Origin of the sequence: Shimia sp. NS0008-38b (assembly GCF_040370365.1) — a bacterium.
Taxonomy (GTDB): domain Bacteria; phylum Pseudomonadota; class Alphaproteobacteria; order Rhodobacterales; family Rhodobacteraceae; genus Shimia.
Map to the genome: position 1 here is coordinate 972,315 of NZ_BAABWQ010000001.1, position 57,671 is coordinate 1,029,985.

Below are 57,671 nucleotides of genomic sequence, written 5' to 3' on the forward strand. Positions count from 1 at the left end.
GCCTAATCGACAGCATATTAGACGCAGGCGCAGATGGCGGCGCCGATGCGCTTTTGGCCTCCAACGCAGACTTGACCATGGACCGCTGCACTGTGTTGGGGTCGGTGCGGGCACAGCAAGTGGATATATCCGACAGCATCCTAAGACACCCAGTGTTTGTCGGGGAGCGATTTGAAGGCTGTATTCGCTATTCGTTCCTCGCCCCCGGTGGCCAAACACCACGTAAACACCGCGTCATGCGCCGCCCCTTCCCACGCTTCGTCACTTTTGACCGACGCGATCCCGCTTACCTGCGTCTAACGCGCGACACCGAGGCCGCAATCCTGACAGGCGCATCTGACGGCGGCGAAGTTGGAGCCTTTAATTTTGCCCGCATCGCCGAAATCGAACGGGCCGTTTTGCAACGGCTTTCTGAACACACCCCCGCAGGTCTTCGCACAGGAATGATCCGCAAGAACTGAGCAAACAGAAAGGTGGTCTGCCATGAAGGGAGATTTTACCAGAGGCTTTAATCCCGATACCAAGCGCGGCGAACGCTATCGCCGGGTCCTGCTGCAACAAGGCCGAGCGCTGCTGGATTCAGATATGACCGCTCTCAGCGACGCCATTGAGGGTAGCTTGCGCCAAAACCTTGCAATGACGGCCTGCCATGCGGGTTCTCCAGATCTGGGTCTGCTGATCACACCGGGACGACTGCTGGCGCAGTTCGACAGCACCTTAGGAAACCCGGTAGACAGCAATGGCGGTGCAGTCGCAGTGCGCGACTATGCCCGCAAATACTTGAACCGCTTACCGGGTCTGCGCATGGGGACAACCGGAACAGTGACCGTGCATCTGGCTGAGCCGCTTGCTGCACCAACGGACATTCGAATCTGGGCGCACGCCGACAACGGCGGGGCCAGTCCCAGTGTGAATGGCACTGTGATCTCCGTGCCCTCCGGACCTGAGTATCACCCTGTCGATGTCTCGGCATCCGGCGCTGAACTGGTATTCGAAGTGGATCCAGCCGCGCGCATCTGGGTCGCAATGATTGAAACACGCGCAGAGGCCGGCACCACCCCACTGATGCACAGCCATTCTGGCGCATACGAGATCGAGGGGCTGGCCTTTGACACCACTGGTGGCGCATGGCCATTGCTGGCCGATCCAGCAGGCGCCGCCCTTCAGACACAGGCGATCAGCCCGGCGGATACGCGCCTTATTGCCTACGTCGAAGTGTGGGAACGTCACATCACTGCGCTTGAAGATCCCGGCATTCTCGAAACCGCGCTTGGTGGCGATCTGGACACCACAACCCGCAGCGAAGTTCAATATCAGGTCAAACTCGCAGAAGTCTCGGGGGTTGTGGCAGACAACATGGCTGATGCTTTCGCCCAACACCTGCTGCCTAATGGCACCGTCACCTTGGGCGTGGCCACTGAGACCATTACCGCTGATCCCTGCGATCTGCCCGTACCGGGAGGCTACACCGGTCCGGAAAACCGGCTCTACCGGTTGGAAGTGCATGGAACAGGTGCAGGTGGTGCAACTCTGTTCAAATGGTCCCGCGAAAACGGCTCGGAACTGTTTGCGGCAGCCTTCCTCGACACATTGGTAGTCCCTGCCCCTGCCGCAGCGCTGATGGTGCAGGCTGACAGCGATCTGCGCGACGGCGATCTCGTCGAACTCTTGAGCGACGCCATTGATCTGGGGGATGCAGCGCCAGCCACGCTTACACCTGCTGGTTTCACCCGGCCACAACGGGCTGTTGGTCGGTTGCTTCGCCTGTCCGGCGGGGATGAAATCACCGGGTCCAACCGCGTATTTGATCTCTTGGACCCTATTGATGAAACCCCCGTGGTCGACGTGGACAGCGGCCGCTTTGGCGAGCAGGGTTTGAAACTGCGGCGTTGGTCCGGGCTGATCCTACACACGGCCGATCAGGTCTTTGAACTGGAGCAAGGCATCGAAGCCGATATAGCCGGAAGCTTTGAACCCGGCGACTGGTGGCAATACGAAGCCCGCGTGAGTGCCTCCAACGCCAATGGTCCAACCCGACCTGCGCCCCATGGACCCGAGCGGCTGTTTGCACCATTGGCCTTGCTGCGCCAAACACCCGCCGCAGAGCCGATGCTGTTGGAGCGCTGGTTTGACAGCCGCTTCCCGCGCCTCTGTCATATTGAGGCGGATGACGTCTCTTATGACGGCGACCGCGTCGGATCGGAGTCTGACACCGTACAAGAAGCGATCGATGAGCTGTTTGAGCGCGAATCTGACGCTGGCTGCGGAGAGATCCCGGTGCCCGAGGGAGGCGACATCCGCGACATCATCGACGCCATTCCTGATGGTGGGGATGCCAAGATTTGTCTGGGACCGGGAACGCGCCCCGTGCCATCAGTCATTCAAGTGTTCAACAAAGGACACGTCACTATCACAGGTATCGGGCTCGGCTCACTGCTGGAAGCCAACCGGCGCGTGTTTCATTTCCAAAATTGCAATGCAGTCACGCTTGTAGATTTTTCAGCGCGTGCCACAAACGGTGGCGGCCACATCATCCAAATTGACGACTGTGCCGCAGTTGATATCCAACGCCTCAACATCCAGTCTTCAACCGAGGCCTCGCACGGCAACGCCGCCATCAGGCTGCAGGCCAACGATGATCGGACCATCCGACGCGCTCGCATTCGTGACTGTCGCATCGCACTGGGATTTAACGACACCGCTGTTCTGGCGATCGGCGTACACGACTTGGCGGTGAGCGATTGTGACATCGAAACCCGTGCTGCGCGGTTTGATCTGCGCGCCCGCGTGGCTGACAATTCCTTTGCCTCTGTGGTTGGACGCGTGTTCCTAAGCCAGCTAAGCTTCAACGTGGACACCAATATTTTTGTTGGGGGATCGCACGTCAGCCTCTCAAATGGAGAGCGCGGGCGGCACACCGTTGCACTGGGTGGCTGGGGACGCGATCCATTGCGATTTTCGACCCATGCCGCCATGACATCCCGCATCTGGGATCAGATCGGCGACGCCAATCCTCCCGGCAACCCCGATGGCGGACAACCAACCATGCGCGCACATGTGCGCCGTATTCGGCGTGAAGTTACGCGCGCCGCGCTGGGATTGTCAGCCGACATCACCCTCCCCACGGCAACGCAGGGTATGGTGAACTTGATGGGCACATCGCTGTTGGCAACCTCAACCTTAGAATATGGCCAAGCAGGCATTGTTGTCTCCGCACCTTTTGGACCCGAAGTGAATGGCGACAGAAATCCAGCCAGCCAGATCACCAACCAGCTGGCACAATCGGTGCGCATCAACGGCAACCGCATTTCAGGTTTCCATCAAGGCGTGCGCATCGGCGGCGACCAACACGTCGATGGGCTCGACACCCGGAGAACTTTTTTCCGCGACGTCGAGGTTGACGGCAACCGGATTGATCTGCGCATCCCGATGTACGCCCGTGCGCGCTGGGGCATCATGGTGGGCAGCTCCATAAACGTCGCGGTGCGCAACAACCGAGTCAGCAACCTGTATGACGGCCCCATGGACGACATCCCCAACCCCTTGTCTCCCACAGATGGAATCCGTGTGTGGGGGGTGTTTGGCGACTTTGTCCAGATCGAACGCAACGCCTGTTTTGGAACCACTCACGGCGTTCGTTTCCGCGCATTGAACCCGCAACCAGACCCTGCGCGTGCGGTCTGGAAAGTCTCCGATGTCTTTGGCGACGCAGCCATGCCTACCAACGCACTGTCTGGGTCTTCTGGCAGTGCGGAAATTATCGAAATTAACCCGTAACGGAGGGAGTTTTGCCCCGAATCGCTTTGGAAACGGCCAGCCTTGTGTTAGGATTGCATGTGCACGTCCATAGCAACGGTACGCGGTCTCGCGACTTTAGCGATAGTGACGTGAACTTATGGTTCACAGGGTTCAAATCCCTGCAAAACAAGGGAAAGCGCTGCTTTCCCTTTTACCGTTCATATGTGTTTTTTGCTACCAGAGCCCTCTCATGAAACATGCGGATGGGTCTCAAAAGACATCAGGAACATCAACCTCTAAGTCCACTGCGGCCAAACCCGCACCGACGCCCTCTCCTGCCCCTATTGAAACCGCAGAACTGACCTCCCTGCAATCCAGCCTGACCGGTGGCTCCGCACTCCCGGCCTCAACACGTAAACGGCTTGAAGGCGGCTTTCAGACTGACCTAAGTGACGTCCGCGTACACACCGGTGGCGCCGCCGCCACGGCCACCAACCGGCTTCAGGCCGACGCCTTCGCCAGCGGAAGCAACATCGCCTTCGCATCAGGAAAATACGCCCCCGGATCCAAATCCGGTGACCATCTGATTGCTGAAGAAGTGGCTCATGTGATCCAACAACGCGGGAGCGGAGGACAGGTTGTGCAACGCCACGCCACCGTGTCCTCAGCAACAGACAGTGCCGAAATCGCCGCGCGCAGCGCCGCAGACAATGTTGTGGCGGGTAAGGCAGCAAACCTCTCGCTAACCGGTCTCTCAACTCGGGGGCGCATCATGCGACGAGCACGCATGAGCGCGGCAAAACCCTCTCCGGTTGTGGCCGACCCGACCAACGGGCTGGGCACAACCAAAGCAGGGCCCGCGCCCGTCTTGACCCCCGTGATGACCTCCACCCTCAGCCCAGCAGGCGGCAAACTGGTGGACAGCGCCGGGCGCAAAGACGTCAAACCCGGCGCCTCTGACAAACCTGGCACCGCCAAAACGCCTGATGAGGCACAAACATCTCAACAGGCCGGTCCTTCGAGCGCGCCCAGCGTGATGACCGCAGGCAGCCCAGTGGGCGCTTCTGTGGAGGGGGCCGACTCCCCGCCAAAGGCCGACAACAAATCAACCCAAAACAAAGAAGAGAAGCGCGAAAAAGACAAGAAAGAGAAGCAAGAAAAAGACAAGAAAGAGAAGCAAGAAAAAAACAATAAAAACAAAGGGAAAGACGGTGAGACCGCAGCGGCCGCGACGGGTGGCGGTGGCGGCACTTTTGGAAAAGTCAAAGGAGACCGCGGCGCCGGGGCCGCCGGGGCTGCCAAGCGCCGCCTACAGGATCGCGCCGAAGCGCTTGGGACCAATGAAGGCGCAGACAATCGCATCGGTGCCGCCCGCGCCGCCGCCGCCCCACCCGCCAATGCTGCAGAAGCATCCGGCCAACAAAGTCAGGCCACCACACTAGAAAATGCGGATGTCCCTGCTGGTGATCCGGAAACCGCCCGCTCTGCCAGCCGCAATGCCGTGGCTGCCGCCACACCTGGGTCGATCGAAGATCTCGAAGACTTTGCCAGCCCCGGCGGCGCCTCCCAACGTCAACCATTGACCGATGCCATTTCGGGCCAAGCGGCGGCACAAACCGGCCCGGTTCAGGCCAGCCTCTCCGCCGTGGACACACCGCCCCTAGGCACGCCACCGTCTCCCGCCGTGCCTCAACCTGCCCCCATGGTTGCACCCGGTTCTGCAGACCCAGCGATCACGCAGGCCACGCCGCCGCCTGTCAACGAAGAAGCGCTGGATGCCACCGAGTTTAAGGCAGAGGCCGACGCAAAGCTGTCAGAGCATGATGTCGATGATGAAACATTGGCCAAAGCGGACGAAGGCCCACTCAGAGAGATTGGCAACGACAAAACTCAACTCAACGACAAGGTGACACAGGCGGCAGGCCGCGCGCGCGCCACTGAAACACAGGCGCGCGATGTTGCGCGTGGTGCCTTGGCCGGGGCGCAATCCGGCGCACAGGCCAGCATGGATGCCGAGCGTACGAGCGGCCAGACCAGCGTCAGCGCCGAACAAGACGGCACCCGCACGGGTGAAGAACAATCTGAGCAAGCCCTCGCTGATCAGATCAACACAACTTATCAAACCGCCCAGACCGAGGTGAACGGCAAACTTGGGACGCTGACACAGGACTCCGTTGAAACCTTCCGCGAGCGCCAAGGCACACGGCTTGAATCTTTCGCAAGCGGTGTGCGCAGCGATCTGGCAGATCTCAAACGCCGGCGCTATTCCGGTGTGCGCGGTGCCGCCCGTCGGGTGCGCGACTGGCTGCTGTCGATCAACTCAGTGCCAGAGGTAAAGCAGCTTTATCAAAGACATCGAGACCAATACATCTCTGACATCGATGCGTTGATCACCCAAATCAAGGCAGATATTGATCGCACCATCGAGGAGTGCAAAACCGCGCTGCGCACCGCGCGCGAAACCATTGAACAACTTGTCGCGGACAATGCGGAGTCGATGGATCAGGACGCACAGGCCGCGCTGACCAACGCCACGGCGGGTTTCCAGCGGATGGAACAGCAAATCGACGCCGCCGCCGAGGCTGCCAAACGCGCGCTAGACGCAGAGCGGGAGCGGGCCATTCAGGCGATGGATGCCGAGTTGGAGCGCATTCGATCTGAAAACGCCGGTCTGGTGGACAGGCTCGCCGCCGCCGTCGCGGCCCTTGCGGCTGCGCTTGGACAGTTCATGATGTTGATGACCCGTGTCACGCGCATGGGCATTGGCACTTTCCTATCTGCGGCGCTGTCACAGGCGGGCGACGGTGTGCGCAACAACCTATGGGGAGAGCTACAGGAAGCCTTTAAGCAATGGCTGTTTATGAAGCTTCCGGTGCTACAGCTCCTGTTGTCATTGCCGCCCAATTGGTACGACATGCTCACGGCACTCGCCACCAACATGATTGGGATGTTCACCGAAAACCTTCCCGCGATGTTGCCCGCAATAGGCACAGCGGCAATGATCTGGCTTGCGACAACACTGGCGGCAAAATTGATCCCCGGCGTTGGGGCCATTATGGCGGTGATTGACGGCATTCGCGGGGCCTATGCCCTTGTACAAAGCCTATTTCAGGCCGCCTCTGCTTTCTTTGAATTTGTGATGAAAGTGGCCGAACGGGGCAATGGCGCGGTGGCCTTTGCACGCGCGCTGGCCTTTGGGATTGTGGCAGCCGTAGATGCGGTGCTGACCTTCTTGGGGGTGGATCGATTGATCCAACGGGTGATCGGTGCAATCGCCCGCCCCTTTGGCCGCATCATCCGCCGCGTCTCAGGCCGCTTCCGTGCCTTCATGAGCCGCCGTAGGCGACGTAGGCGACAGCGCCGTCGTGGCCGTGACCGTGGCGCGCGAAGACTGGCAGATGGCCGCAGCAGTGGTGCCGGGAGGTCCCGCGCCAGAAGCCGCCGCCGGAACCGCCGCAGGCAACGGACAACGCGCGCGCGCCGTCGCGACCAAGCTCCAAACCGCCGCCGAGAAAACCCCTCAGAGCGCCGCAGACGCAGAAGGCAGGAGCGCGAAAGACGCAAACGCGAACGTCTGGATCGTGCGGTGCGGGCTATCCGCCCCAAAATCGCACGTCTGCAACGCGAAGGGGTCTCCAAACTTGGGCTACGCGCCCGCTTGGCCATGTGGCGTGTACGATATCGGCTCACCTCCCTGACCCTGCGCGGCGGGCGCATTACAGCCCGCGTCAACCCGTCAACCGAAGCCGGTCGTGTCGCCCAACTCAGCCCACAACGCATTGGCAACGCATTAGAGCCGGTCTTAAGGGAGGCCGAAAGGATTTTTGAACGCGAACGTCTCGCTAATCCCGCTGTGGCACGTCAGGCCGCCGCGTTTGATCAGAGTCTCGCCTCCGGAAGACACACTGTGGCCGGGCCACGCATGAATGACGCCGATATGGTATTTGGCACCCGCCGCTTCTTTTCCGGTCCACGTCAGATGCTAATGCCGATGGGTCGTGTGGACCGGCGTGGTCGCTTCCATCAAGGCCGGATGGCTTCCTTTTCCAGACCGGGCGGACCGCAGGTCACACTACGAGACAACCAACGTGGTTCCATGATGGTGCAACCAGGCGCGCCCAGCTATGCTGGCTTCCGTCCCTCAACGTTGAACACCCCGTCCGGGAACCAACTGTTGGACGTTGTCGAAGCCGCACGCGCCCCAGGCCAACTCGCCACACGTGCCGTCACCCGCGATCTTGTTGGGTCTCAGCGCATCGATGCAATGGAGGCAGCATCGGGTGCTTTCAATCCCATGGAACCCCGTGGAGCCTCAGTGGCTGCAGACCGTGATTTCCGCGGACGGCAAGACACCGGGTCGTTTTCCCAACGCCGCGTCGACGACGCATCTGCCACTCGGCGGCGACGCACTGGCCGCATTTTCCAACGGCTTGATCGCGTTCTGCAACAACAGGCCGGACAGATGGATATTTTTGGGGACGGACCAGTTCTAAGGGAACTGGCACAGGCCTTCCGTCGGTGGGCAATCACAAATGTGACCCGCGCTGGCCGGCGTGCCACATCAGAGGCAGATCAACAGGCAGCCGTCACAGGGCTGATCGCGGGACTGGTGGCGTTCCTGCGCAGCAGGTATCCATAGACCATGACCGTTGTCCTCAAGAAACGCCTCGTCCCCGCACAGTTTGCGCCCAGTATCTGTTTTCAGACCATTTCACTGGTGCTGAAACAGCAGCTTCTCACCCACGGATTTGATCAAATCCCAACACATGACGCCGGGGACGGAACCACGGAAATAACATGGATCTCAGAAGATGGTAGATGTTTGGTGTTTGCGTCCTGCGACAGCGTCAACCGGATCATCCGCATCGACATCTCTGCGGACAGCGACGCCATCGCAGATTCTGTGGCGGCTGCGCTGTCTCGCGACATTCCGATGGCGCGTTTTCAGGAAGAACTTGAGAAAGCAGCCGATCTGCCATCAGCTGAACTGGAAGCCGCGCTCATCCGCTTAGGTCAAATGTCCCCAATTGACGCCCCACCAGAACTCTTCGTCACCCTCATGTCTCGGGCATTCACATCCTCTGATGCAGGTGTCCGCCGTGCCGCGACATTTGTATCGTACCTTGTGCAATGCAGCGCCTTCACCACGCTACTGGAACGCGCCGCTGTACACGAACAGGACGCCAATCTGTCAGAGCTCATGCAGGCCACCCAAGAGGCAATTGGCCCACTTCCAGGTCCCACTGCCACTTGGCTGTGATATTATTCACAGCTCAGCACATGAGCCCAAAATCCTCTGATTTAGAAACAACCGAACGACATTAGGCACCACAGGCACGATTGACTGCGCGCGCGATAAAATGTCATCTGCGGTGTCACGCAAGAAACGTCAAAGTTCAGGACACGCTCAGACATGGCCACCAAACTTTCCCAAGACCCTCACGTCGTTCGCGAGGAACGAGAGAAAGTGCTCGAAGTTGCCATTGGCCGCGAGGTCCGTGCATTCCGTAAACAGCAAAACATCACTGTGGCAGAGCTCTCTGCAATAACTGAACTGTCTATCGGCATGTTGTCCAAGATCGAAAACGGCAACACCTCACCGTCACTGAACACACTGCAATCTTTGGCCAACGCGCTCTCGGTGCCACTCACGTCGTTCTTTCGCCAGTTTGAAGAAAAGCGTGAGGCTGTGCACACCAAAGCGGGCGCTGGCGTGGATGTCGATAGAGACGGCACCCGCGCAGGGCATCAATACAATCTGCTGGGCCATATTGGGTCCAACAACAGCGGCGTCATTGTAGAGCCCTATCTGATCTCGCTGGACTCGGAATCGGACACGTTTCAAACGTTCCAGCACGGCGGCATAGAGACGATCTACATGCTGGACGGCGAGATCGACTACCGTCACGGCGCCAATGTTTATGCCCTGCAACCGGGTGACACGTTGTTTTTTGATGCCGACGCGCCGCACGGCCCCGAAAGACTGCGCACATTGCCAGCACGCTATCTTTCTGTGATCAGCTATCCGCAAAAAAGCTGACTGAACTCCGCACCAGCAAGCATCCGACACTCTCAGATCAACAACCTGTGCCCGCTTTTGCGCGCCATTTGTGCGTCATTACGTGTGCGCTTGAACACCGTTTTGAGGCCCAGCGTCGCCTCAATAGTTACCCAGCAAGAAAAAAAGTTTCCTGTGGGTTGAGGGGGCAAGTCTTTGATGTTAGCCTTTTGCCAAGCGCCAGGGGTGCGAAACAACATGGAGAGAACGCCTATGTGCGGGATCGTCGGATTATTTCTGAAAGACAAGGCACTTGAGCCTGAACTCGGAGCTCTGCTCACGGACATGCTGATCACTATGACAGATCGTGGTCCAGACAGCGCAGGCATCGCAATTTATAGCGAAGATACAAATAGTAAGGCCAAACTTACCATCCAATCAGACACCCCAAGTGTGGCGTTTGATGGACTTGGTGGTGCACTTGAACAAGCCCTTGGTTGCACCGTAGAGATAAGCTGCAAAGACACCCATGCAGTGCTGTCAATTGCGCCTGAAAAGCTCGATCAATTGCGGTCCACCTTGAAAGATACCGACCCGTCTATCCGGGTCATGAGCACCGGAGACGTGCTTGAAATCTACAAAGAGGTCGGACTGCCCAAAAATGTGGCAGAGCGTTTCAAAGTCACACAAATGAGTGGAACGCATGGCATTGGCCACACCCGAATGGCCACGGAATCTGCAGTGACCACCATGGGCGCCCACCCGTTTAACACCGGCGCAGATCAGTGCCTTGTCCACAACGGATCCCTCTCCAATCACAACTCCCTGCGTCGCAAACTGACGCGCGAAGGTGTGCATATCGAAACAGAAAACGACAGCGAGGTCGCCGCCGCCTATCTGACGTGGAAGATGAACAATGGCGCGTCGCTTGGTGACGCTCTGGAAAGCGCGCTGGATGATCTGGATGGGTTCTTCACCTTCGTTGTTGGGACCAAAGACGGATTTGGTGTGGTCCGCGATCCCATCGCCTGTAAGCCCGCGGTCATGGCCGAAACAGACCAATATGTGGCCTTTGGCAGCGAATACCGCGCTTTGGTCAACCTCCCCGGCATTGAAGACGCTCGCGTCTGGGAGCCGGAGCCCGCAACCGTTTACTTCTGGAATCACTGATATGCAGACCTTTGATCTAGCAGCCGATGGGCTGCGCGCCCTAAATTCTTCGTTGCATGCACAGTCTGAGGACACCAATCAAACCGTATGGGACATCATCAATCCCAAGGGAAGCCACGCCATCGCCGTTGGCCTTGATGCGCCCATTGAGGTCAACGTCAAAGGCTCCACGGGCTACTATTGCGCCGGAATGAACCAACAAGCCACCGTGCATATTCATGGCTCCGCCGGCCCCGGTGTGGCCGAAAACATGATGAGCGGCACCGTGATCGTTGAAGGCGATGCAAGCCAATATGCAGGGGCCACCGGCAACGGGGGACTGCTGGTGATAAAGGGCAACGCCTCCTCACGGTGTGGCATTTCCATGAAAGGGATCGATATTGTTGTGCATGGCAACATTGGGCACATGTCAGCCTTCATGGCCCAGTCAGGCAATCTGGTTGTCTGCGGCGATGCCGGCGATGCCTTGGGGGACTCGATCTATGAGGCGCGTTTGTTTGTGCGCGGGTCAACCAAATCTCTGGGTGCGGATTGCATCGAAAAAGAGATGCGGCCGGAGCACCTTGAGATCCTCAAGGATCTGTTGGCGCGCGCAGGCAGCGATGCCAAACCCGAAGAGTTCAAACGTTATGGCTCTGCCCGAACTCTCTACAACTTCAACATCGACAACGCATATTAAGGGGCCGAGATCATGAGCGACACCAAAAAAGACGGTCCTCCAAAGACCCTGCCCGTTCAGTCGGCAACATTTTCGCAAGGGATCAACTCCGAAATTCGTCGCGCGGCGGCAACCGGAATTTATGACATTCGTGGTGGCGGCGCAAAACGCAAAGTCCCGCATTTTGACGATCTGTTGTTCTTAGGCGCGTCCATCTCTCGTTACCCACTCGAAGGCTACCGCGAAAAATGCGACACCAGCGTCACACTCGGTACACGCTATGCAAAGAAACCAATCGAACTGGATATCCCAATCACCATCGCAGGCATGTCCTTTGGCGCTCTTTCCGGTCCCGCCAAAGAGGCGCTCGGGCGTGGCGCAAGCATGGCAGGAACCTCCACGACAACCGGTGACGGCGGAATGACCCCTGAAGAACGAGGCCATTCCGACAAACTGGTGTATCAATACCTACCGTCGCGCTACGGTATGAACCCAAATGACCTACGCAAAGCAGACGCCATCGAAGTCGTTGTTGGGCAAGGCGCAAAACCCGGCGGCGGCGGCATGCTTTTGGGACAAAAAATCAGCGACCGGGTCGCGGAAATGCGTAATCTGCCCAAAGGCATCGACCAACGCTCAGCCTGTCGTCATCCGGACTGGACCGGCCCAGATGACCTTGAAATCAAGATCCTTGAGCTGCGCGAAATCACCAACTGGCAGGTGCCGATCTACATCAAAGTTGGCGGCGCGCGTCCCTACTTTGACACCACGCTGGCGGTAAAAGCGGGCGCTGATGTTGTGGTCTTGGATGGCATGCAAGGCGGAACTGCAGCCACGCAGGACGTGTTTATCGAACATGTTGGCCAGCCGATCCTCGCCTGCATCCGTGAAGCTGTACGTGCGCTTCAGGATCTGGGCATGCACCGTGAGGTACAGCTGATTGTATCGGGCGGCATCCGCACTGGTGCCGACGTTGCCAAATGTATGGCGCTTGGCGCTGACGCTGTTGCCATCGGCACTGCGGCGCTTATCGCGCTGGGAGACAACGATCCACGTTGGGAAGAAGACTACCAAAAACTCGGCACCACAGCAGGCGCTTACGATGACTGGCACGAAGGTCAGGACCCCGCAGGCATCACCACCCAAGACCCCGACTTGATGGCGCGATTTGACCCGGTTGATGGCGGTCGCCGTCTGCGCAATTACCTGAAAGTGATGACGCTGGAGGCGCAAACCATTGCGCGGGCCTGTGGCAAAAATCACCTGCACAACCTTGAGCCCGAAGACCTCTGTGCGGTCACGCTTGAGGCTGCCGCCATGGCCAAAGTGCCACTTGCCGGCACCGACTGGTGGCCCGGGAAATCTGGAACCGGATACTAAAAACAAAAGGCGCAACGGATCAACGTTGCGCCACAAGCCACTAGAAAAGATATGTAAAACAGGGAACCCGAAAAATGACAACCGATCTCGCAGAGTTTGCCAATAAGACCGGGGTCAAGTATTTTATGATCTCCTTCACCGATCTCTTCGGTGGACAGCGCGCCAAACTAGTGCCCGCGCAAGCCATTGCTGATATGCAAGAGGACGGCGCAGGTTTTGCGGGCTTTGCCACTTGGCTTGATCTCACCCCTGCACATCCCGACATGCTGGCCGTGCCTGATCCCAGCTCTGTCATACAGTTGCCTTGGCAGCCGGACGTGGCTTGGGTGGCGGCGGATTGCGTTATGGAAGGCGCAGATGTGGCCCAAGCCCCACGCAATGTGTTGCGCCGCCTGATTGCGGAAGCGGCTGAAGAAGGCCTGCACGTCAAGACCGGCATCGAAGCCGAATTCTTCTTGCTCACCCCCGAAGGCACACAGATCAGCGACCCTTTCGATACTGCTGAGAAGCCTTGCTATGACCAACAGGCGGTAATGCGTCGCTATGACGTGGTGCGCGAGATTTGCGACTACATGTTGGAATTGGGTTGGGGGCCTTATCAAAACGACCATGAGGACGCGAATGGCCAGTTTGAAATGAACTGGGAGTTTGATGATGTGCTCAAGACCGCTGACAAACACAGCTTCTTTAAGTTCATGACCAAATCGGTCGCTGAGAAACACGGCTTTCGTGCCACGTTTATGCCAAAGCCCGTCGAGGGTTTGACTGGCAACGGCTGCCACGCACATATCTCAGTTTGGGACGCTCCCAGCACGGCGTCCAAGGTGAACGTGTTTGCCGGAGACGGCGAAGGTCCAACCGGTGAAGTTGGCCTTTCTGAACGCGGAAAGTACTTCTTGGGTGGCATCATGAAACATGCCTCAGCGCTGGCCGCGATCACCAACCCGACGGTGAACAGCTACAAACGCATCAACGCTCCGCGCACCACCTCAGGTGCCACATGGGCCCCCAATACGGTCACATGGACCGGCAACAACCGCACACATATGGTACGCGTACCTGGCCCCGGACGTTTCGAGCTGCGACTGCCAGATGGCGCGGCAAACCCCTACCTGTTGCAGGCCGTGATAATTGCGGCGGGTCTTTCCGGGATGCGCAGCAAAGCGGATCCGGGCCCACGCCATGATATCGACATGTACGCCGAAGGTTACAAAGTCAAAGACGCGCCAAAACTACCGCTCAACATGTTGGACGCGCTGAGGGCGTATGATGACGACAAAGGCCTCAAAGCTGCGATGGGCGAAGAATTCTCTGCCGCTTTCCTCAAGTTGAAAATGCAGGAATGGAATGCGTTTGTATCCCACTTTACCACCTGGGAACGCGACAACACACTCGATATCTGAAGCCGTCAAATCACCTAAGAAAGGCCGCGTAGCACAGCTAACGTGGCCTTTTGCGTCTCTCACTACTCAATCGCAAACCGCCCGCGCCCGACTGTCCCTTAGGTACATATCCATCCGTTTCATGAACAAGTAGGCCACGATCTTCGGAGAGTGATCGCTCCCTGCGATTTTTTGACGACTGTGCGCGTCTAGAGGTTGTTGTATTTTCTGTCAGTTCAACACCAAGCTGAAGCATCCATTCCTGAGCCTCAACTCTTGGGGCAGTTCAGCGTCTCCTGCGCAGACAGTCCTCGGTGACATACCCAGCTCCATTGCAGGGATTTTCGCAAATGAAAGTCATTGAGGTTAGTGAGTTCATAAATTGGATAATTTACGTTCTGTATCCCTTTCTCAATTCGGTCTTTTGCACTTTGCCCATCGTGTTTCGTGGCAGAGCCTCCAGAAACAGGTATTCGCGAGGATGCTTAAACCGCGCCAGCTGCACTTGGACAGTTTCTTTTAAGGTCTCAACAGTCAGTGATGAATTTTTCTCGGCAACAATCGCAGCGATGACGCTTTCACCGAAGTCCGCGTGTGGCACCCCAAAAACCGCACTTTCAAGTACACCCGGGATATCGTTTAAGACATCCTCGACCTCTTTGGGATAAATGTTGTAGCCACCTGAAATAATCAGATCTTTGGAGCGCCCCACGATCGAAATCCGCCCATCTTCGTCCTGAACTCCGAGATCTCCAGTCAAGAAAAAGCCATTTGCCCGGAGTTCTTCCGCGGTCTTCTCCGGCATATTCCAATAGCCTTGAAACACGTTGTCCCCACGCACCTCAATCATGCCAATCTCTCCGGACGGTTGCGCTTCTCCGGTGTCAGGGTCCGTGATTTTCACTTCGGTGCCCGGCAACGGATAGCCAACTGTCCCAGCAACGCGCGCACCTTTTAGAGGGTTGGACGTGATCATATTGGTCTCTGTCATACCGTATCTCTCAAGGATACGATGACCAGTCCGTGCCTCAAACGCACGGTGGGTTTCGGCCAGAAGTGGCGCCGACCCAGACACAAACAGACGCATGCTTTCAACCAGCTCCTTTGTGAAACACGCATCATCCAGCAGACGCGTGTAAAACGTCGGCACGCCCATCATTAGAGTAGATTGGGTGATCTCGCCCAAGATGACGTTGATATCGAAGGCTGTGCAGAGTCGGACCTCAGCCCCTGCGAGCAACGCTGTATTCATTGCAACAAACAGTCCATGGGTGTGAAAAATTGGCAACGCGTGCACAAGCCGGTCATTGCCGGTGATGTCCCAAAGTTCGGTCAGCGCAACGGCATTGGACAGCAGATTTTTATGGCTCAGCATCGCCCCTTTGGAGCGGCCCGTTGTCCCCGAGGTATAGAGCAATGCAGCCAAATCCTCTGGCCCTCGGTCAACCGCCTTGAACGTGTTTGGTTGACTGTCGGCTGCCCGGCTCAGAGAACCGGCCGAACCGCCCAGCGTCAAAACAGGTGTGCCAGCTGCCTGAGCTATTTCTACGACCGCAGCTTCGTCTTGAATGTCACAGACAATCAGCCGCGGGTCTGCATCTTTGATGAAATAGGCCAACTCAGCCTGAGTGTAGGCCGAATTCAATGGAAGGTAGACCGCACCGGCCAATACAGAGCCCGCGTATAGAGCAATTGTGTCGCTGAGTTTGGGCGCCTGTACGACCACCCTGTCACCCGGTTGAACCCCAGCCTCCGTCAGCGTGTGCGCCATTTGCGCGGCACGTTTCAGAAAGGCGTCATAACTCAACTTAGTGCCGTCATCACACTGCAAGAACGTCGCAGAATTTCCAACATGTGGTGCGAACAGTGCATCATATAAGGTGTTGGTCATGCAGATGTTTCCTTGGGTTTTGTTATGAGTTCAGCGCTGGCCAGCGATTGAACGAGGCGTGATGCCGCAATTCTGGAATGAACGACAAAGTCTTCGTGGTTCTGTTCAGTAAGCTTCAAATCGTAGAGATAGTTCACCATCGTACCGTAAGATTGTGCCATGCCGTTGCGCGAGGTGTCTGCGTTCGTATGAACGTCGTGCACCTCAGCGCCGTTTCCGAGATGAAATCGGGCGACTGGGTCCACCGGCACCCCATCTTCGCGTTTGGCGGTCAGTAGGTATCGTGCCGCCATCGCGCGAAGGTCTTCCGATGGGGCCGCGCCGGCAAGTATAGCGTTGGCAACTTGCCCATGCACTTCGTGATCGTTTTGCGTTTCCAGCCATCGGGTGAAACCAGGAATGGGTGACAAAGTCACAAAGGTCTGGACGCTCGGCACATCTCGCGCCAATTCGGCCACGACCTGTTTGATCAAGAGGTTACCAAAGCTAATTCCGGCTAAGCCCTTTTGGCAGTTGGAAATTGAATAAAACACCGCCACTTTCGCCAGACTGGCCTCCAATGGGTCGCGCTCTTCCGACAAGACATCGTCAATTGATCCCGGCACGGTGCCCGTGAGTGCGACTTCGACAAAAATCAGCGGCTCATCAGGCATGGAGGGATGGAAGAACGCAAAACACCTTCGATCCGGTGGATAGAGCCTGCGGCGCAGATCCTCCAAATCGCTGATCTGGTGGACCGCTTCATAAGCGACAATTTTATCCAGAATGCGGGCGGGAGTGTCCCAGCTGATTTGTTTCAGAACAAGAAAGCCACGATTGAACCAACTGCGCAGCAAATGCACAAAATCAAAATCCGTGCGCCGCAGGTCCGGATGCGTTTTCAAGAGCTTCAAGAGATCAACCCGCATAGCGACAAGGTCTTGGGTTGCTCCGGTTGGTTGGTTGAGGCGTCGCAGTAGTTCCTGACGGCGTGGCTCTGCGGCAGCGCTCAGCGCGTTGAACGCGTCAATGTTACGATTCTTGGCGTATTGGCCGGCCACATTGGCCACTTGCTCTGCGTCAATGTCCAGTTCCTCGTTCAGGTATTGGAAAAACGAGACTCGATCCTCATCACTAAGGCTGCGGTAGCGATCCAGAACAGTGGAGGCCAGCTTAAACCCAGACACCTCCCCCTCAGCTGAGAGCAAGGCTTCACACAGTTCAGTGATAGAACGGTCGTCATCCTTGCCACGTATTTGATCTGGGCGATCAAATAGCTGCGCCAGAAGATCACCAAGAAACCAATTTCGTTGCATGTCAGCTGTCCATTTGTTGGCTGAGGTACTCACCGGTGCTGCGGTAGTGTTCAATCAAGTGGGTGGTCGCCGCATCTGCATCCCTGTTGAGTGCCGCATCCAATATGCTTTGATGCTCTGCTGCGATGTCACGCTTTTTGTAACTTGCCCCCCCTGCCGCAAGATATCGGTAGCGGATATTGAGGTCATAGAGCTGCGAACAGTAGCGTTCGAGCATGGGCAAATGTGCATTGTCCAGTAAGGCCATATGAAACGCTTTGTGCGCGTCCTCAAAGTCCGCAGCCTGACGTTGACTGGCTCGGTTCATGTGATGATGTCGCAGGACCAGCCTGTCCTCCCACTTGGCATCAGCATTGCGGATCGATGCACGCAATGCGGTTTCTTCAAGCGTACAGCGCAACATCAGGATTTCTTCGAAGTTGGCTTTGCCGACGGGCGCCGCGCGAAAGCCGCGCTGGTCTATGCGCTCGACCAACATATCTGAGGTAAGCAGGCTCAGCGCCTCGCGGACCGGACTCGCCCCGGTCTCCAGGAGCTTGCGCAGCTGCTCAATCTTGAGCTTCTGCGCTGGCGGCAACTCACCGGTGAGTATCAATTCACGCAGCTTTAAATAGGCCCCATGGGTTGCCGAAGTTTCTTTGCCGTCACTGTCGGGCATAACATTCATGATCGCATGGTCCCAGATTTTTTGCTCATCGTCTGCATGACGTCTCAACTTAGCGTGCACCCGCCAGTCGAAAGCCCGACCGAAAGGTTCAGTGAGCCCTCATTTATCAGCCAACGCCGCAGCACGAAACTGCGTGCGCCACTTTTGTGCATAGGGTCATTTTCCGCCAACAGTCGCGCTGCCTCTAAGCTTTCAGCACGATAGATGATCAGCCCAACACCTTGCATGCGCTCTCCGGTCTCATCCGACATTGGGCCTGCAAACGCCAGTAGGCCCGCTCGCTCAAGTTCAGCCTGATAAGCAAGGTGATTTGCAAGAGATTCTTTGACATCTGCAGGGTCTTTTGCCGGCGTGCTATGCGCAACAAATAGCTCCAATGCCAGAGCCCCCCTATTCTTGGCCTCTGATTTGTAATCCGCCCACGCAACCATTTCGACTCTCCAAAAATATCGATATTATTTGACTTATTGCAAAATAGTCGTCAAAAATCAAGAGAACAGACAAGGATGACAACAATGAAATACCTGGTGGGTGAGACTTCCGAAGGCACTTCGGTGTTTGCTGTAAACGGAGAAAATGCCGTAAATCTAACGGCCTTAGACCCCAGTATTGGTGCCGATTTGTTGGGGGTGATTTCACAACCGGATCTGACCGACTCACTTGCAGAGCAAATCATCAAAGCCCCGAAAGTCGCGGTCGACACCATCACCCCCGCATTGCCCGTTGCAGCCCCGGGGACAATCATCTGCATGGGCCTGAACTATATCGACCACATCAAAGAGGGGGGATACGAAATCCCTGAATACCCCGCCCTGTTCATGCGTGGAAAGAACTCTATCATGGCCGCAGGTCAGCCGATGGTACGCCCGGCTTGTTCTGAACAGCTCGACTATGAAGCGGAACTGATGCTGATTGTTGGCAAGGGTGGGCGCCATATTTCCGAAGATGACGCTCTTGATCATGTGTTTGGCTACACTGTGTTTAATGACGGTTCCGTGCGCGACTATCAGCGCAAGACGCACCAGTGGACACCCGGCAAAAACTTTGACAACACAGGTGCAATTGGCCCCTTTACGGTCACACCGGATGAAATTCCTGAGGGCGCGTCTGGCTTAAAGATCGAAAGCCGCGTTGGGTCCGAAATCCTACAGAGCTCCAACACCGCCAACATGATTTGGGGGGTGCGACAAGTGATCTCAACAATTTCCGAATACACCACGCTTGAGCCCGGTGATCTGATTGCCCTAGGGACCCCACCGGGTGTTGGGCATGCAAAAAAGCCCAATCCACGCTGGCTCAAACCCGGTGAGACCGTCGAGATAGAAATCGAGGGAATTGGCATTTGTGCAAGCCCTGTGATCGATGAAAAGGCCGTTGCAGAATGAACGCCCCAACAGGTGCAAGACTGGACGCGCTGCGCGCGCAAGCTCAGCAAGACCATCGGGACTTGCGTGATCGTATCGGTCGTCTGTCCAGCGATTCCATTGATCTGATTTTGCGTCAGGCCCGCTCTCACTATGCGTGGACGGATAAGCCCATTCCAGATGGGCTGCTGGAAGAGATATACGAAATCACCATCAACGGCGCGACCAGCATGAACACCCTGCCCGCGCGTTTCATCTTTGTGAAATCGCCCGAAGGCAAAGCACGGCTCGCCAAATCGCTCAAACCACAAAACGTGCCGAAAATGATGGGGGCACCTGTCACCGCTATCATCGCGCAGGACATGGAGTTTTGGAAAGAACTGCCTTTCTTGTTCCCACACGAAGACCGGCGGCACCTTTTTGACGGCAAGCCGGACTATGTTGCAGACACAGCAGACCGAAACGCCACCTTGCAGGGTGCCTACTTCATGATCGCCGCCCGCGCGGTGGGTCTGGACGTTGGAGCCATGTCGGGCTTTTCCAACACGATCGTCGATGAGGAATTCTTCGCCGGCACAACCCTGAAATCCAATTTTCTGTGCAACATCGGCTATGCGGATGAAACAGCCCTGTTTCAGAAACTCCCGCGATTTAGCTTTGATCAAGTTTGCACCTACGCCTGAGGAGGCAAACCCGTGGCCATTCGAATGAAAACCGTCGTGACATATCGGACCACTGCCCAGTGTCCGACATCTGCGCGCACGGAAATCCCGATCCGCGATCTGAACGTCACAATCGACGAACCCGCAGAGCGCGGGGGCACAAACATGGGCGCGACCCCAACAGAAACCGCGCTGACTGCGCTGATTGCCTGTACCAATGTGATTGGCCACAAGAACGCCAAGCGTCTGGGTGTCGACCTCGGCACAGTGACCATAGATGCAGACTGCAAATTCGACCGCCGCGGCGTGTTGATGGAAGAAGAAATCGATATCCCGTTTCCCGAAATCACACTCACGGTGAATTGCTCCACCTTGGCCAGTTTGGAGGAGCTGGCCAAGGTGGGGGCGGAAACGGCGAAGTACTGTGCGATTGCCAAACTTTTTGAAGCGGCCGGCACGGCTCTGACAGTGAATTGGGTCAAGACCGGCGAAGTGTAATCAAAAGGACCTCAGGGTCCGACTTTCTGGGAGGAAAAAATGATGAAACGCACCAAAATCAGCCTAATCGGCGCTGCACTGACCGCCGTTATGGCGATGCCTGCGGCCGCACAGGAAAGCGTATCGGCCGTTGTGATCGATGGCTATCCGGACCGTGCTTTGTGGGTAAAGGAATTCTCGAATTTCTTCATCCCAGAGGTGGACCGCCATCTGGCGGAAACCGGCGCATACAAGATGAACTGGCAGGAAAACTATGGCGGGTCGATCGTAAAACCAAAGGGCGTGCTTGAGGGCGTTCAGCTTGGCCTCGGCGATATCGGCATTGTCACCACGATTTTCCACTCTTCAAAACTGCCCAGCCAGGGGATTTCAGGGTCGACTCCATTTGTTGCAACAGATGCCCGTGCTGTGGCCAAAGCAGTGGACGAAGTCGCGCGTGAGTTCCCCGCCATGCAAAACGAATTTGCGGCCCAAAACCAAGTCTACTTGGCAACCGGCGTTGTGTTGGACACCTACCAAGTATTCTGTTCTGACGAAGTGTCTTCGGTGTCTGACCTCCAAGGCCGCAAAATCGCAGGAGCGGGCCTGAACCTGCGCTATCTGGAAGGCATCAAAGATGCCGCTGGGGTGCGTGGCGGTTTGACCGATTTCTACAACATGCTTCAGACCGGTCTGGTGGATTGCGCAATGCTGTGGCCAGAAGCCGCCAAAACCTTCAAAATTGCCGAGGTCGCCCCCTTTATGCTGCGCGCGGACCTTGGCGCTGTGAATTCCAAGACGGTGACGGTGAACGCCGACTACTGGGGCAAGCTGCCTGATGGTGTCAAAGAGGTCCTGAAAGCGGTTGCCATCGACTATCGCGACCATGTCGCAGGCATTGCAATGGATCGTGCAGCGGCTTCGCGTGATGCATATGTCGCCGCGGGCGGCACAATTGTGGAACTGTCAGCTGAGGACCGTGCGGCTTGGGCCAATGCCATGCCAAACGTGGCTCAGGAATGGGCTGAAACATTGAACGGCAACGGTGAAGACGGCACAGCAATGCTTGCAGCTTACCTCGGGAAACTTGCGGATGCAGGCCACACTGGCGTGCGTGACTGGACCACAAAGTAACCAAAGCTCTGGCGACCTAAGAGAGGCCCGAAAAAATGCTAAAGTCAGCTGTCACTGGCCTGTCTAAGGTCGCCAATGCATTTGCCATAACCTCCAACGCCTTGGGCACACTTGTTGTGTTGGCGTTGGTGGTCATTCTAAACGTCGATGTGATCGCCAGAGGTCTGTTTGACGCCCCCCTACGTGGCACCTACGAAATTGTGCAGTTTTCGGTGGTGATGATCGTGTTTTTGCAGCTGCCCGACGTTGTGCGCGTGGACCGGCTCACCCGCTCCGACGGATTTCTTGGGGTCATTCACACCCGCCGCCCGGCACTCGCAAAAAACATGCGTCGGATCATCAATGCGGTCTCTGCAATTTTCATTGGGTTGATCGCCTATGTCACGTTCCCTGAGTTTTTGCACATGTGGCACACGCAGGACTATTTCGGCGTGCCTGGGCTGTTCACCTTGCCTTGGTGGCCCGTCAAGTTGGTCATAGCGAGCGGCACGGCGTTGTCGTCTCTAATTTTCATATTCAAAGTTGTCAGCGCCGAAGATCGTCCCACATTGATCCGCACCCCCGAACATGATGAGGCGTCCAAATGACCCCGATCGAAATTGGCCTGATCTCGGTCATTGCCATCGTTTTCTTGATATACTCTGGTGTCTATATTCCGGTGGCATTGGGAGTCGTGTCGTTCCTATCCATCTGGATCATGCGAGACAATTTCACGCTTGCTTTGAACCTGCTGAAAATTGCGGTCGGCGACAGCGCGATGGAATACAGCTTTGCCACCATTCCATTGTTCACCTTTATGGGGCTCATCGTCTCAAAGGCAGGGTTGGGCAAAGACATCTACGAAGTCATGACCATGCGGTTTCGCAAAGTCAAAGGCGGCATCGGTATGGCCACAGTTGGGGCAAACGCGGTGTTTGCCGCCGTCACGGGATCGTCCATCGCCTCAGCCTCGGTGTTTACCAAAGTGTCGGTGCCGCAAATGATGGCCCAAGATTACAATCCGCGTTTCGCCGTCGGTGTTGTGGCCGGCTCATCTGTACTCGGCATGATCATTCCGCCTTCTGCGATGTTGATCATCTATTCCTTTGTTGCTGAGCAATCGGTCGGCGATATGTTCCTAGCTGGCGTCATTCCCGGAATTCTCTTGGCCGTCGCATATGTCGGCGCAATCTGGTTCATGGGGCGCTTCACACCCAATTTTGTCGGCGGGCGGGTTGTGGCTGACACTGAATGGATGTCGGCGCGGGAAATCGCCTCCAAAACCCTGCCGACCTTGGGACTGATTACCATTGTACTTGGCGGTATTTACACAGGCTGGCTGACGGCGGTTGAAGCAGGCGCCACTGGCGCTTTGGTCGCTCTGCTGATTGCTGTGGTGCGCAAATCAATGTCACGTCGGGCATTCTGGGATGCGCTCTTGGAAACCGGCCACATCACGGCAGCCATCCTATTTCTGATAACTGCGGCGTCCATCTACAGCCGAATGCTTGGCATGGCTGGACTGCCAAATCAGCTGCAGGACCTTTTGGCGGGCAACACCTCGTCTTTTTGGAGCATTATGCTGCTTTATGTCCTTCTGATGCTGTTTCTCGGAACCTTGCTGGACACCGCGTCAATCATTTTGATCGTCGTGCCCCTGTTTCTACCACTGGCCGAAGCGCTGGACATGTCATTGATTTGGTTCGGCATCATCACAGTGGTCGGCGCAGAAATTGGATTGCTTACACCACCGCTCGGGATCTCCTGTTTTGTCATCAAATCCACAATCAACGATGACCGAATCTCGCTCAAAGACGTCTTTATGGGCGCCTTGCCGTTTGCTTTCGTCATGCTTGTCATTCTGTTCATCTTGATCGCATTCCCCATTCTCAGCCTTGCTCTCACCTAAGGAGCCATCACATGCGCACTGTTACCAAAGACAACATCACCGACGTTTTTATGGGTTACCTGTCAGAGGACACCAATCCGCGTGTGCGCGAAGTCATGGGGGCGCTTGTGCGCCACATCCACGACTTTGCCCGCGAAACAAATCTAACCCACGATGAATGGCGGGCCGGCATCGCCTTTCTCGAAGGCTGCGCCGCGGTTGAAACCGAAGACCGCCACGAATTTGTGCTGGCCTCTGACGTTCTGGGCCTGTCATCCTTGGTCGACATGTTGCACTCAAGCCCCACAGCAACCAGCTCCTCCGTGCTCGGGCCGTTCCACGTGTCCGGTGCCCCGCCGCTTGCCATCGGCGGCGATATGAAGCGCCACTACGGGGGGCCCGTTCTGCTGGCAGAAGGCATGATCAAAGACGAGGCAGGTAACCCGATCGCCGGAGCCGAACTCGACATCTGGCAAACCGCACCCAATGGAATGTATGCCAGTCAGGATGACGAACAGGATACATTCTCTTTTCATGGGCTGATGACTGTAGGCGATGATGGTCGCTATCGTTTTACCACCGTGAAGCCGGTAGAATATACCGTGCCATCCGACGGCCCGGTCGGAGACATTCTACGCGCCTGCGGTCGCCATCCTTGGCGGCCTTCGCACCTGCACTACATCATCAAAGCCCCAGGCTATCGCACTTTGGTCACCGAGATTTTCCCCGAAGATGACCCCTACTTAGATCAGGACACAGTGTTTGGCGTCCGCGATGATCTTGTTATGACCTACCAAACAAAACCAGCCTCCGCGTTCCCGGACGGCATGACGCTGTCTGGGAAAGTGACGGAGCCATTTCTGCATGTGGAATTTGACGTGACGCTGGCCACCGAAACCCACTAAGCAGGGTCTGACATCAGACAATCTGACCTAAGTATCTACAGCGATTACAAAACGGTGCGGTATCCTGACTGCGCCGTTTTGCATTTCTGTCCTTTCAGCCCTTCTAGAAATTCGAAAGCCAATACGGCGACTCTCGGAAATCTTATGCGGTCTCTGGCAATGTGAGCTGCCTCATAGAAGTTCCAGATTGACCAAGATGATTGCCCATTCGACTACAACACGCGCGTCGCTCACCGGAGGTGTGCATATGTGCGGCTTTCGAGAACATACATAAAACAGTTACGAATAACCGCTGGCACAGGCGCTTGAAATGAAACCTACATTGCTGCCGCAGCGAAGACGTGACAATCCAGTAAGCCAAATGTCTATGTCACCTCAAAATGCCAGATCAATGCAGTCCGACACCTCACTGATTAAACCAGCGTTGTGCTGACAGGCACGTGGCGAGACAAAGCAAAGTCGCGCAGTCTCACATATTCAGGATCAGACGTGGCATCAGCCATTCGCGCGCAGATCGCACGGTGGAACAAGGCACAACTTAGCTGACTGAAATCATGGGCCAAGACCGTAGGATCGTCAGCGTCGCGCACCGTGTCGCGTGCCGCGCGCCAAACCTGGCGAAGCTCAAGAACGGTGGGGTTGTCCGTCAGCTCTGCGATAAGGGCATCGAAAGCATCCGCTCCAGCACCACCCTGTTGCCGCAAGCCCCGAGTAGCAACAGCCAGTTCATGGATGCCATTCGCACCTTCGTAGATCGCGGTGATGCGCGCGTCCGCCCAAGTCTGCGCCAACCCATATTCGGTCAGATAGCCATACCCGCCAAGGATCTGGATACCGAGATTGGCCGCAGAAATACCTGCCTCTGTGCAGAACACCTTGCAAAGTGGCGTCAGAAATTCAACCAAAGCAGGCCGTTCACCTCGCATCAGTTCAACAAGCGCCACATGCGCCATGCCACGTGCACCAATTTCGAGACAGCGTTGCTGATCCAGCATGCGACGCACGTCAGCATGATCCGTCAGAACCGCTTCAGATCCATCTGGCCTGCGCCCCTGCTTACGCTCACTGGCGTAGGCTTTGGCGATCTGGTGGGCATGTGCAGCATGGGCGACGCCCTGTAGGCTCACATCCAAACGGGCGTGGTTCATCAGAACGAACATGGCACTCAAGCCCGTGCCCTTTTCGCCGATCAGTTCCGCAGGGCAGCCATCAAATGCCATTTGACAGGTAGGTGAGGCGTGCAGTCCCATCTTTTCTTCGATACGTGTTATCTTAATGGAGGCCCCTGCCCGCTTTTTGCTGGTTAAGAACAAGGACAAACCTTTGACGCCATCTTCCTTTGCGCCGGTGCGGGCAAGGACCAGATGCAGGATATCATCGCTCAAATCCTGATCACCCCCAGAGATGAAAATCTTCTCTCCCTCAAGAAACCATCGGTTCCCGTCCTGTGTGGCCTTGGTGCGGATGCGCGACAGGTCAGACCCGGCACCCGGCTCCGTTAGGCACATGGTCGACAAGGCTTCACCAGCGGCCAGCTTGGGAATCCATTCCGACTGTTGTTCAGCGTTGCCAAAACGGCGCAGCGTGGAAATCGCGCCGGGCACAAGATTGCAGACCATTTGCATCGACAGGTTTGCACCAGAGAAAATCTCGGACACCCCTGCGGCCACAAGGGCGCTTTGCTCCATACCACCGTGGTGTTCGGGGGCCGTCAGCCCCTGCCAGCCCATTTCGGCAAGCTGCTCAAACGCATCTTTAAAGCCATCTGGCATGTGGACCCGGCCATTTTCCAACTGGCAACCTTGCTGATCACCCCTCTCGTTCAAAGGGGCGATCACCCCTTCGGCGAAGGCGCCGAAGTGAGAGAGGATTTCGGACGTAAGGTCGCGGTCCCACTCGGGCAAACGGTCCGCGCCAGCAACCTTTTCAAGCGATAGAAGGATATCGTCGACTGGGGCAATGAACTTCGTCATATCAGCCTCTTAAGACGTCACACCCAGCAAGCGCATGGCGTTTTCTTTCAAGATAAGGGGGCGCACTTCGTCGCGGAAATCTGACTGATCGAAGGCATCCAGCCACTTTTCCGGGGCGATCATCGGCCAGTCCGATCCAAAGAGCATTTTGTGCTTCAGCATCCGGTTCGCGTATTGGACAAGGATTTTCGGGAAGTATTTCGGAGACCAGCCGGACAGGTCGATGTAGACGTTTGGCTTGTGCTGTGCGACCGAAAGCGCTTCTTCCTGCCATGGGAAGGACGGATGCGCGAGAATGATCGGCATGTCAGGGAAATCCACAGCCAGATCATCCATATACATCGGGTTCGAGTATTTCAGCCGCATTCCGTTTCCGCCCGGCATACCAGAGCCCACGCCTGTCTGCCCAGTGTGAAACAAAGCTGGCTTGCCGGATTCTGCAATCGCTTCATAGAGCACATAGGCGGATCTGTCGTTCGGGTAGAATCCTTGCATCGTGGGATGGAATTTGAAGCCTTGGACGCCGTGGTTTTCCACCAAGTCACGGGCTTCACGCGCACCAAGTTTGCCTTTGGCCGGGTCAATCGAGGCAAAAGGGATCAGGATATCATCGTTTTTGGCGCAAGCGTCGGCAACTTCGTAGTTGTTGTAGCGCCGGTAGCCCGTTTCCCGTTCGGCATCGACCGGAAAAATCACAGCCGCGATGTTCTTGTCACGATAATGTGCGGCTGTTTCATCGATTGTGGGGGGATGCTGCCACGGTGCGCCAAAATATTTGGCCATCGTGCTTTGCAGTTCATCATACCCGTCATCGGTGTGACAGCCGCAAGCCTCTTCGGCGTGAGTGTGGAAATCAATCGCTCGAACGTTTGCAAAATCTACCATGTCGTCCTCTTCATACCCGGATCAATGCTGGGTCTTCGTTGTCATACAACCGCTCAAGCAAATCCGCCCGACGTATCATGATTTTGCGCGGGTTGAGCGAGCCTTTGTCTGTAATCTCTCCGTCTTTCAATGACGGAGGTTCGGCCAAAACGATCGCGCGTGAAATCCGTTTGGCGGACCCAGATGAGGCTTTTGCCATTTCGGCCAAGCGGGTGTCGATTTGGCTTTGCAGCACCGGATCAATAACGGCACCTTCTGATGTGTTATCACCGTGCACCTGATCAGGACGAGGGAAGACAAAAAGCCCGATTGCATCTCGATCATGCCCGCAAATCATCACATCTTGAACCAAGCCGCGCAACGCATCCAGCGCCTCAAGGCGAAGCTTGCCCGCCTGCACCCACGTGCCCGTAAGGAGCTTAAAGTCCTCAGACACGCGCCCATCAAACGCCAAACCCCGGTTCGGGTCTTCCGGATCGACAAAGCGCACGGCGTCGCCCGTAATCAAAAAATCTGTGTCATCGAAGGCTTCGGCGGACTTGGTCGGATCATCGTAGTAGCCGGTCATGACGTTGGGGCCTTGGACACGCAACTCACAGCGCATTTCGTCATCTGGCGACAGCTTGACCTTGGTCGCGGGCAACGGAACTCCAACCACGCCAGAGCGGCCAATCGGTTCATGTACCATGATGGTGGCAGGGGCCGTCTCGGTCATACCCCAGCTTGAGATCATCAATGGTAGGCGGCCGCGCACTTCAATCGCCATTTCCTCTAGCCGGGTCCAGACATCTTGCGGCAACGACGCACCGGCATAAAAGATCATATCCAAGTCCCGGAAATAGGCCTCGCGCAACTCGGTATTGGTTTCCATCTCGTGAACCAGCATGGAAAATCCAACCGGCACGTTGAACGCCAGTGTGCCGGGGCGTTCGATAATGTTTCGAACGGTGCGATCAAAATACTTCTTCGTAGGCTTGCCATCATCTACGACAAGCGTGCCACCGTGCGCGAGCATCATGTTCACATTATGCGATCCACCAAAAACATGGTTCCACGGCAGCCAATCGCAGATGCGCGGCGCGCGTTCTGCTAGAAACGGCAACACGGCGGACATCTGAGCCTGGTTCGCACACATCATCCGCTGCGTCGTCAACACCCCTTTCGGGTCAGAAGATGAGCCCGACGTGAAGAGAATTTTGGCTACAGTATCAGGGCCGGTCGTCGCCAAAAGCGCATCTACATCTTGGCTTGCGTCGCCTTCCATGAGGCTGGCAAAAGACGTCACAGCCCCCGGCGCGCCCTCGGTCTTGGCCGCAACAATTTCCACCCCCTCCAACTGAGGCAAGGACAAAGCGGAGGCAAATAACCCAGCATCCTCTGTGAAGGCCATTGACGGACAAACCTTGTCCAATACATAGGTCAAACGACCATGCGCTTCGGTGATCAGCGAGTATTGTTCGGCCAATGGAACCGTCGGAACACCGGCGTATTGCGCACCGAACGAGAGCAACGCGTGAGCGACCGAATTTCCGGACAAGATCACAATCGGTGTGTCCTGACCCATATTGCGCGCGCCCAATGAGGCCGCGATGCCGCGCACCGCTTGCAGCGCTTGCTTGAATGTAACCTCTTGCCAGCCAGTCTCCGTCCGCCCGGCCAGAAAGACGTTGTCAGGCGTTGTCTCAGCCCAGTGATGAAGCCAGTCCGCAGTCCGGTCAACAACGTTGCCCAAAGGGATTTTTGACGTCATGATCAGATCGCTCCCCACGCGCGCCATGCCGACTTTGTGAGGCACTAGGTTGAGGCCGGTCTGCTTATCAATCATTGTTTTTTCTCCAAGTCCGATTTTGGGCTCATGGTCGCCCGCGCCAGAAGATCGTGAAGCGTCGCGATCTCTTCTGGGGCTAAGCCGTTGAAAAGTGCCTTTTCATGGTCTTGCACAGCCTTTTCGACTTTGTCCCAAAGGCGCCGACCTGCTGCCGTAACCGTAAGCGCATTGGTCCGACGATCCCCTTTGACAGGCTTGCGCTTTAGCACCCCCGCGCGTTCAAGTTCATCCACCACCACAACCACGCCAGAGCGTTTGATATTCAAAACATCAGACAATTCGGACTGGGAAATCCCCGGGCTAGAAATGACCACTGCAAGGGTGGAAAAAGTGCCGGTGCGCAGGCCAAACGGCTCAAGCGTCTTGGCCATATCGTCTTGGATCAACAGATTGGCACGTTTCACTCTGTAGCCTATAAACTGACGCAAAAGCTTATCGCTTACCGAAGTTCCCGGCGCCTTGGGAGCAGTCGCATTGGTTTTCGAAAGCGGCATGTGTTTCTCCTAGTTCATCACAAGGTCGACCAGCCAATAGCTGAGCGCCGGAAAGCTGATTAGGATCGCGATACGACCAAACTCGGCCAAGATGAATGGCACCGTGCCTCGAAAAATCTGTTTCATCGGGATGTCTTTTGCCATCGCTGAGATCACAAACAAATTCATGCCCACAGGGGGGGTTATCAACCCCATCTCCACCACGACCAACGCGATGATCCCGAACCACATGGCCTGCTGTTCTGGCAACAAACCAAAATCAAGCGCCATCACCGTTGGGAAGAAAACCGGCACCGTCAGAAGGATCATCGACAGGCTATCCATCAAGCAGCCCATGACCAAGTAGAACACCACGATTGCCAGCAAGATCAGCATCGGTGCGATCTCAGAGGCCGCAAAGTATTGCGCAACATCCAGCGGCATGCGGCTGAGGGCAAGCGCGACATTAAACAGATCCGCCCCAAACACGATGGCAAAAATCATCGCACTGGTGCCCGCCGTATCAATGAGGCTTTCCAGAACCGAACGCAGAGTAAGCCCGCCTTTCAAAGTCCCCAAGACAAGCGTCAGGACAACACCCACAGATGCACCTTGGGCCGGGGTGAACAGGCCACCATATATGCCGCCCAGAACAACGGTGAAAATGACCAAGACGTGCCAGATTTCTCCGATGGCGCGGATACGCTCCGAGAAATTGGACCGCTCACTCGTTGGCCCCTCTTCCGGAAACAGGCGAACGTAGATCGAGATCGCGATCATGAAGCCGACAACGGCCAAGACGCCGGGGACTGTCGCCGCTAGAAACAGTTTGACGATATTTTGTTCTGTCAGCAGCGCAAAGATGATGAGAACGATCGAGGGCGGTATCAGAATGCCCAACGTCCCGCCGGCCGCAAGTGACCCCGCCGACAAGGCGCCCGAAAACCCGTGCTTGCGCATCTCTGGCATGGCCACACGCGTCATCGTCGAAGCGGTGGCCAGCGAAGACCCGGAAATTGAACCAAACAGCGCGCAACCTGCGACTGCAGCCATGGCAAGGCCGCCCCGCATATGGCCAATCCAAGCGCGCGCGGCATTGAAAATCGATGCCGAAATTCCAGATTTCGTCGCCAGATGGCCCATCAAGATGAACAGAGGAATGACGGCAAAGTCATATGACATGAACTTGTCGACCCACGCGGTGCTCAGATAGAATTTTAAGCTCGCGAAAGAACTGAGTTGGATGTAGCCAACGACACCCGCCAGAGCCATCGCCAGCGCGATCGGCATCCTCATAAAGATGAGGACAAACAGTCCGACGATAAGAACGATTGAGAAGACGAAAGGGTCCATCAGGCACCTACTTTTCTTGCAAGACGCGGCATTAGGTCAGACAAGCTTTGAACAACCGCAACGAAAGCGGACAGTCCGGATCCAAATACGGCTGGCACATAGGCCCACCAAACCGGAACGCGAAGCAACATTGTGCGGTCTCCATATCCGTGCACCTCCCAAAGACCATGAAAGAGTCGCCAACAAACGAAGGCCCACCCGATTGCAAAGAGCAGGGTCCAGACGGCATCCACGGTTTGGTTCACTCGGCCCGGCAGCCAACCGGTGAACACATCAACCATGACGTGGCCTTTGGTGAGCTGACAAAGCGGTAGGAAGAGTGAGGCGCATGTTGCGCATGCCAACTCCACCAGTTCAAATTCGCCCCGCATCGCTCCAAAGCCGAGTAAACTCTTGGCTATGGAAAAGGTCACAAAGAAGGCCGCGCCAAAAATGACCAATCCACCGACAGCTGCGCTGGAAACGCAAATTCGGTGCAACAAGGTGATCAGAGGGGCACGGGGCCCCTCTTTTGAGTCTGTAAATATCTCAGACATTTTACTAGCCTGCGTCGAGCAATTCGTTGGCGCGTGCCATGATCGCTGCGCCATCAAGGCCTTTGTCATTGAGCTTGCCAATCCAAGCGTCATGAACTGGTGACGCCGCTTCTACCCAGCTTGCGATTTCTTCGGCTGGGATGGTTTCAATCGTATTGCCTTGCTTTTCGACAACGCCACGACCGTAGGCTTCAAAGCCATCGAACTGCGCACCAATGCGGCGGGACAGATCAATGCCTGATGCTGCGTCGATGACGCCGCGCAGGTCATCAGACATACCTTCATATTTCGCTTCGTTCATCAAAAGCGAGAACGTGTTGGCATAAAGGCCACGTGCACCTTCTGCTGGTTCGGATGTGAAGGATGTCAGTTCCTGCAGTTTAAACGCCGGCACAACCTCATACGGCAGGCAACAGCCATCGATGACGCCACTAGACAAGCCGGAGACCATCTCAGTTACCGGGAAGAAAACGACCTCGGCACCAAAGCCCGCAAGCATCTCGCCAGTTGCCTGGTTCGGCGCACGCAGTTTCAATCCTTGCAAATCAGCAGCACTCAGCACCGGAGCATCGCGCGTGTGCAGCTTGCCACCATCATGCGTGTGGAAAGCCAAAGGCTTCATGCCGCGGTAATCATCTGCGCCGAATTCATCCATCAAAGTGTGCAACACCACGGATGTCTTTTCCGCATTTGTCACCATGAATGGGTTCGACATGGTTTCCGCTACGGGGAAGCGATCTGGCGTATAGACCGGCAGTGTCCACGCGATGTCGCAAATGCCGTTGCGCACCTGATCGGCAAGCTGCGGCGGTCTTCCACCAAGCTGCATCGCTGGAAAAATTTGAACTTCGATAGCGCCCTCAGATGCTTCTGTAAGCTCGGCAGCCCATACTTCAAAGAAGCGCGAATGCATCGGAGCGACAGGTGGCAAGAAGTGGTGCAGACGAAGCGTTACTTCTGCCGCACTTGCACGCGAAACCAGAGCAGGTGTCGCAAGCGCTGCGCCCATTGAGGCAATTGCCGTACGGCGGGTCATATTGGTCATTTGGTTTCCTCCCTAAAATGACGTGGTCAGCAACTTTGCTTTCGGTGTCAGCGAAAGACGGGTTTACGTTTTTCGAGAAATGCCTTGAGGCCCTCTTCGGCGTCTGCACTGGTCTGAGAGACAGCGGCTGCAAGGCTTTCGGTGAAGAGACCGTCGCTGCGCGACATGTCTGAAATGCGGCTGATCGCTTGGATCATCATGTAATTGGACAAAGACGCGTTATGGGCGATGCCATTGGCCAGTTCACGGGCCTTGGCAAGCGCCTCACCTTCTCCAACGGCGTAATGGGTGAGGCCCATCGCGAGCCCCTCTTCGGTGCCGAATTTGCGACCGGTCAGCATCATTTCGCACATCCGGTCCGCGCCCAAGATGCGGCCAACCCGAACTGTAGCGCCACCGCCAACAAAGATACCACGGCGCCCCTCGGGCAGTTGGAAAATGCAGGACGGTTCTGCGATGCGCACGTGGGTAGAGGCGGCAAGCTCTAGCCCGCCCCCAATGACAGCCCCGAACATCGCAGACACAACCGGAAGACCGGACATCTGGATCACATCCATAACCCGGTGCCAATTGCGCGAATGGCGCATGGTGCCTTCTGCATCGCGCGCAACATGTTCTGAGAGGTCCAAACCAGAGCAGTAATGACCAGCCGTACCCGTCAGGATCACAACACGCACGCCTTTGGGCGGCTTTGAGAAGAACGCATCAATCGCATCAAGCAGCTCATCACACATGGCGTTTCGCTTTGCGGGGCGATTCATCGTCAGCGTCGCAACAGGTCCATCAATATCTACGAGCAACACGGTGTCTTTGGCTTCGGGCTTTGTCACAAAATCTTCCTTACTTAATTGGCATGCGCGCTGCCGCATCGAGACGGATCACAGTTCCGTTCAGCATTGGGTTCTCAACAATGCTTTGTGCAAGCTGCGCGTATTCGTCGGCGTCGCCCATACGCGATGGGTATGGGACAGCCTTGAGGATCTCGGCGCGAATATCATCTGGCAGGCCAGCGCTCATGGATGTCTCAAAAAGACCGGGCGCAATCGCCATAACCCGGATGCCAAAGCGCGCAAGTTCTCGGGCGGCGGGAAGGGTCATCGAAACGATTCCCCCCTTTGAAGCCGAATAGGCGGCCTGCCCGATTTGTCCGTCTTCGAAGGCGACGGACGCGGTGTTGATGATCACGCCACGGGCATTGTCAGCGCCGATCGGATCAGCAGCAGCCATCGCACGCGCTGCGATATTCATGACTGTATAGGTGCCCAGAAGGTTGACGCGGATCGCCTGCTCAAAACTGTCGATGGATAAGCTGCCATCACGCGGAAGAATGCGTGCCGCTGTGCCGATTCCGGCACAATTGACAACCACACGGGGAGTGCCCTGCGCAGCCTCAATTTCAAGAAAAGCAGCCTCAACGGCAGCGCTGTCAGAGACGTCAACCGCATGGGCGGACCCGCAAATTTCGGCTGCGACGCTTTGCGCGGCCTCTTTGCTGAGGTCCAAGCATGCAACAGCAGCGCCAGCCTTGGCAAATCGACGGGCGGTTGCGGCGCCCAAGCCGCTTCCAGCACCGGTTACGGCAACAGACATATCCTGTAGAATCATTCGCTCTCTCCCTGAGGTAAATAAGCACAAGAAAGAACAGTTCAGTCAATGAACATTTATAACACAACTAAATCAATGGTTTATTGTGAAATTGACGAAATTTGCAGAAAAAGTGAGTGCCCCATTCGGGCTACCTCATTGCCTCCAGAGAGACCGTTGCGTCCGATAGAGCGGCGCGAAATAGACCCGCTAGAGCAGATGTATTTTCCTCAGACCGGGCCATGATCCCAACCGCGCCTTCCGTGGAGCGCATGTCGATGTCCAAAGCCACAAGTCGCCCCGCATCTAAGTCATCCGCCACAACCCCGCGCGAGATAAACCAGACCGGGTGCAACGTCCCCAGGGTCATCGCCCGTCCCAGCGCACCTGAAACGCATTCGATCCTGTCACCAAACAAAGCCATCCCCCGCGACAGCATCAGCTGCGCCAAGAGTGGCCGGATAGCGGCCGCATCGGGGGGATAGATGATCAGGTCGTCTTCAATCTGCTCAAGCCGTGTCGCATCACGTCTGGGATGGTCAGGCGCGACGACTGCAACAACACTCTCCGCATAAAGCGCGGTGAATGAAAGGCCACGCATCGACTCGGCATTGCCCAATCGACCAACGACAAGATCAAGCTCTCCGCTACGCAGGCAATCCGTCAGGAAGCCGTGGGAGCCCTCATCCACATGCAGGATCGTATCAGGAGAAAGACTACGGAACGCCTCAATTGCTTTGGGCAAGATCTGCGCCGCAACGCTGGGCAGCACGCCAATTTTCAGAACATGCCCGCCTGCCTCGCTTAAGGACGCAATACTGTTGATCCCTTGGCGCAGGGCGGCGGTGCTCTGTTCGGCGTATTGTAGGAATACCTTGCCTTCAGGTGTTAACCGCACACCGGACCGGTCCCGCGCCATTAAGGTGACTCCCAGGATCTCCTCCAGGTCGCGCAGGGTTTTCGAGATGGCAGGCTGTGTCAGGTTCAGCTGCTCTGCAGCACGTTTCAAACGCTTGGCCCGTGCAATCACGACGAAGGCTTCGAGGTGGCGGAACTTGATTCTACGATCCATTTGATACCATTTTCAGCAACTATAACGGCCAATATATCAATTTACTTTCCTCTTTTATGTATCAGAATGTCCCCAGAGGAAAGATGCCAATGAACGTGGGGGATTCATGAAAACAAATGTAGCGATCATCGGGGGTGGCCCCTCTGGGCTTTTGCTTTCTCAACTTCTGCACACGCGTGGCATCGAAAGCATCGTCTTGGAACGCAAAACCAAAGACTACGTGCTTGGCCGCATTCGTGCAGGCGTCTTGGAGCAAGGGATGGTCAGCCTCATGGAAGAGGCCGGCTGCGCCGACCGATTGCATGCAGAATGCTTTGTCCATGACGGAACCTTTGTGGCCTACGGAGATGAGATGTTTCGCATCGACTTCAAGGAACACACTGGCACCCCCGTCATCGTCTACGGTCAAACCGAAGTCACCCGCGACCTTTATGAAGCTCGTGAAAAGGCAGACGGACAAATCGAATTCAACGTCGAAGACGTGGTGATACACAACGCGGACTCTGACGCCCCCTATGTGACCTATACTGTGGACGGACAAGAGCGCCGGATCGATTGCGACTTTGTCGCCGGGTGCGACGGCTTTCACGGGGTCAGCCGTAAAACCATTCCGGCGGACAAGCTACGCGAATACGAAAAAGTATATCCTTTTGGCTGGCTTGGCATTCTCAGCGAAACGCCCCCAATCAATCATGAGCTGATCTATTCCAATTCTGAGCGCGGGTTTGCGCTTGCCTCGATGCGCAATGAAAACCTGTGCCGTTACTACATCCAGTGTTCGCTGTATGACACCGAAGAAGATTGGTCCGACGAGGCGTTCTGGGAGGAATTCAAGAAACGCATTCCTGCCGATCAAGCTGAAAAACTGATCACCGGGCCGAGCATCGAGAAATCCATCGCACCACTTCGGTCATTTGTGACCGAGCCAATGCGGTGGGGTCGACTGTTCCTTTGTGGGGACGCCGCACACATTGTGCCGCCCACGGGCGCCAAAGGCCTGAACACAGCGGCTTCCGATGTGCACTACCTTTACAATGGATTGCGCGATTATTACGAAAACGGCAGTTCAAAAGGCATCGACAGCTATTCTGAAAAGGCGCTTGCGCGGGTTTGGAAAGCGGAACGCTTTAGCTGGTGGTTCTCATCCTTGATGCATCGCTATCCGGATCAGACCGAATTCGACCTAAAGATGCAGGTCGCAGAACTGGAATACCTACGTAGCAATGAAGCCGCACAACGTGCCATGGCAGAAAACTACGTCGGGTTGCCTTACTGATGGAACGCAAGATGACAAACCGATACGAAGCAGGCATGAAAACACGCCGTCAGGTGTTGGGTGACGCCCATGTAGATCGCGCCGAGGCCAATAAGGTCAACTTTGATGCGCCCTTCCAATCCATGATCACTGAAGGGGCGTGGGGCACGCTTTGGTCCGACGATACGATCCCGCATCGCGAGCGGTCGATGCTGACATTGGCCCTGCTGGCGGCGACCGGGAATTTCGAAGAAATCCCCATGCACATCCGGGCCACACAGAATACTGGCGCGTCACCGCAAGACGTGCTGCAAGCCTTTATGCACGTCGCTGTCTACGCTGGCGTACCTGCTGCAAACCATGCCATCAAACTCGCAAAGCAAACCTATGCCGAACTGGGAGTCGAGATATGAGCCTAGTAGCCCCACCAAAAACAGGTGGCTTTGTGCCACGTGACCGCGATTGGCAGCCTGACGCACTGACGCCATGGTACAAGACCAGCGTCAAACGCAGTCCCCAATCGGCGCTGCTGTCCTTCCCAACCACCCTTTCGGAAGAGACATCCCCCGTCTTCGGACACAACATGCTGGGCGAGTTGGACAACGACCTGCTGTTAAACTACGCCAAGCCGGGTGAAAGCGCGATTGGTCCCCGCATCATCGTGCATGGTCGGGTACTTGACGAAAACGGGCGCGGCGTCCCAAACGCGCTGCTTGAATTCTGGCAGGCCAACGCGGGCGGTCGCTACCGCCACAAAAAGGAAAGCTACCAAGCGGCGCTTGATCCCAATTTTGGCGGATGCGGTCGCACCATCACGGCCGAAGACGGATCCTACGAATTCCGCACCATTCAGCCCGGTCCCTACCCGTGGCCAAACGGCATGAACGATTGGCGCCCTGCCCACATTCACTTCTCGGTTTTCGGTCATGGATTTGCGCAACGTCTGATCACACAGATGTATTTCGAGGGGGACCCGCACATCCCGCTGTGCCCAATTGTCGGCGTCCTGAAATCCCAAGAGGCTGTAGACGCGCTAACCGCGCCGCTGGACATGAACCGCACCGTGCCAATGGACAGCCGCGCTTTCAAATTCGACATTGTTCTGCGTGGGCAGCGGCAGACCTATTTTGAGAACCGAAAGGAGGGTTTGTAAGAATGGTACAGAAACTCGACTATCTTCGCGAAAGCCCCAGCCAGACCGCAGGCCCCTACGTCCACATCGGTTGCACACCCAATTTCACCGGCATCGAAATCTACGGAGGTGATCTGGGCACATCGATGAAAACCGGCCCTGTTCAGGGCGAGGAAATCATCGTCAAGGGTATCGTCTATGACGGCACCGGCACCCCTCTGCGCGACGCCATGATTGAGGTTTGGCAACCCGACGCCGCCGGGCTATTTCCTTCTGCAAACGAAACCCGCGGTACGGCTGATCCGAACTTTGTTGGGTGGGGGCGTTCTTCGGGCGATATGGAGACGGGAGAGTTCACCTTTGACACCGTTAAGCCCGGTGCAGTGCCGTGGCCTGACGGACAAATGCAGGCGCCTCATATCACCGCTTGGATTGTCGCTCGCGGCATCAATATCGGCCTGCACACGCGCATCTACTTTGAAGATGAGGCGGAGGCCAATGCAACCGATCCGATACTGACGCGCATAGAGCATCAAAACCGCGTTCCGACCTTGCTCGCCAAAAAGCTCAAGGACGGAGAATACAGGTTCGATATCCACCTTCAGGGTTCGAACGAAACCATCTTCTTTGACATTTGAGGCCACCGTGAACAATCCCTGCATCATCTGCGTCGCGATCACCGGGTCTTTGCCCACTAAGGACAACAATCCGGCCGTGCCGATAAGCATCTCCGAACAGATTGAAAGCACGCACGAAGCGTTTGAGGCGGGGGCCAGCATCGCCCACTGTCATGTGCGCGACGATAACGGAAAGCCCACATCGGATCCTGACCGGTTCGCGCGTCTCAAGGAAGGCCTTGAAAGTCACTGCCCCGGCATAATTGTTCAACTCTCGACAGGTGGGCGATCGGGCAGCGGGAAAGAACGAGGGGCCATGCTGGGCTTGCGGCCAGACATGGCTTCGATATCGGTTGGATCAACCAATTTTCCCACACGTGTCTATGAGAACTCTCCGGACCTGATCGACTGGCTCGCTCAGGAAATGCGTACATACGGCATAAAGCCGGAAATTGAGGCATTTGATCTCAGCCATATTTTTCAGGCCAAGCTGATGGCTGATCGTGGCGAAATTGTCGGAACGCCCTACGTCCAGTTCGTCATGGGCGTGAAGAACTCAATGCCGGTGGACCGCCGTGTATTTGATTTTTACGTCAAAACTGTTGAGCGGCTGTTTGGAGATGACGCTCCATGGTGCGCCGCTGGCATCGGGCGACATCAGATCGATTTGAACGACTGGGCGGTCTCAAGCGGCGGTCATGCGCGCACAGGTCTGGAAGACAACGTCCGGATTGACAAGACCACGCTGGCTCCCTCCAACGCGGCGCTGGTCAAACGTGTGGTTGAGCTCTGTGATAAATACGAACGCCCTGTAGCCACTTGGCAGCAGGCGCGTGAAATTCTCGGCCTAAGAGAAGTCACAGTATGAAACAGAAATATCCGAACGCCGCAGCAGTCCAAAACCGTGCCATCAAAAACGGACCTTGTGCCGCGACTGCAGCGACAACTGCCTCATGACTTTCGAAACACTCAATGAAGTCACGCTGCACTATCGCTATGTCTCTGGGGAAGGCACGCCCATCGTCTTTCTCAATTCGCTCGGGACGGACTTTCGGATCTGGGACTCGGTGATGGACCATATATCTGTGAAGGCGCCGGTCTTATGTATAGACAAGCGCGGTCATGGGCTGAGCGATGATGGCCCCATAACCATGGGCGCATTGGTGGGGGATGTCGGTGCGCTGATGGACCAGCATGACATGAAAGACGCGCTGATCTGCGGGGTGTCTGTTGGTGGGCTGATTGCACAAGGACTGGCCGCGACCCGGCCTGATCTTGTTGCGGGTCTTACGCTGTGCTGCACAGGGGCCAAGATTGGCGATGCGAACGGCTGGAACGCTCGCATCCAAACCGTAGAAAGCCAGGGCATCGCGCCCATGGCCGACGCTGTTCTCGAGCGTTGGTTTTCAGAAGGTTTCCGAACAAAAAATCCTTCCGATCTTGCGGGTTATCGCAACATGCTGATCCGCACATCCGCGGCTGGTTACGCAGGCGTCTGTGCTGCGATCCGCGACAGTGATTTCACGGATCAAGCCCGGCGCATCACCGTGCCCACATATTGCATCGCAGGCGCCAATGACCTTGCCACGCCCCCTGCCCTCGTCCAAGCTCTGGCTGGAATGATCAAAGGAGCGCGCTATGAAGAATTGGACAACTGCGGGCATCTGCCGTCCATCGAACAGCCTGCGGCAACGGCCCGGGCGATCAGCCGCCTGTATGAGACGCTGAAATGACCGGCCCCTTTGATCATCCGTTTCTTGGCGGACTATTTGGTGACCAAGATGCGGCGCACATATGGGCGCCCGAACGTCAAATCACCCATATGCTCGCGTTTGAGGCCGCCTACACCCGCGCATTGGGGCGTTTGGGCAAAGTGGATGCTGAAACGGCCGAAAAAATCGCCCAGCGGATCGAAACCTTTGCGCCAGACATGTCTGGCCTTTGTTCAGGCACCGCATCGGATGGCGTGGTTATCCCCGCTTTGGTCGCGCAGCTGAAAGCCGCAATCGACGGTGACCCGGCCAGCATCCACAAAGGCACGACATCGCAGGATGTGATCGACACAGCGCTGGCCCTGACACTGCGGGACTTTGATGACCTGCTCGACCGCAAGCTTGATGCTTTGTCCAACGCATTTGGGCGTCTTGCAGAACAGTTCGGCGAGCGCCGCCTCATGGGGCGTACGCGGATGCAGGCGGCAATGCCTATTGCGCTGGTGGACCGGCTTACGGTCTGGTCACAGCCCCTTGAGCAGCATCAAAAGCGGCTGACACGCCTCCGGCCAACGGTTGAGCGTTTGCAGCTGGGCGGCGCAGCAGGCGACCGCGCGGCCCTCGCGCCTCATGCTGATGAGATCGCCAGCAGTATGGCTGACCAACTTGGTCTTCAAAACCCGGGACGGGTCTGGCACGCCACTCGGGACGACATCGCGGATTATGCCAATTTGCTGTCGCTTATCACCGGGTCGCTTGGCAAATTCGGGCAAGACATCTGCTTGATGGCTCAGCAGGGGATTGACGAGGTCACCCTTGCGGGCGGCGGCGGTTCATCGGCGATGCCCCACAAGCAAAACCCCATCCTGGCCGAGCTTCTGGTGACACTGGCGCGCTTTAACGCCACCCAGATCGGGGGCATGCATCACGCGCTTGTCCACGAGCAGGAACGCTCTGGCTCTGCATGGGCGCTGGAATGGATGATCCTTCCACAGATGGCTCACGCCACAGCGCGCAGCCTGACAGTTGCAACGGAAATCTGCGGCCAAATCACGTCAATCGGCACGGCCTAACCCACTGGGTTGAGCACCTTTGTCATCAAGGCCAACAGACGTGCTTTTGCGCGATCAGATAAAGCGGGCAAAATGCGGGACTGCACTGCCTGAACCACCCGCTCAAACTTGGCCAAAACCGCGTCTCCCTCAGGTGTCAGGCTAACCCTAAAAGCCCGGCCGTCGGCGTCGTCGGACTGACGCGACACAAGCCCCTTTTGTTCAAGCCTTTTTGATCACGCCGCCAGTTGTTGCGCGGTCATAGGCGATGCGTTTGGCCAAGCTCGCCTGATCCAGCCCGGGGCCCAGTCCAGTATGATCGCGCGATGATTACCTCTTTGGGTGATGACAAAGCGCTTGCCGAGGGCCTGAAAACAGGGGTGCGACAGCACTTTGCACCCATTTGACAACAGACCCCGACAGCCCATTGGTGAAACACACACCAAAGGATGCGGAGATCGACACCCTCATCGACCTGCGGGTGGACTTCCAAACGTCCCACCACGATCTGAAGATTGAACCCCTGCCGCGCCGCTATTGCCGACCAAAGGACGCTATGGGCTGGTTGACTATGAAAAGGTCTTTTGTCCGTATTTCAAAAACGGCCCTGACATTTTGACCATCCTTTTTGCGACGGTAGCTTCAGCCGGCACACGCACGCAGCCCTTTGCAACCCAACGCAGCCCTCGCGGCCCTGTACTGAGATCACCCAAAGGTGACCTCAGTGGACGCGCTCTCTTTTTGGCGGCGTATCAAGACCTATTCGAAGAACGTCGCGTTGCGCCCACCCACCACGATATCGAAATCATAGGCTTCTTCGACGTCCGCCGTGCCCGTCTCGCGAGGTTTGCCAAGATTACGCTCAAAGGCATCCCCCATGAGGATCCCCATCGGGTCGGTGGCGTTGTTCGGCTCACCCGGAAAATACATTTGTGTGATCAACCGTGAAGAACCGCCACTGATCGACATATGGATGTGCTTTGGACGCCAGCGACCAATGTCAGGCCGGGCAAGATAGGCACCCGGGCTGATGGCCCAGAACCGGTAACGGCCCTCATCGTCGGTCAGAACGCGCCCCAGCCCAAGGTGGTTTTCATCCAGTTGTAGTCCCGAATGGTCTTCGATGTGGCGGTAGCGCCCGTAGTGATTGGCGCTCCAGACCTCGAGCAACGCACCTGCGACAGCGCGGCCTGATGCTGTGCGCACACGGCCTGTGACCTCGATCGGCACGCCTGCGGCACGGGGCCGATCCGGGGCTGTCCGGGTCATGTCCCATTCGTGGGGGTTCGCCGCATAGCGCGCAGGCACGACAGGCACAAAGCTTTTGCGCGCGACATCTGGGATCAACCGCAACCGCTGGCGTGGGGTGCGCTGATCCGATGTGTTGTCCGTTGGGCCGATGCCCAGAATACGTCCTTGCTTGCCCATGTCTCAGCTCTCCAGATCGTCGAAAAAGGGGGTTTCGTTGTCGCCGGCCATAATGATGTCAAAGACATAGACCTCGGCACCGCTGGCCGTGCGCCCATCATGGCGCGCGATCAGCTTGGGGGCATCCTCGCCCACTGCCTGCAAAACAGGGTCATTTTCGTTGCCGTCTTCGGTGTCAAAAAACACCTGTGTCACGACACGATTGATCCCGTCTGAGAAGATCGTGACCGTGATATTGGGCGCGCGGCCCTCAGCCGCACCCGGCATGATTGTGGGGAACTCATAGAGGCCCGTCGCCGACCGCATGCGACCATACCCGTAGAACCAAGGGTCGATATCCGCATCCCCTTCTGTTGCCGGTGTGCGGTAAACCCCCTTGGCATTGGCCTGCCAAAACTCGATGACGACGCCATTGGCCAATTCTCGGTGCCGGTCCAGCACCCGCCCGCGCAGGATGATCGGCGTGCCCGATGCCTCGGTTACCACACCCGGATTGAGACTGGTCAGATCTTCTAGCGTCGGATCCGCGAAATAGATCGGGAAGTACGGACCGCAAGTGTCTTCGTTCGTCGCTGGTAAAAGGTTTGATGCCGGGTCGGTCATCGTCTGTCCTCCATTGTCTTTGGTATGTTTTGCATATTAAACACGTGTGAGCGCAACTCGGAATCAAATCATCTATGCCCAAAGCGTCCAATCATGATGTCTATTTTGTCCCCGGTTTGCACCGAGGCCTGAGAGTTCTCGAAGTCCTTGGCGCCGCCGAAACCCCTATGTCGCTGAGCGACATTGCCCGCGCGATGGAGCTGAGCCGGAGTTCTGCGTTTCGCCTTGTGTATACCCTGCGCCAGATGGAATTCATCCGCGAGGCGGAGCAGGCCAACACCTACACCCTCGGTGCGCGCGTACTGAATCTTGGGTTCGCCTACCTGAACCAACAGCCAATCACGGCTATTGCCCGCCCCATTCTGGCCCACCTGCGTGACGAAACGGGCGTTTCGACACACCTGAGCGTGCTGGAAGGGGATGACGTACTCTACCTTGTGAGCCATCAGGCCCGGTCGGGATATGTGTCGAACATGCGCACGGGCACCCGCACGCAGGCCTTTGCTTCGGCGATTGGCTGGTGTCTTCTGGGGGCGAAGAATGCCGCCGAATTGGACGCCTTTGCCGAGGCGCAAATCTGGCATCGTTTTACCGAACACACGCCAATGGACGCGGCCAGCCTTATGACATGTGTCACTCAGGCGCGCGACGCGGGCTTTGTGATCTCCAGAGGCTACCGCGAACCCGGTGGGTCGAGCGTTGCCGTGCCTGTGCGTGACAATACCGGCGCAATCGTCGCCTGCGTGAACCTGTCCGGTCCCGACAGTGGGTTCGATTTTGATCGCATGGAAAGCTTCTACTTGCCCCAAGCTCAAAGCGCGGCACTGCAAATCTCGCGGGCCTTGGGATATCAGGGCATGTAGGCTCACCCGGTAAGTCCAAGAATGTCTCGGGCCTCATCCGGGGTCGCCAATTCGCCCCCCAAATCACCGATGATACGGCCCGCTTTTTCCACCAGTTGCGCATTGCTTTCGCAGTGCTGTCCTTTGGCGATATGGGCGGTGTCCTCCATGCCGATGCGGATATGCCCCCCCAGCAACCATGCCTGCGCCAGCATGGGAAACGCTGCTCGACCGATGCCAAAGGCCGCCCATTCGGTGCCTGCGGGCAATTGGCTCACTAGGTAAGCCATGGTTTCTGGGTTTGCCACCGCGCCAAAGCGGACACCCAAAACCATCTGCACCATCAACGGGGTCTTGAGCACGCCCCGCGCAACAAAGTCTTTGACCATATGCAGATCGCCACTGTCGAAAATCTCGATCTCAGGCTTCACCCCAGCAGCGTAGATCCGCTCGGCCATGATTTCGAGGTTGCGCGGCGCATTGATGACCGAGGCTTGCCCAGACCACATGGTATTGAAGTCCAGCGTGCAGATATCCGGCCTTAGGGCCTCCACATGGGCCACACGTTTTTCAGGCACGCATAGGGTCGAACCGGCGGCGGCCACTTTTGGGTCCTCATCGGACGGAATAAACCGCCCGCCCTCGCCCGTGGTGAGGTTTAGCAAAACGTCGGACCGCTCGGCCCGGATACGCTCAACCAACTCTGAATAGAGATCAAGCCGCATGGAGCCTTTGGCCGTTTGTGGATCGCGCACATGAAGATGCACAATGGCGGCACCAGCGGCCGCCGCATCCAAGGCTTGACGCGCGATTTGCTCGGGCGTGATTGGCAGGTTTGGGCTGATTTCCGGCGTCATGAGGTTGCCGGTGATCGCAGCTGTCAGAATGGTCTTGCGTGCCATTGTTTAGCCCCCCACCACGTCAGTGACCGCTTGCACAAGAGCGTCAAGGATCAGATCAATCTCGGCCTCAGTCGATGTATAAGAGGGCGCCAACAAAACGTGATCGCCGTTTAGACCATCAATGCACCCCTGCGACGGGTAGGTCATGACACCGCGCGCCTTTGCAGCCGCCCCGATCTTGAGCGCGATCCCCTCAGCCGGGTCAAATGGTGCCTTTGTTGCCCGATCTGCGACCATTTCGATGGTCCAGAACAGCCCGCGCCCGCGAATGTCCCCCACATGAGGGTTCTGTGAAAACGTCCTGCGCAAGCCGGCCTCCAGCTGATCGCCGCGCGTCACAACGTTGTCCAGCAATTCGTCTTCTTCGATGACTTGCTGCACGGCCAAAGCCCCAGCTGTCGCAATCGCATGAGACATATAGGTGTGCCCGTTCCAAAGCTTGCCACTGCCTGCTTGGATCACATCAACGACGTTTTGCGCGGCCATCACGGCGGCAATCGGCTGAAAGCCCGCACCTAGCCCTTTGGCCATTGTGGTTAGATCGGCAGCGACACCTTCTTGCTCCAACGCAAATGACGTGCCCGTCCGACCCATCCCGCTCATCACCTCATCGGCAATGAAAAGCACACCGTGTTGATCACAGATCTCCCGGATACGTTGGAAGTAACCCGCAGGTGCAGGCTGGGTGCCCAAAGACGCCCCAACGACAGGCTCGGCAACAAAGGCCATCACGGTCTCTGGCCCCAACCGCAGAATTTCGTCTTCCAGCAGGTTTGCCATACGCAGAGCGAAATCTGCTTCGCTTTCTGAAGGACGCTGCAAACGATAGGGATACGGCGCGTCGATATGAGTGACATCAATCAAGAGCGGCGCAAACGGCGCGCGCCGACCCGCGTGCCCCCCTGTCGCCAGTGCCCCAAGCGTATTTCCGTGATAACTGGGCTTGCGGGCAATGATCCGGCGGCGCTCTGGCTCACCTTTCTCAACACAATACTGCCGCGCCAGCTTCAATGCGGCTTCCATCGCCTCAGAGCCAGAGCCAAGATACATCACCCGCCCAGCGCCTGTTCCTTCGGGCGCGCGCGCCACAAGATGGGCGGCCAAATCCTCAGCCGGTTGATTGGTGAACGATCCGGTGTGTGCAAAGGCAAGCTTATCAACCTGTGCCTTGATGGCGTCCCGGACCTTAGGGTGATCGTGACCAAGACAGGACACCGCCGCCCCGCCACAGGCATCAAGATACCGCTTACCCGCTGCATCTATTAGGAAATTCCCATCCCCAGCGACGACGACCGGCAGTTCAGAATTGAGGTCTCGGTGAAAAATGCTGCTTTCGGCCATGGTTCTCACATCTTTGTCTTGTATATAAACTCACGTTTTGTATATTAGACAAAACTCCATTTCGCAAGGCTTTACTGACGTGACAGGCGCATTGAACGGCATAGTTGTTTTGGACATGACCCATGTTCTGGCGGGGCCATTCTGCACCTACCAGTTGGGATTGCTGGGCGCCGACGTGATCAAGGTCGAGGACCCGTCCAACCCGGATTGCGCCCGGGGCCGTGGCCCAGATGACGCGCTGAACGCTGCGGGGCTTGGATTGAACTATCAGGTGCAGGGGGCAAATAAGCGCAGCCTCGCCCTCAACCTGCGCAGCACTAAAGGCATTGATGTGCTGAAATCTCTGGCTGAAAAGGCCGATATCGTGGTGGAGAACTTCACCACGGGCGCCCTTGCCTCGCTTGGAATTGGTTACGAGGTTTTGGCCGATATCAACCCACGGCTGATCCACTGCTCGATCACCGGATATGGTGACACCGGCCCCCAAGCCGCACATGGCGCCTATGACAATGTCATCCAAGCGACCAGCGGCACCATCGGCCAATGTGGCGGGGTTAAGCCCGGGGTTTCCTTTGTCGACTATTCAACCGGTTATGCTGCTGCCTTTGCCGTGACCGCCGCCCTGACACAGCGCGAACGGACCGGGCAAGGCACGCATATCTCTGTCTCCATGCTTGAAGTCGCCATGCAAATGATGGCGCCCGAAGCAGCGGCCGCCCAAAGCCCTGCGACAGCCAAACGTGGCAAAGAGCCCGGCATCGCGAGCTATGACACGCAAAACGGCCAACTGATGCTGGGCGCGTTCCACCCGGCGCAGTATCGCAAGCTTGCCAAACTTCTTCAGAGATTGGGTCATCCCCTACCCGCATTGGCCGATATCTATGACTGGCGCGACGTTTGGGCCATCAGCGCTGAAACCAAGTCAGTCCTGCGCGACATTTTCATGACCACCGACGCAGAGACATGGGTCACCCATTTGCGCGCCGCTGATCTGCCTGCGGAACGGGTCAAGACTTTGGCCGAGGCTGTCGACCTGCCCCAACTGGCTGCGCGCGGCTTTTTCCAACCCAACCCAGACGACGATAGTACAGCTCTTCCCACAACGGCCTTCCACATGACCGGCCAGGGCACCAAACTGCATCAAGCGCCCCCAACGCTGGGCCAGCATTCCCATGCTGTGCTCACCGGGATGGGGCTGGACGCGCACCAAATTGACCAGCTTTTTGACGCAGGAATTGTGACATGACCCACCTTACCGCGACCCTCTGGAGCGCTTTACCAGATGACATGCACCATCGCGGCGAACCTTCGGCGTGGGCCAAGATGACCCGCCCCGATCAGCCGATGCATTCGTTCTTGGAGGCGGCGTTCTTTGACGAGAATGGCAATCTCTGGCTGTCGGACGTGCCTTACGGTCGTGTCTTTCAGGTGTCGCCTTCGGGCGACTGGACCCAGATGCACCAGATTGATGGCGAGCCCCACGCCATGCGCCTCGCCCCCGGCGGGCGGCGAATTGCGGTGGACTACAAGCATGGCCTAATTGAGCTGACGGGCGACACCTCCTTTGAAGTTCTCAGCGCAGGCGCACCGACACCCTTCCTTGGCCTGTCAGACATGACCTATGGCCCCGACGGTGCTCTGTGGTTCACGGACAGTGGCCGCACCAGCCTGAGCAACCCGCGGGGGCGGGTCTATCGCTGGCAAGATGGCGATCTGCGCCTGGTGCTGGACTGCGTTCCCTATTCCAATGGCATTGCCGTTTCACCGGACAATGCTTGGGTCTACGTCGCCGCGACCCGCGCCAACCAGGTTTGGAAATTCTCAACCCGCCTGCCAGACACAGGCATGCCTATGGTGGGCACCTATCTGCAGCTGTCTGGCGGCCTTGGCCCGGATGGGTTGGCTTGCAACAGCCATGGTTGGCTTGCTGTCGCCCAGGCCCAGGCCGGGCGCGCCTATGTGTTCGATGCTGTGGGCGACCTGCTCGCTGAGATACGCCTTCCCCGTGGGTTATGGACAACCTCCGTCACGTTCGACCCAACGGACCCAACCCGCCTTTTCATTGTGGACGCCCAATTTGGCTGCGTCTTCACCTGCCAAATCCCGGCTCCAAGGACCTAATCCCATGCAAAAAGAAGACCTTCACGGCTATGTTCCCGCCATCGCGACGCCTTTCAATGAACGCGGCGAAATCATGGAGGACGCCTTTGTCGATCTCTTTGAATTCCTGCTGTCGCGCGGCGCAACCTGTATCTGCATCGCTGGTGACAACGGAGAAAGCTGGGCGCTGAACGCCGAAGAACGCGGCCGTCTTGTCCGCCTTGCCAAAGACACCGCCAAGGGCCGGGTACCGGTCATGATGGGCATTTCGGCCCCCACTATCGACGCCTCGCTTGCCTATGTGCGCGCGGCCGAAGACAACGGTGCCGACGTTCTTTTGTCGATGCCACAGACCTATGTTCTGAAAGCCTCCGAAGCAGAACTGATGGCACGTTTTGACAAAGTCTCAGCAGCCACCAAACTCCCGCTGGTTTTGTATAATTCACCCCGACGCATGGGCTTTTCCCTGACCATCGACCAAACCGAGCGGCTGTTGGAAAACCACAACGTCATCGGCATCAAGGAAAGCCAACGGGACTTTTTCTATCATACACATTTGCTGCACCGCCTTGGTGACCGTCTCTCGGTGATGACTGGCCCCTGCCATTATATCCTCCCCGCCTTTGCCCTTGGCGCGAAAGGCTTTATCGCGACGGGTCCGGAATTCACTGACCTGCTGCCGTCTGAGATGGCCGCTGTTGGCAATGGCGCACCGGATGACACCTACCGTCACGCGCATCACCAGCTGACCGTGCTCTATGAACTGCTGATGGGCACGGGCACTTGGCCTGCCTCCTTCAAGGCGGCTCTGAATTTGATCGGCCAACCCGCCGGCGTGCCCCGCGATCCCGTCATGCCTTTGGCAGAGGCCGACATCGACAAGATCAAACGCACCTTTGACGATCTGGGCATTTCCTACAAATGATCCGACTGGTCCCCAACTACACAGCCCAGATCAAGCGGTCTGAAACGGTGACCTTCACCTTTGATGGCACGCCGGTTCAGGGCCACAGGGGGGAGACACTGGTATCTGCCCTGATGCGGGCGGGGCATTTGAACCTTCGTGAAGCCCCCAACGACAGCGCCCCGCGCGGAGCGTTTTGCTGCATGGGGTTGTGCCAAGAATGCGCCGTGGTGGTTCAGGGCCAAGTTGTCGAAGCCTGCCGCACAGACGTGTCGGCAGACCTTGTGGTTGAGAGGGCCTGATGTCTGATCTCTACGACATTGCCGTAGTTGGGGCGGGCCCCGCCGGAGGCAACGCCGCCGTGGTCGCCGCCCAAAGCGGTGCGCATGTCGTGATGCTGGATGAACAACCCGCGCCCGGTGGGCAAGTTTGGCGGGGGAAATCCTCCAGCATCTTATCGGCCCCCGCCACGCCGGAAACAACAGCGGGAAATGCCCTGCGCACCGCGCTTTCCGAAAGTGCGGCCACCCATCTGGCCGACACCCGTGTCTGGGACATTCGCCGCGACGGGGATCGTTGGTCCCTGCAAATTCTGCGCAACAGCGCGACCGAGCAACTGACCTGTCGTTCCTTAGTCCTTGCGACCGGCGCGCGCGAATATGTGCAACCGATCCCCGGCTGGACGACGCCCGGTGTAATCGGTTTGGCTGGGGCGACGTCGCTGTTCAAACAAACGCTTTCCCTGCCCGGCAAACGCACCGTGGTGAGCGGGACTGGCCCTTTGGTGTTCTTTGTCGCCAGTGAAATACGCCGTTTGGGCGGAGAGGTGGTTGCTGTTGTCACGCCAAATTCTCGCGCCGAATGGGCCCGTGCCACACCATCAATGATCGGACAACCCAAACTGCTGGCCCGTGGTGCATTTTGGATGGCCGACCTTATGCTGGCACGTGTCCCAATCTTGTGGGAGCATGCGGTGACCGAAGTCGCGGGCCAAGACCACGTCACCGGCATCAAAACCACCAATCTAAAACGCGCCGGATCAGGACCGAATTTCGACGCAGATAGCCTGTGCCTCGGCAACGGGCTGATCCCTCAGATCGAGGCCTCGCACATGCTTGGCGTGGCAATCCGGAATGATCCAACCTTGGGCGGTTGGGTCCCGATCGCAGACCCCGACGGGGTGACTGCGGTTGACGGCCTGTACCTATGCGGCGACGGCTGCGGCATTCGCGGCGCAACCGCTGCGGCCCTGCAAGGAGCCTTGGCAGGCGCTCGGGTTGCCCGTGACCTCGGGCTTTCAGCCCCCACGCCGTCCCTGCGCCCGTGGCAACGGGCCGAACGGTTTGGCCGTGCGATGACCGCGCTCAGCATGCCACGCGCCGACGTACAGGCCCTCACCACGCAAGACACCATCCTGTGTCGCTGCGAGAGCCTGAGCCGCGCCGACATCAGCGCCGAAGTTTCCAACGGCGCCAACAGCACCAACGCCGTAAAGTCAGGTCAGCGCGCAGGCATGGGCCCCTGTGGCGGCAAATACTGCCAAACGGTGATTGCGGCCCTGATCGCAGCCCAAGCGGGCAAATCCACATCAGACGTCCCACCGCCAACCCCGCGCCCCCCCCTGCGTCCTGTGCCCTTGGGACAAGCCGCTGGCGATTTTGACTATGACGACCTGCCCATCCCAAAACCGGCGCCGCTATGACCGCTGACACCACATATGACATCGCCATCATTGGCGGCGGCATCATGGGATGCGCAACAGCGCTGCGCGTCGCTGATGGCGGCATGTCCGCAATCGTGCTGGATCAAGGCGACCTTGGCCAAGGGGCATCAGGGGTCAACGCGGGCACCCTGAGCCTGCAAATCAAACGTGTGAAACTGATGCCCTACGCGCTCAAGGGGCATCATCTATGGGAAGAGATGGGGGACGCGGTCGGCTTTGCGAAAACCGGCGGCTACACGCTCGCGTTCAACGCCCGCGAGGCTGAAATGCTGCACGAGCGTCAGACTCTTAAGGCCAATGCCGGCGCCCCCATCGAGTTTGTCTCAAACAACCGCCTACGCGCGGCAGAGCCAAACCTGACCCAAAGCGTTGAGGCCGCAAGTTTCTGCTCCGAGGACGGCTATGCCAATTCCTCGCTCACAGGACAGTATTATCGGGGCAAATTGCGTGACGCAGGCATCCCCTATCGTGAGGGCTGCGCGGTAACCGCCATTGATCAGGACAACGGCTTCCGCCTGACCACACCCCAAGGCCCGATCCGCGCAAACCGCATCCTTCTGGCGGCGGGCGCGTGGCTGAAACCCTTGGCTGCCCTGCTGGACGTAAATCTGCCCGTGAATGCGCGGGTCAACACCGTGTCTGTCACCGAACGCCTTCAGCCCCTGATGAGCAGCGTGATTGGCCATGCCACGGGCCTCTTGACCATGAAGCAAAAGGCCAACGGCACCGTCTTGGTCGGTGGCGGCTGGCAAGGACTGGGCACCCCACAAGACGGGCGCGGCACCGTTGATGCCCAGTCGGTTAAGCCCAACCTCGCCTTGGCCCAATACGCGGTGCCAGCATTGGCCAAGGCACGCGTCTTGCGCAGCTGGACAGGGTTTGAGGCCAACGTGCCAGACTTCTACCCTCTTGCGGGGCCTTTGCCCGGCGTGCCCCACGCCCACGTATTGGGCTGTGTCCGCGGCGGCTACACCATCGGCCCCTATATCAGCCAGCTGATGGGCGACTCCATTCTAGGGCGCGAGCCCGAAATGCCTCTGTTTGATCCGGGGCGCGACTTTGAAAAGGACACCATATGACACATGATCCAGCCCGACTGGACGGTAAGCTTGCCGTCATCACAGGCGGTGGCAGCGGTATTGGCGAGGCAACAGCCCACGTCTTCGCAAACGCAGGCGCAACCGTTGTTGTCGCCGGACGTCGGTTAGAACCACTGGAAAAGGTTGCGAAGGCCGTAGGCGGGCACGCAATTGCCTGTGACGTGTCTGACCAATCAGATGTGCAAATGCTATTTGCCCAAGCCAAAGAAATCACCGGCAGCGTCGATGTCCTGCTGAACAACGCGGGCGGCCCGGGCCCGATCGCACCGGTCGCCGAAGTCGATATGGGCGATTGGGTCACGTGCATGAACATCAACCTGGTCGGGGCGATGTACTGTCTCCAAGAGGCCGCCAAGATCATGACCGCGCAAAGGTCCGGTTCCATCATCAACATGTCATCGCTGATGGGCATCCAAGGCTATCCGATGCGGTCCGCATATGTGGCGTCAAAATTTGCCCTGATCGGGATCACTGAAACCATGGCCCGGGAATTGGGGGCTGTCGGCGTTCGCGTCAACGCCCTGATGCCCGGCGCCGTTTCTGGTGAAAACATGGATCGTATCCTCGCCCGCCGTGCTGAGGCCGAAGGCCGCCCCGCCGCTGAGATCGAAAAAGAAAACTACACCGACGTGGCCGCGCTCAAGCGCTGGGTTGGCCCCGAAGAAGTCGGCCGCGCGGCGCTCTACTACGCTTGCGATCTGAGTTCCGCGATCACGGGTGACAAAATGAAAGTAGATTGCGGGCGCTTCTAGTCCCGCGACAATGCCTTTGGAACAGAGGAACGGTGAACGTCGCAACCTCGGCCCCTCCAGTGCCCCATGATTGGTGCGCGACAAGAACCGCGTTGCCCAAGAACCGGTTTGGCAGGTCGCAATTGATGATCGCCGGGGGGACGACGACGGAGTGTCTGGCGGCCCGTGTTTCGCGGCCTAGAGTTGCGAAACACGCATCCGCCTCAAACATAATACACAGGTGATCGCTGGCCTCGCCAAGCCGCGTCGCTAGATACCCCGCACGGGGGGAGCCCTGCGATTGCGATACTTTTCGGTCAGGTCGGCATCCGCATCGTCCTCACCATAAGCTCCCAAAATGACACCCTTGGTGCTGCGTTGGGTTCGGGTCCGGCGCAACGCCTCGTTGGTGATTGTGGTGCGCTGAGAGGGGCGACGCGCCCAGGTATCCAGCGCTGAGGATAGGCGCGCAACGTCTTCTTGATAGTCCACGCTTTCGCCCAAATCGGTCAACTCATCCGGGTCGTTTTTAAGATCGAACAAGATGGGTCGGAGGCCTCCGCCGAATTCTATGAGCTTGAAGCGCTCATCGGTCACCATGAACAACCGCGCCTCAGCCGTGTCCAGATCAAGGCGTTTGGCCAAAGGCGTCATCGAGTAGTCATATTCGCAAAAGGCGTAGTCGCGCCCTTGGTCCTGACCACGCAACAGCGGCAACAGCGACGCCCCCTCTAGCACATGATCAAGCTCCGCCATTGAGCCACCGGCCACCTCAACAAAGGTCGGCGCAAGGTCGATCAGTTGCACCAGCGCATCCGATGAGGTGCCACGGGTCGCATCAGCCTCAGCTGAAGGATCATAAACGATCATCGGCACCCGAACAGAGGTGTCATGGCAGAACGTCTTTTCGCCCAGCCAGTGATCACCCAGATAGTCGCCGTGGTCCGAGGTCACGACGATCATCGTGTCTTCCATCCGCCCGGTGCTTTCAAGCCAATCAAACAGAACGCCCATTTGGTCATCGCATTGTTTGATAAGCCCCATGTAGGCGCCCAAAACCTTGTCGCGTACGTGATCCTGAGAGAACGCCTGCCCAACCGGTGCCTTCATCATCCCCCCGAAAACGGGGTGGTTGGTGTCGCGTTCTTCATCGCTGCGCACCACAGGCAGGTAATGCTCAGGCCCGTACATGTCGTGATAGGGCGCGGGTACGATATAGGGCCAATGGGGCTTGATATAAGACAGGTGACAACACCACGGCGCATCGCCACGGCTTTCGATAAACGCCATCCCGCGACGGGTCAGATAGGGGGTCTCGCTATCATCTTCGATGATATTCGCCGGTTTGTCGCTGTTTTCCATGAACCAGCCCGACAGCACATTGCCCGCCCCATCATTGGCGGAGTTGGCATAGTCATGCCAAGGGTTATCGCCCTCGTAGCCTTTGTCGCGCAGGTAATCGTTATACTTGAGCGCCCCGCCATCGTCATAGAACCCATCCGGCCCCTCAGGGCGCATTCCGTCATCCCGTTCGAACACGTCAAAGCCGCATTCCGACACACGGGCACCGATCACACTGTCCGGTTCCAGACCCAACCGCGCCATGCCTTCGGCGTCCGCCTTCATATGGGTCTTGCCGACCAGCCAACACTCCATGCCTAGGTTGCGCAGATGGTCTCCCATGGTGCGCTCTCCAACCTTGAGGGGCACGTTGTTCCAAGAGGCGCCATGGCTGTGCACATAGCGCCCTGTGTATGTCGACATCCGTGACGGCCCGCACAGGGGCGACTGGATATAGGCCCGGTCAAACCGCACTCCCCGTGACGCCAACTTGTCAATGTGGGGCGTGTGCAGGTGCGGATGACCGTAGCAACTTAGGTAGTCCCAGCGCAGCTGGTCGAACATGATGAACAGAATGTTCTTGGGTTTTGCCATTATGGGTTTTTCTGATCCAGGGTTTCGCCGTCCGGCACACCAAGGTTGGTTGTATCAGCGACAGCATTTGTGCGCTTAGAAAGGAACCAGAAAACCGATAGCGCAGACAAGACCAAAAGCGCCACAGCAACGGGACTTGTGTAGATGTTCAGGAGGTTTCCGTTCAACAAGGCGATCGCCTGCGACAGGGATTTTTCAAACTGCGGCCCAAGGAAGAAGGCAATGATGAAAATGACCATCGAATATCCGAAGCTGTGCATCAACAATCCAAAAACCGCAAAAATCAGCATCACAGTCACGCCGAATAGACCATTGGTCGCCATCGAAACGCCCACAAAGCAAAGCAGAAGCGCCGATGAAAAGATAACGGCTTCGGGGGCAGAGACAACTTTGACCCAAAGGCGCAGACCGGCCTGTCCGACCCATAGGTTCACAAAGTTCGCCATGATCATGGCGCCGAAAAGCCCATAGACCAGACGTCCTTGGTTCTGAAACAAGAGCGGGCCGGGCTGCATACCGTGGATCATGAAGGCACTAATGATGAGCGCCGCAGTGACGCTTCCCGGGATGCCAAGCGTCAGTAGGGGAATGAGATTTGCACCAACAACTGCCGAATTGGCAGATTCCGTTGCCGCAATGCCGTGTAGGTTGCCTTTGCCAAAACTGTCAGGATCTTTTGAGGCGGTTTTTGTCATTGCATAAGACATGAACGCCGCTGCAGTTGACCCGATGCCAGGCAACGCGCCAAGGATCGTGCCAATCGTTGCACCGCGCACCATCGTATAGCGACAAGACCAATACTCGGCCCACGACACCCGGCGATCCTCTGGATTGCCACTGTCTGGTGGCAGAAAGCCTTGTCCAGCCGAGTTGTGGCTGTCAGACATGCGCCGCAAAATCTCTGAAATCGCCAACATGCCGATGGCCACAGATGGCAACGCAAGCCCGTCAAACAGATCCCAATAGCCGAAAATGAGGCGGGGGGTGAAATGCTCAGGATCGGTGCCGATGAACGAAAACATCAACCCCAAAGCCGCCGCGATGACTCCTTTGATCAACGACTCGCCCATCAGGCCTGAGATGATCGAGAACGCGAATACCATCAACGCAACGATCTCAACCGGCCCCATCTTGAGCGCGAGGATCGCCAGCGGAGCCGAAACCGTGATCAAAACGATGTCGCTGAACGTATCGCCGGTGACGGACGAAAAAAGCGCCATCTTCGTCGCCTTAAGCGGTTTGCCTTGCTGCGCGAGCGGAAAGCCGTCCATGGCGGTCGCGGCTGCGTCCGGCGTGCCGGGCGTATTCATCAAAACCGCTGGCACGGCTCCCCCAACAAGCCCGCCTTTGTTGACGCCCACAAGAAAGGCAATGGCTGGCAAGGGGTCGAGCCCAAATGTAAAGGGAATGGCAATGGCCATTGCCATAACCGGACCAATGCCCGGCACAGCGCCAACAAATTGTCCGAGCACAACGCCGAACACGACAAACAGCAGGTTTATGGGGGTAAAAACATCCCCAAAGCCTGCCAGAATTATTGAGAAGTCTACCATATCGGTGTCCTATCCGGGCAGGGCCCGCTCCAATAGCTGAGTGACAAGGACCCAAATCGCGGCCGGGATCACCACAACCCCCAACGCCAACCAAAGCGGGCGACGTTCGCCAATCATGATCATCAGGATCAGCGCAAGAACGGGGGCGACATACATGAAACCGACCAAGGTCATGGCGTAAATCGCGACGCCCAAAAGGGCTACGTAGATCGTCGCTTGAATGAAAAACCGCGCGTCCGGGGCTTGGTGGGTTGTTGGTCGAAGGACCAATAAACTGCCGCACACTGCGATCACCCAAGATGTGACGTTGGGCATTGTCTTGGGGGATAGGTTCCCGCGATCAACGTCTTCAACATACTCAGGAATAACAAAGAAAAACATCGCCAAGCCAAAGAGCAGAAAGAAAGCTCCGGTCAGGCGGTCCGTTGTCATGTTCATCTGGTTCCCCTCCCCGTGGATGGTGCCCCGTCGCAGTCTGCAGCGGGGCACTGAAGTTTATTTAGCGAACAAACGCTTGGCGTTTTCAAGACCATCTACCATCATCATGCGCGCACCGTCGGGGCCCATATTGATCGGATCTCCCTGCACGGCATTCCGAACGATCTCAGCGATTTGTGGTGACTGAACCGCGCTGTCGATTGCGGCTGCGATAGCCGCGGTTGCCGCAGGATCAGAGCCCCCTTTCATAGCAAGAAAGAACACAGCATCGACAAAGGCGTCCACACCGGCCTCGATGAATGTCAGCGTTTCAGGCGCATAGCTCAGACGCGACTGGTTGGCACTGGCGATCACTTTCATGTCGCCGGATTCGAGATACGGGAAGTGCTCCCCTGAAGCGAACCCCGCCAGAACCTGTCCCCCCAAGATCAAACGGATCACTTCGGCACCGCCGTCAGCAGTCACCAAGTTGAAGTCAACGCCCGTCTCACGTGTTGCGGCATTCATCATCAGCACCTGTGGGGGCGCCATCGTTGCCACCGGCATGTTGCCCTGCTCTTTTGCGTAAGCAATCATGCCCTGCAAATCGTCGAAGGGAGCGTCGGCACTGGCGACCAAAGCCAGTTCGGCCTTGGCGATTGTGCCGAGGTAGTCAAAGCTGTCGATGTCAAACGGCAACTCATCACCGCGCTGCACCAACTGAACCAACACAGGAATGCCAACCCCCATACCAATGGTATGGTCATCTGCTGGACGCTGCGACAGGCCTGTAAACATGGCCACGCCACCACCGCCGGGACGGTTTTCGACAATCACATTCCAACCGGTCTGATCTTTGATGACTTCGGCCAGGACCCGACCCATCGTATCGGTTGATCCCCCTGCCCCAAACCCGATCTCGATCGTGATCGGTTTGCTTGGCTCCCAATCCTGAGCGGCAACCGGTGCCCCCAGAGCGATGAGTGC

The 57,671-nt window shown here is 57.2% G+C and carries 54 protein-coding genes and 1 pseudogene (2 of these 55 cut by a window edge); 32 read left to right on the plus strand and 23 right to left on the minus strand.

The window, feature by feature from the left end:
• The 9 genes from ABWV47_RS04735 to glnT all read left to right on the plus strand — a co-directional run.
• Positions 1-461: the 3' portion of a hypothetical protein gene (locus ABWV47_RS04735; protein WP_353308863.1), read on the plus strand. Its footprint begins 2,782 nt before the window's first position; only the last 461 of its 3,243 coding nucleotides appear in the window; the start codon falls outside the window, past its left edge; its stop codon occupies positions 459-461.
• Between the two features lie 22 nt (positions 462-483).
• A complete protein-coding gene (locus ABWV47_RS04740; RefSeq protein ID WP_353308866.1) occupies positions 484-3,777 on the plus strand; it encodes a DUF6519 domain-containing protein in 3,294 nt (1,097 codons plus the stop codon).
• Positions 3,778-3,988: 211 nt separating this feature from the next.
• On the plus strand, positions 3,989-8,377 hold the full coding sequence (locus tag ABWV47_RS04745) for an eCIS core domain-containing protein (protein ID WP_353308868.1): 4,389 nt from the start codon (positions 3,989-3,991) through the stop codon (positions 8,375-8,377).
• 3 nt (positions 8,378-8,380) lie between these two features.
• Positions 8,381-8,998, plus strand: coding sequence for a hypothetical protein (locus ABWV47_RS04750; protein ID WP_353308870.1), 618 nt, complete (start codon positions 8,381-8,383; stop codon positions 8,996-8,998).
• Between the two features lie 153 nt (positions 8,999-9,151).
• Complete coding sequence (locus tag ABWV47_RS04755) at positions 9,152-9,778, plus strand: helix-turn-helix domain-containing protein (protein ID WP_353308873.1); 627 nt, start codon at positions 9,152-9,154, stop codon at positions 9,776-9,778.
• Between the two features lie 231 nt (positions 9,779-10,009).
• Entirely contained in the window at positions 10,010-10,906 is an 897-nt protein-coding gene (locus ABWV47_RS04760) for a class II glutamine amidotransferase (protein WP_353308876.1), read from the plus strand.
• 1 nt (position 10,907) lies between these two features.
• Positions 10,908-11,585: a GXGXG domain-containing protein gene (locus ABWV47_RS04765; protein WP_353308879.1), complete on the plus strand. Its 678-nt coding sequence runs from the start codon at positions 10,908-10,910 to the stop codon at positions 11,583-11,585.
• A 12-nt stretch (positions 11,586-11,597) separates the two neighbouring features.
• On the plus strand, positions 11,598-12,944 hold the full coding sequence (locus ABWV47_RS04770; protein ID WP_353308882.1) for an FMN-binding glutamate synthase family protein: 1,347 nt from the start codon (positions 11,598-11,600) through the stop codon (positions 12,942-12,944).
• A 74-nt stretch (positions 12,945-13,018) separates the two neighbouring features.
• Positions 13,019-14,347, plus strand: coding sequence for a type III glutamate--ammonia ligase (glnT, locus tag ABWV47_RS04775; RefSeq protein WP_353308885.1), 1,329 nt, complete (start codon positions 13,019-13,021; stop codon positions 14,345-14,347).
• Positions 14,348-14,717: 370 nt separating this feature from the next.
• Here the strand turns inward: glnT and ABWV47_RS04780 are convergent, their stop codons facing one another.
• Genes ABWV47_RS04780 through ABWV47_RS04795 form a run of 4 tightly spaced genes read right to left on the minus strand, consistent with a single transcriptional unit; the run spans position 14,718 to position 18,610 of the window.
• Positions 14,718-16,217: an AMP-binding protein gene (locus ABWV47_RS04780; RefSeq protein ID WP_353308888.1), complete on the minus strand. Its 1,500-nt coding sequence runs from the start codon at positions 16,215-16,217 to the stop codon at positions 14,718-14,720.
• Complete coding sequence (locus ABWV47_RS04785; RefSeq protein WP_353308891.1) at positions 16,214-17,512, minus strand: malonyl-CoA decarboxylase; 1,299 nt, start codon at positions 17,510-17,512, stop codon at positions 16,214-16,216. The genes ABWV47_RS04780 and ABWV47_RS04785 overlap by 4 nt, the downstream gene beginning before the upstream one ends.
• Position 17,513: 1 nt before the next feature.
• Positions 17,514-18,179: a GntR family transcriptional regulator gene (locus tag ABWV47_RS04790; protein ID WP_353308893.1), complete on the minus strand. Its 666-nt coding sequence runs from the start codon at positions 18,177-18,179 to the stop codon at positions 17,514-17,516.
• A gap of 44 nt (positions 18,180-18,223) precedes the next feature.
• A complete protein-coding gene (locus ABWV47_RS04795) occupies positions 18,224-18,610 on the minus strand; it encodes a YciI family protein (RefSeq protein ID WP_353308896.1) in 387 nt (128 codons plus the stop codon).
• A gap of 84 nt (positions 18,611-18,694) precedes the next feature.
• Between ABWV47_RS04795 and ABWV47_RS04800 the strand changes: the two genes are divergently transcribed.
• Genes ABWV47_RS04800 through ABWV47_RS04830 form a run of 7 tightly spaced genes read left to right on the plus strand, consistent with a single transcriptional unit; the run spans position 18,695 to position 24,588 of the window.
• Entirely contained in the window at positions 18,695-19,564 is an 870-nt protein-coding gene (locus ABWV47_RS04800; RefSeq protein ID WP_353308898.1) for a fumarylacetoacetate hydrolase family protein, read from the plus strand.
• Positions 19,561-20,226 (plus strand): malonic semialdehyde reductase, encoded by a 666-nt coding sequence (locus tag ABWV47_RS04805; RefSeq protein WP_353308901.1) that lies wholly within the window; start codon positions 19,561-19,563, stop codon positions 20,224-20,226. The genes ABWV47_RS04800 and ABWV47_RS04805 overlap by 4 nt, the downstream gene beginning before the upstream one ends.
• Positions 20,227-20,238: 12 nt before the next feature.
• Complete coding sequence (locus tag ABWV47_RS04810) at positions 20,239-20,703, plus strand: OsmC family protein (RefSeq protein ID WP_353308903.1); 465 nt, start codon at positions 20,239-20,241, stop codon at positions 20,701-20,703.
• Between the two features lie 42 nt (positions 20,704-20,745).
• Positions 20,746-21,816, plus strand: coding sequence for a C4-dicarboxylate TRAP transporter substrate-binding protein (locus ABWV47_RS04815; RefSeq protein WP_353308906.1), 1,071 nt, complete (start codon positions 20,746-20,748; stop codon positions 21,814-21,816).
• 35 nt (positions 21,817-21,851) lie between these two features.
• Entirely contained in the window at positions 21,852-22,403 is a 552-nt protein-coding gene (locus tag ABWV47_RS04820; RefSeq protein ID WP_353308908.1) for a TRAP transporter small permease subunit, read from the plus strand.
• Positions 22,400-23,704 carry a TRAP transporter large permease gene (locus ABWV47_RS04825; protein WP_353308911.1) on the plus strand — a complete coding sequence of 435 codons (1,305 nt, stop codon included), beginning with the start codon at positions 22,400-22,402 and terminating at the stop codon, positions 23,702-23,704. Before ABWV47_RS04820 ends, ABWV47_RS04825 begins: the two co-directional genes overlap by 4 nt.
• Before the next feature lie 11 nt (positions 23,705-23,715).
• The gene (locus ABWV47_RS04830; protein ID WP_353308914.1) at positions 23,716-24,588 is read left to right on the plus strand and encodes a dioxygenase family protein; all 873 of its coding nucleotides are present in this window, start codon (positions 23,716-23,718) and stop codon (positions 24,586-24,588) included.
• Between the two features lie 413 nt (positions 24,589-25,001).
• Here ABWV47_RS04830 and ABWV47_RS04835 read toward each other — a convergent pair whose 3' ends face one another.
• The 10 genes from ABWV47_RS04835 to pcaQ all read right to left on the minus strand — a co-directional run bounded on the left by ABWV47_RS04835 (position 25,002) and on the right by pcaQ (position 35,337).
• Positions 25,002-26,561 carry an acyl-CoA dehydrogenase family protein gene (locus ABWV47_RS04835; RefSeq protein ID WP_353308917.1) on the minus strand — a complete coding sequence of 520 codons (1,560 nt, stop codon included), beginning with the start codon at positions 26,559-26,561 and terminating at the stop codon, positions 25,002-25,004.
• A 9-nt stretch (positions 26,562-26,570) separates the two neighbouring features.
• On the minus strand, positions 26,571-27,446 hold the full coding sequence (locus ABWV47_RS04840; RefSeq protein WP_353308919.1) for an amidohydrolase family protein: 876 nt from the start codon (positions 27,444-27,446) through the stop codon (positions 26,571-26,573).
• 10 nt (positions 27,447-27,456) lie between these two features.
• Positions 27,457-29,271: a feruloyl-CoA synthase gene (locus ABWV47_RS04845; RefSeq protein ID WP_353308921.1), complete on the minus strand. Its 1,815-nt coding sequence runs from the start codon at positions 29,269-29,271 to the stop codon at positions 27,457-27,459.
• Positions 29,268-29,768 (minus strand): MarR family winged helix-turn-helix transcriptional regulator, encoded by a 501-nt coding sequence (locus ABWV47_RS04850; RefSeq protein ID WP_353308923.1) that lies wholly within the window; start codon positions 29,766-29,768, stop codon positions 29,268-29,270. The genes ABWV47_RS04845 and ABWV47_RS04850 overlap by 4 nt, the downstream gene beginning before the upstream one ends.
• Before the next feature lie 9 nt (positions 29,769-29,777).
• Positions 29,778-31,100: a TRAP transporter large permease gene (locus ABWV47_RS04855; RefSeq protein WP_353308926.1), complete on the minus strand. Its 1,323-nt coding sequence runs from the start codon at positions 31,098-31,100 to the stop codon at positions 29,778-29,780.
• Positions 31,100-31,636 carry a TRAP transporter small permease gene (locus ABWV47_RS04860; RefSeq protein WP_353308928.1) on the minus strand — a complete coding sequence of 179 codons (537 nt, stop codon included), beginning with the start codon at positions 31,634-31,636 and terminating at the stop codon, positions 31,100-31,102. The genes ABWV47_RS04855 and ABWV47_RS04860 overlap by 1 nt, the downstream gene beginning before the upstream one ends.
• A 4-nt stretch (positions 31,637-31,640) precedes the next feature.
• A complete protein-coding gene (locus ABWV47_RS04865) occupies positions 31,641-32,681 on the minus strand; it encodes a TRAP transporter substrate-binding protein (RefSeq protein ID WP_353308931.1) in 1,041 nt (346 codons plus the stop codon).
• A gap of 47 nt (positions 32,682-32,728) precedes the next feature.
• Complete coding sequence (locus ABWV47_RS04870; RefSeq protein WP_353308933.1) at positions 32,729-33,511, minus strand: crotonase/enoyl-CoA hydratase family protein; 783 nt, start codon at positions 33,509-33,511, stop codon at positions 32,729-32,731.
• Between the two features lie 10 nt (positions 33,512-33,521).
• Positions 33,522-34,286: an SDR family NAD(P)-dependent oxidoreductase gene (locus ABWV47_RS04875; protein ID WP_353308935.1), complete on the minus strand. Its 765-nt coding sequence runs from the start codon at positions 34,284-34,286 to the stop codon at positions 33,522-33,524.
• 130 nt (positions 34,287-34,416) lie between these two features.
• Positions 34,417-35,337, minus strand: a complete 921-nt coding sequence (gene pcaQ / locus ABWV47_RS04880; protein ID WP_353308938.1) for a pca operon transcription factor PcaQ — start codon at positions 35,335-35,337, stop codon at positions 34,417-34,419.
• A 106-nt stretch (positions 35,338-35,443) separates the two neighbouring features.
• On the opposite strand from pcaQ, the gene pobA reads away from it, so the two are divergent.
• From pobA to ABWV47_RS04915, 7 genes are all read left to right on the plus strand, one after another.
• Positions 35,444-36,613 carry a 4-hydroxybenzoate 3-monooxygenase gene (pobA, locus tag ABWV47_RS04885; RefSeq protein WP_353308940.1) on the plus strand — a complete coding sequence of 390 codons (1,170 nt, stop codon included), beginning with the start codon at positions 35,444-35,446 and terminating at the stop codon, positions 36,611-36,613.
• 11 nt (positions 36,614-36,624) lie between these two features.
• Positions 36,625-37,005, plus strand: a complete 381-nt coding sequence (gene pcaC, locus ABWV47_RS04890) for a 4-carboxymuconolactone decarboxylase (RefSeq protein WP_353309591.1) — start codon at positions 36,625-36,627, stop codon at positions 37,003-37,005.
• On the plus strand, positions 37,002-37,745 hold the full coding sequence (gene pcaH / locus ABWV47_RS04895) for a protocatechuate 3,4-dioxygenase subunit beta (protein ID WP_353308943.1): 744 nt from the start codon (positions 37,002-37,004) through the stop codon (positions 37,743-37,745). Before pcaC ends, pcaH begins: the two co-directional genes overlap by 4 nt.
• A gap of 2 nt (positions 37,746-37,747) precedes the next feature.
• Complete coding sequence (gene pcaG, locus ABWV47_RS04900; RefSeq protein WP_353308945.1) at positions 37,748-38,362, plus strand: protocatechuate 3,4-dioxygenase subunit alpha; 615 nt, start codon at positions 37,748-37,750, stop codon at positions 38,360-38,362.
• A gap of 7 nt (positions 38,363-38,369) precedes the next feature.
• Positions 38,370-39,209 (plus strand): 3-oxoadipate:acetyl-CoA acetyltransferase, encoded by an 840-nt coding sequence (locus ABWV47_RS04905; protein WP_353308948.1) that lies wholly within the window; start codon positions 38,370-38,372, stop codon positions 39,207-39,209.
• 85 nt (positions 39,210-39,294) lie between these two features.
• Entirely contained in the window at positions 39,295-40,074 is a 780-nt protein-coding gene (gene pcaD / locus ABWV47_RS04910; protein WP_353308950.1) for a 3-oxoadipate enol-lactonase, read from the plus strand.
• The gene (locus tag ABWV47_RS04915; RefSeq protein WP_353308952.1) at positions 40,071-41,126 is read left to right on the plus strand and encodes a 3-carboxy-cis,cis-muconate cycloisomerase; all 1,056 of its coding nucleotides are present in this window, start codon (positions 40,071-40,073) and stop codon (positions 41,124-41,126) included. Before pcaD ends, ABWV47_RS04915 begins: the two co-directional genes overlap by 4 nt.
• Here the strand turns inward: ABWV47_RS04915 and ABWV47_RS04920 are convergent.
• Complete coding sequence (locus ABWV47_RS04920; protein WP_353308955.1) at positions 41,123-41,314, minus strand: winged helix DNA-binding protein; 192 nt, start codon at positions 41,312-41,314, stop codon at positions 41,123-41,125. The two genes, ABWV47_RS04915 and ABWV47_RS04920, sit on opposite strands and share 4 nt — an antisense overlap.
• Before the next feature lie 185 nt (positions 41,315-41,499).
• Between ABWV47_RS04920 and ABWV47_RS04925 the strand changes: the two are divergent.
• Positions 41,500-41,724, plus strand: a pseudogene (locus ABWV47_RS04925) (hypothetical protein); the annotation flags it as partial.
• A 140-nt stretch (positions 41,725-41,864) separates the two neighbouring features.
• On the opposite strand, the gene ABWV47_RS04930 reads toward ABWV47_RS04925, so the two are convergent.
• Together ABWV47_RS04930 and ABWV47_RS04935 are read right to left on the minus strand one after the other, a co-directional pair.
• Positions 41,865-42,533: a dioxygenase family protein gene (locus tag ABWV47_RS04930; protein WP_353308960.1), complete on the minus strand. Its 669-nt coding sequence runs from the start codon at positions 42,531-42,533 to the stop codon at positions 41,865-41,867.
• 3 nt (positions 42,534-42,536) lie between these two features.
• Positions 42,537-43,136 (minus strand): dioxygenase family protein, encoded by a 600-nt coding sequence (locus tag ABWV47_RS04935; RefSeq protein WP_353308962.1) that lies wholly within the window; start codon positions 43,134-43,136, stop codon positions 42,537-42,539.
• Positions 43,137-43,210: 74 nt separating this feature from the next.
• On the opposite strand from ABWV47_RS04935, the gene ABWV47_RS04940 reads away from it, so the two are divergent.
• On the plus strand, positions 43,211-43,999 hold the full coding sequence (locus ABWV47_RS04940; protein WP_353308964.1) for an IclR family transcriptional regulator: 789 nt from the start codon (positions 43,211-43,213) through the stop codon (positions 43,997-43,999).
• 2 nt (positions 44,000-44,001) lie between these two features.
• On the opposite strand, the gene ABWV47_RS04945 is transcribed toward ABWV47_RS04940, so the two are convergent.
• The gene (locus tag ABWV47_RS04945; protein ID WP_353308967.1) at positions 44,002-44,880 is read right to left on the minus strand and encodes a beta-keto acid cleavage family enzyme; all 879 of its coding nucleotides are present in this window, start codon (positions 44,878-44,880) and stop codon (positions 44,002-44,004) included.
• A 3-nt stretch (positions 44,881-44,883) separates the two neighbouring features.
• Positions 44,884-46,221, minus strand: a complete 1,338-nt coding sequence (locus ABWV47_RS04950) for an aspartate aminotransferase family protein (protein ID WP_353308970.1) — start codon at positions 46,219-46,221, stop codon at positions 44,884-44,886.
• A 79-nt stretch (positions 46,222-46,300) separates the two neighbouring features.
• Between ABWV47_RS04950 and ABWV47_RS04955 the strand changes: the two genes are divergently transcribed.
• The 7 genes from ABWV47_RS04955 to ABWV47_RS04985 are packed head-to-tail and all read left to right on the plus strand — an operon-like array spanning position 46,301 to position 52,800.
• On the plus strand, positions 46,301-47,467 hold the full coding sequence (locus tag ABWV47_RS04955) for a CaiB/BaiF CoA transferase family protein (RefSeq protein WP_353308972.1): 1,167 nt from the start codon (positions 46,301-46,303) through the stop codon (positions 47,465-47,467).
• Entirely contained in the window at positions 47,464-48,342 is an 879-nt protein-coding gene (locus ABWV47_RS04960; RefSeq protein WP_353308975.1) for an SMP-30/gluconolactonase/LRE family protein, read from the plus strand. The genes ABWV47_RS04955 and ABWV47_RS04960 overlap by 4 nt, the downstream gene beginning before the upstream one ends.
• Before the next feature lie 4 nt (positions 48,343-48,346).
• A complete protein-coding gene (locus tag ABWV47_RS04965; protein WP_353308978.1) occupies positions 48,347-49,246 on the plus strand; it encodes a dihydrodipicolinate synthase family protein in 900 nt (299 codons plus the stop codon).
• Positions 49,243-49,527, plus strand: a complete 285-nt coding sequence (locus ABWV47_RS04970) for a (2Fe-2S)-binding protein (protein ID WP_353308980.1) — start codon at positions 49,243-49,245, stop codon at positions 49,525-49,527. The genes ABWV47_RS04965 and ABWV47_RS04970 overlap by 4 nt, the downstream gene beginning before the upstream one ends.
• Positions 49,527-50,927: an FAD-dependent oxidoreductase gene (locus ABWV47_RS04975; protein ID WP_353308983.1), complete on the plus strand. Its 1,401-nt coding sequence runs from the start codon at positions 49,527-49,529 to the stop codon at positions 50,925-50,927. The genes ABWV47_RS04970 and ABWV47_RS04975 overlap by 1 nt, the downstream gene beginning before the upstream one ends.
• Positions 50,924-52,027, plus strand: a complete 1,104-nt coding sequence (locus ABWV47_RS04980; RefSeq protein ID WP_353308986.1) for an NAD(P)/FAD-dependent oxidoreductase — start codon at positions 50,924-50,926, stop codon at positions 52,025-52,027. The genes ABWV47_RS04975 and ABWV47_RS04980 overlap by 4 nt, the downstream gene beginning before the upstream one ends.
• The gene (locus tag ABWV47_RS04985; RefSeq protein ID WP_353308989.1) at positions 52,024-52,800 is read left to right on the plus strand and encodes an SDR family NAD(P)-dependent oxidoreductase; all 777 of its coding nucleotides are present in this window, start codon (positions 52,024-52,026) and stop codon (positions 52,798-52,800) included. The genes ABWV47_RS04980 and ABWV47_RS04985 overlap by 4 nt, the downstream gene beginning before the upstream one ends.
• A 249-nt stretch (positions 52,801-53,049) precedes the next feature.
• Here the strand turns inward: ABWV47_RS04985 and ABWV47_RS04990 are convergent, their stop codons facing one another.
• The 4 genes in view from ABWV47_RS04990 to ABWV47_RS05005 are tightly spaced (at most 57 nt apart) and all read right to left on the minus strand, a layout consistent with a single transcriptional unit that may run on beyond the window.
• Positions 53,050-54,714 (minus strand): sulfatase-like hydrolase/transferase, encoded by a 1,665-nt coding sequence (locus ABWV47_RS04990; protein WP_353308992.1) that lies wholly within the window; start codon positions 54,712-54,714, stop codon positions 53,050-53,052.
• Positions 54,714-56,267, minus strand: coding sequence for a tripartite tricarboxylate transporter permease (locus ABWV47_RS04995; protein ID WP_353308995.1), 1,554 nt, complete (start codon positions 56,265-56,267; stop codon positions 54,714-54,716). Before ABWV47_RS04995 ends, ABWV47_RS04990 begins: the two co-directional genes overlap by 1 nt.
• Positions 56,268-56,276: 9 nt before the next feature.
• Positions 56,277-56,705, minus strand: a complete 429-nt coding sequence (locus ABWV47_RS05000) for a tripartite tricarboxylate transporter TctB family protein (RefSeq protein WP_353308997.1) — start codon at positions 56,703-56,705, stop codon at positions 56,277-56,279.
• 57 nt (positions 56,706-56,762) lie between these two features.
• Positions 56,763-57,671, minus strand: the 3' portion of a protein-coding gene (locus ABWV47_RS05005; RefSeq protein WP_353308999.1) for a Bug family tripartite tricarboxylate transporter substrate binding protein. The gene runs 39 nt beyond the window's last position; 909 of the gene's 948 nt are visible here — the last part of the coding sequence; its start codon lies off the right edge, out of view — the gene reads right to left on this strand; it ends in the stop codon at positions 56,763-56,765.

Bases quoted from the DNA above. Each gene is read 5' to 3' on its own strand.
- ABWV47_RS04995 (WP_353308995.1), bottom strand. From the start codon at position 56,267: ATGGTAGACTTCTCAATAATTCTGGCAGGCTTTGGGGATGTTTTTACC.
- ABWV47_RS04840 (WP_353308919.1), bottom strand. From the start codon at position 27,446: ATGGTAGATTTTGCAAACGTTCGAGCGATTGATTTCCACACTCACGCC.
- ABWV47_RS04965 (WP_353308978.1), top strand. From the start codon at position 48,347: ATGCAAAAAGAAGACCTTCACGGCTATGTTCCCGCCATCGCGACGCCT.
- ABWV47_RS04740 (WP_353308866.1), top strand. From the start codon at position 484: ATGAAGGGAGATTTTACCAGAGGCTTTAATCCCGATACCAAGCGCGGC.
- ABWV47_RS04800 (WP_353308898.1), top strand. From the start codon at position 18,695: ATGAAATACCTGGTGGGTGAGACTTCCGAAGGCACTTCGGTGTTTGCT.
- ABWV47_RS04960 (WP_353308975.1), top strand. From the start codon at position 47,464: ATGACCCACCTTACCGCGACCCTCTGGAGCGCTTTACCAGATGACATG.
- ABWV47_RS04815 (WP_353308906.1), top strand. From the start codon at position 20,746: ATGAAACGCACCAAAATCAGCCTAATCGGCGCTGCACTGACCGCCGTT.
- ABWV47_RS04790 (WP_353308893.1), bottom strand. From the start codon at position 18,179: ATGAATGTTATGCCCGACAGTGACGGCAAAGAAACTTCGGCAACCCAT.
- ABWV47_RS04945 (WP_353308967.1), bottom strand. From the start codon at position 44,880: ATGGCACGCAAGACCATTCTGACAGCTGCGATCACCGGCAACCTCATG.
- ABWV47_RS04935 (WP_353308962.1), bottom strand. From the start codon at position 43,136: ATGACCGACCCGGCATCAAACCTTTTACCAGCGACGAACGAAGACACT.
- ABWV47_RS04915 (WP_353308952.1), top strand. From the start codon at position 40,071: ATGACCGGCCCCTTTGATCATCCGTTTCTTGGCGGACTATTTGGTGAC.
- ABWV47_RS04865 (WP_353308931.1), bottom strand. From the start codon at position 32,681: ATGACCAATATGACCCGCCGTACGGCAATTGCCTCAATGGGCGCAGCG.
- ABWV47_RS04825 (WP_353308911.1), top strand. From the start codon at position 22,400: ATGACCCCGATCGAAATTGGCCTGATCTCGGTCATTGCCATCGTTTTC.
- ABWV47_RS04765 (WP_353308879.1), top strand. From the start codon at position 10,908: ATGCAGACCTTTGATCTAGCAGCCGATGGGCTGCGCGCCCTAAATTCT.
- ABWV47_RS04830 (WP_353308914.1), top strand. From the start codon at position 23,716: ATGCGCACTGTTACCAAAGACAACATCACCGACGTTTTTATGGGTTAC.
- ABWV47_RS04745 (WP_353308868.1), top strand. From the start codon at position 3,989: ATGAAACATGCGGATGGGTCTCAAAAGACATCAGGAACATCAACCTCT.
- pcaH (WP_353308943.1), top strand. From the start codon at position 37,002: ATGAGCCTAGTAGCCCCACCAAAAACAGGTGGCTTTGTGCCACGTGAC.
- pobA (WP_353308940.1), top strand. From the start codon at position 35,444: ATGAAAACAAATGTAGCGATCATCGGGGGTGGCCCCTCTGGGCTTTTG.
- ABWV47_RS04780 (WP_353308888.1), bottom strand. From the start codon at position 16,217: ATGACCAACACCTTATATGATGCACTGTTCGCACCACATGTTGGAAAT.
- ABWV47_RS04785 (WP_353308891.1), bottom strand. From the start codon at position 17,512: ATGCAACGAAATTGGTTTCTTGGTGATCTTCTGGCGCAGCTATTTGAT.
- ABWV47_RS04950 (WP_353308970.1), bottom strand. From the start codon at position 46,221: ATGGCCGAAAGCAGCATTTTTCACCGAGACCTCAATTCTGAACTGCCG.
- ABWV47_RS04875 (WP_353308935.1), bottom strand. From the start codon at position 34,286: ATGATTCTACAGGATATGTCTGTTGCCGTAACCGGTGCTGGAAGCGGC.
- ABWV47_RS04795 (WP_353308896.1), bottom strand. From the start codon at position 18,610: ATGGTTGCGTGGGCGGATTACAAATCAGAGGCCAAGAATAGGGGGGCT.
- ABWV47_RS04980 (WP_353308986.1), top strand. From the start codon at position 50,924: ATGACCGCTGACACCACATATGACATCGCCATCATTGGCGGCGGCATC.
- ABWV47_RS04820 (WP_353308908.1), top strand. From the start codon at position 21,852: ATGCTAAAGTCAGCTGTCACTGGCCTGTCTAAGGTCGCCAATGCATTT.
- pcaC (WP_353309591.1), top strand. From the start codon at position 36,625: ATGACAAACCGATACGAAGCAGGCATGAAAACACGCCGTCAGGTGTTG.
- pcaG (WP_353308945.1), top strand. From the start codon at position 37,748: ATGGTACAGAAACTCGACTATCTTCGCGAAAGCCCCAGCCAGACCGCA.
- ABWV47_RS04990 (WP_353308992.1), bottom strand. From the start codon at position 54,714: ATGGCAAAACCCAAGAACATTCTGTTCATCATGTTCGACCAGCTGCGC.
- ABWV47_RS04760 (WP_353308876.1), top strand. From the start codon at position 10,010: ATGTGCGGGATCGTCGGATTATTTCTGAAAGACAAGGCACTTGAGCCT.
- ABWV47_RS04940 (WP_353308964.1), top strand. From the start codon at position 43,211: ATGCCCAAAGCGTCCAATCATGATGTCTATTTTGTCCCCGGTTTGCAC.
- ABWV47_RS04970 (WP_353308980.1), top strand. From the start codon at position 49,243: ATGATCCGACTGGTCCCCAACTACACAGCCCAGATCAAGCGGTCTGAA.
- ABWV47_RS04835 (WP_353308917.1), bottom strand. From the start codon at position 26,561: ATGACGAAGTTCATTGCCCCAGTCGACGATATCCTTCTATCGCTTGAA.
- ABWV47_RS04985 (WP_353308989.1), top strand. From the start codon at position 52,024: ATGACACATGATCCAGCCCGACTGGACGGTAAGCTTGCCGTCATCACA.
- ABWV47_RS04845 (WP_353308921.1), bottom strand. From the start codon at position 29,271: ATGATTGATAAGCAGACCGGCCTCAACCTAGTGCCTCACAAAGTCGGC.
- ABWV47_RS04855 (WP_353308926.1), bottom strand. From the start codon at position 31,100: ATGGACCCTTTCGTCTTCTCAATCGTTCTTATCGTCGGACTGTTTGTC.
- ABWV47_RS05000 (WP_353308997.1), bottom strand. From the start codon at position 56,705: ATGAACATGACAACGGACCGCCTGACCGGAGCTTTCTTTCTGCTCTTT.
- glnT (WP_353308885.1), top strand. From the start codon at position 13,019: ATGACAACCGATCTCGCAGAGTTTGCCAATAAGACCGGGGTCAAGTAT.
- ABWV47_RS04975 (WP_353308983.1), top strand. From the start codon at position 49,527: ATGTCTGATCTCTACGACATTGCCGTAGTTGGGGCGGGCCCCGCCGGA.
- ABWV47_RS04750 (WP_353308870.1), top strand. From the start codon at position 8,381: ATGACCGTTGTCCTCAAGAAACGCCTCGTCCCCGCACAGTTTGCGCCC.
- pcaD (WP_353308950.1), top strand. From the start codon at position 39,295: ATGACTTTCGAAACACTCAATGAAGTCACGCTGCACTATCGCTATGTC.
- pcaQ (WP_353308938.1), bottom strand. From the start codon at position 35,337: ATGGATCGTAGAATCAAGTTCCGCCACCTCGAAGCCTTCGTCGTGATT.
- ABWV47_RS04805 (WP_353308901.1), top strand. From the start codon at position 19,561: ATGAACGCCCCAACAGGTGCAAGACTGGACGCGCTGCGCGCGCAAGCT.
- ABWV47_RS04850 (WP_353308923.1), bottom strand. From the start codon at position 29,768: ATGCCGCTTTCGAAAACCAATGCGACTGCTCCCAAGGCGCCGGGAACT.
- ABWV47_RS04860 (WP_353308928.1), bottom strand. From the start codon at position 31,636: ATGTCTGAGATATTTACAGACTCAAAAGAGGGGCCCCGTGCCCCTCTG.
- ABWV47_RS04930 (WP_353308960.1), bottom strand. From the start codon at position 42,533: ATGGGCAAGCAAGGACGTATTCTGGGCATCGGCCCAACGGACAACACA.
- ABWV47_RS04755 (WP_353308873.1), top strand. From the start codon at position 9,152: ATGGCCACCAAACTTTCCCAAGACCCTCACGTCGTTCGCGAGGAACGA.
- ABWV47_RS04770 (WP_353308882.1), top strand. From the start codon at position 11,598: ATGAGCGACACCAAAAAAGACGGTCCTCCAAAGACCCTGCCCGTTCAG.